Origin of the sequence: Providencia sp. SP181 (assembly GCF_050446505.1) — a bacterium.
Taxonomy (GTDB): domain Bacteria; phylum Pseudomonadota; class Gammaproteobacteria; order Enterobacterales; family Enterobacteriaceae; genus Providencia; species Providencia vermicola.
Map to the genome: position 1 here is coordinate 1 of NZ_JBBPXM010000011.1, position 57,671 is coordinate 57,671.

50 protein-coding genes, 1 pseudogene and 1 riboswitch (1 of these 52 running past the window's edge) are annotated in these 57,671 nt (G+C 42.0%); of the genes and pseudogenes, 24 read left to right on the forward strand and 27 right to left on the reverse strand.

Annotated features, from left to right (window positions below):
- Positions 1 to 256: 256 nt before the first annotated feature.
- A complete protein-coding gene (gene nudF, locus AABS66_RS16615) occupies positions 257 to 895 on the reverse strand; it encodes an ADP-ribose diphosphatase (RefSeq protein ID WP_206083697.1) in 639 nt (212 codons plus the stop codon).
- 309 nt (positions 896 to 1,204) lie between these two features.
- On the opposite strand from nudF, the gene tolC reads away from it, so the two are divergent.
- The 3 genes from tolC (at position 1,205) to AABS66_RS16630 (ending at position 4,871) form a co-directional block, all read left to right on the forward strand.
- The gene (gene tolC / locus AABS66_RS16620; RefSeq protein ID WP_206083696.1) at positions 1,205 to 2,596 is read left to right on the forward strand and encodes an outer membrane channel protein TolC; all 1,392 of its coding nucleotides are present in this window, start codon (positions 1,205 to 1,207) and stop codon (positions 2,594 to 2,596) included.
- A gap of 400 nt (positions 2,597 to 2,996) precedes the next feature.
- Positions 2,997 to 3,701, forward strand: coding sequence for a DUF1190 family protein (locus tag AABS66_RS16625; protein WP_047755625.1), 705 nt, complete (start codon positions 2,997 to 2,999; stop codon positions 3,699 to 3,701).
- A 6-nt stretch (positions 3,702 to 3,707) separates the two neighbouring features.
- Positions 3,708 to 4,871: a glutathionylspermidine synthase family protein gene (locus AABS66_RS16630; protein WP_206083695.1), complete on the forward strand. Its 1,164-nt coding sequence runs from the start codon at positions 3,708 to 3,710 to the stop codon at positions 4,869 to 4,871.
- A 542-nt stretch (positions 4,872 to 5,413) separates the two neighbouring features.
- Here the strand turns inward: AABS66_RS16630 and ygiD are convergent.
- Both ygiD and ribB read right to left on the reverse strand, forming a co-directional pair.
- Entirely contained in the window at positions 5,414 to 6,238 is an 825-nt protein-coding gene (ygiD, locus tag AABS66_RS16635; protein ID WP_206083694.1) for a 4,5-DOPA dioxygenase extradiol, read from the reverse strand.
- A gap of 488 nt (positions 6,239 to 6,726) precedes the next feature.
- Positions 6,727 to 7,380, reverse strand: coding sequence for a 3,4-dihydroxy-2-butanone-4-phosphate synthase (ribB, locus tag AABS66_RS16640; protein WP_206083693.1), 654 nt, complete (start codon positions 7,378 to 7,380; stop codon positions 6,727 to 6,729).
- A gap of 158 nt (positions 7,381 to 7,538) precedes the next feature.
- A riboswitch (FMN riboswitch) is annotated at positions 7,539 to 7,690 on the reverse strand.
- 272 nt (positions 7,691 to 7,962) lie between these two features.
- Between ribB and AABS66_RS16645 the strand changes: the two genes are divergently transcribed.
- Together AABS66_RS16645 and ubiK are read left to right on the forward strand one after the other, a co-directional pair.
- Positions 7,963 to 8,661: a DUF3592 domain-containing protein gene (locus AABS66_RS16645; RefSeq protein WP_430225191.1), complete on the forward strand. Its 699-nt coding sequence runs from the start codon at positions 7,963 to 7,965 to the stop codon at positions 8,659 to 8,661.
- 179 nt (positions 8,662 to 8,840) lie between these two features.
- Positions 8,841 to 9,107 carry a ubiquinone biosynthesis accessory factor UbiK gene (ubiK, locus tag AABS66_RS16650; protein WP_206083691.1) on the forward strand — a complete coding sequence of 89 codons (267 nt, stop codon included), beginning with the start codon at positions 8,841 to 8,843 and terminating at the stop codon, positions 9,105 to 9,107.
- 34 nt (positions 9,108 to 9,141) lie between these two features.
- On the opposite strand, the gene AABS66_RS16655 is transcribed toward ubiK, so the two are convergent.
- From AABS66_RS16655 to AABS66_RS16670, 4 genes are all read right to left on the reverse strand, one after another.
- Positions 9,142 to 9,498 (reverse strand): type II toxin-antitoxin system HicB family antitoxin, encoded by a 357-nt coding sequence (locus tag AABS66_RS16655; protein ID WP_206083690.1) that lies wholly within the window; start codon positions 9,496 to 9,498, stop codon positions 9,142 to 9,144.
- A 360-nt stretch (positions 9,499 to 9,858) separates the two neighbouring features.
- Complete coding sequence (gene hldE, locus AABS66_RS16660) at positions 9,859 to 11,286, reverse strand: bifunctional D-glycero-beta-D-manno-heptose-7-phosphate kinase/D-glycero-beta-D-manno-heptose 1-phosphate adenylyltransferase HldE (RefSeq protein WP_206083689.1); 1,428 nt, start codon at positions 11,284 to 11,286, stop codon at positions 9,859 to 9,861.
- Between the two features lie 90 nt (positions 11,287 to 11,376).
- Positions 11,377 to 14,223, reverse strand: a complete 2,847-nt coding sequence (gene glnE, locus AABS66_RS16665) for a bifunctional [glutamate--ammonia ligase]-adenylyl-L-tyrosine phosphorylase/[glutamate--ammonia-ligase] adenylyltransferase (RefSeq protein ID WP_430225192.1) — start codon at positions 14,221 to 14,223, stop codon at positions 11,377 to 11,379.
- A gap of 12 nt (positions 14,224 to 14,235) precedes the next feature.
- Entirely contained in the window at positions 14,236 to 15,198 is a 963-nt protein-coding gene (locus AABS66_RS16670; RefSeq protein ID WP_206083687.1) for an inorganic triphosphatase, read from the reverse strand.
- 280 nt (positions 15,199 to 15,478) lie between these two features.
- Here AABS66_RS16670 and AABS66_RS16675 point away from each other — a divergent pair, with 280 nt between their 5' ends.
- Together AABS66_RS16675 and AABS66_RS16680 are read left to right on the forward strand one after the other, a co-directional pair.
- Positions 15,479 to 16,093: a TIGR04211 family SH3 domain-containing protein gene (locus AABS66_RS16675; RefSeq protein ID WP_206083686.1), complete on the forward strand. Its 615-nt coding sequence runs from the start codon at positions 15,479 to 15,481 to the stop codon at positions 16,091 to 16,093.
- 12 nt (positions 16,094 to 16,105) lie between these two features.
- Complete coding sequence (locus AABS66_RS16680) at positions 16,106 to 17,350, forward strand: multifunctional CCA addition/repair protein (protein WP_206083685.1); 1,245 nt, start codon at positions 16,106 to 16,108, stop codon at positions 17,348 to 17,350.
- A gap of 40 nt (positions 17,351 to 17,390) precedes the next feature.
- On the opposite strand, the gene folB is transcribed toward AABS66_RS16680, so the two are convergent.
- Positions 17,391 to 17,750, reverse strand: a complete 360-nt coding sequence (gene folB / locus AABS66_RS16685) for a bifunctional dihydroneopterin aldolase/7,8-dihydroneopterin epimerase (protein ID WP_206083684.1) — start codon at positions 17,748 to 17,750, stop codon at positions 17,391 to 17,393.
- 107 nt (positions 17,751 to 17,857) lie between these two features.
- Between folB and plsY the strand changes: the two genes are divergently transcribed.
- The gene (gene plsY, locus AABS66_RS16690; RefSeq protein WP_206083683.1) at positions 17,858 to 18,514 is read left to right on the forward strand and encodes a glycerol-3-phosphate 1-O-acyltransferase PlsY; all 657 of its coding nucleotides are present in this window, start codon (positions 17,858 to 17,860) and stop codon (positions 18,512 to 18,514) included.
- 277 nt (positions 18,515 to 18,791) lie between these two features.
- A complete protein-coding gene (locus tag AABS66_RS16695; protein ID WP_206083682.1) occupies positions 18,792 to 20,324 on the forward strand; it encodes a methyl-accepting chemotaxis protein in 1,533 nt (510 codons plus the stop codon).
- Between the two features lie 59 nt (positions 20,325 to 20,383).
- Here AABS66_RS16695 and tsaD read toward each other — a convergent pair whose 3' ends face one another.
- The gene (gene tsaD, locus AABS66_RS16700; protein WP_206083681.1) at positions 20,384 to 21,403 is read right to left on the reverse strand and encodes a tRNA (adenosine(37)-N6)-threonylcarbamoyltransferase complex transferase subunit TsaD; all 1,020 of its coding nucleotides are present in this window, start codon (positions 21,401 to 21,403) and stop codon (positions 20,384 to 20,386) included.
- A gap of 454 nt (positions 21,404 to 21,857) precedes the next feature.
- Here tsaD and rpsU point away from each other — a divergent pair, with 454 nt between their 5' ends.
- The 3 genes from rpsU to rpoD all read left to right on the forward strand — a co-directional run bounded on the left by rpsU (position 21,858) and on the right by rpoD (position 26,031).
- Positions 21,858 to 22,073 (forward strand): 30S ribosomal protein S21, encoded by a 216-nt coding sequence (rpsU, locus tag AABS66_RS16705; RefSeq protein ID WP_001144069.1) that lies wholly within the window; start codon positions 21,858 to 21,860, stop codon positions 22,071 to 22,073.
- A gap of 169 nt (positions 22,074 to 22,242) precedes the next feature.
- Positions 22,243 to 23,988: a DNA primase gene (dnaG, locus tag AABS66_RS16710; protein WP_206083680.1), complete on the forward strand. Its 1,746-nt coding sequence runs from the start codon at positions 22,243 to 22,245 to the stop codon at positions 23,986 to 23,988.
- A gap of 105 nt (positions 23,989 to 24,093) precedes the next feature.
- On the forward strand, positions 24,094 to 26,031 hold the full coding sequence (gene rpoD, locus AABS66_RS16715) for an RNA polymerase sigma factor RpoD (protein ID WP_225818676.1): 1,938 nt from the start codon (positions 24,094 to 24,096) through the stop codon (positions 26,029 to 26,031).
- A 227-nt stretch (positions 26,032 to 26,258) separates the two neighbouring features.
- Here the strand turns inward: rpoD and AABS66_RS16720 are convergent, their stop codons facing one another.
- The 3 genes from AABS66_RS16720 to AABS66_RS16730 form a co-directional block, all read right to left on the reverse strand.
- Positions 26,259 to 27,722 (reverse strand): MFS transporter, encoded by a 1,464-nt coding sequence (locus tag AABS66_RS16720; protein WP_206083678.1) that lies wholly within the window; start codon positions 27,720 to 27,722, stop codon positions 26,259 to 26,261.
- A 164-nt stretch (positions 27,723 to 27,886) separates the two neighbouring features.
- On the reverse strand, positions 27,887 to 28,285 hold the full coding sequence (locus AABS66_RS16725; protein ID WP_272539294.1) for a hypothetical protein: 399 nt from the start codon (positions 28,283 to 28,285) through the stop codon (positions 27,887 to 27,889).
- Positions 28,286 to 29,617 carry an MFS transporter gene (locus AABS66_RS16730; protein WP_430225193.1) on the reverse strand — a complete coding sequence of 444 codons (1,332 nt, stop codon included), beginning with the start codon at positions 29,615 to 29,617 and terminating at the stop codon, positions 28,286 to 28,288.
- Positions 29,618 to 29,717: 100 nt separating this feature from the next.
- On the opposite strand from AABS66_RS16730, the gene AABS66_RS16735 reads away from it, so the two are divergent.
- Positions 29,718 to 30,617 carry a LysR family transcriptional regulator gene (locus AABS66_RS16735; RefSeq protein ID WP_430225194.1) on the forward strand — a complete coding sequence of 300 codons (900 nt, stop codon included), beginning with the start codon at positions 29,718 to 29,720 and terminating at the stop codon, positions 30,615 to 30,617.
- Positions 30,618 to 30,676: 59 nt separating this feature from the next.
- Here AABS66_RS16735 and AABS66_RS16740 read toward each other — a convergent pair whose 3' ends face one another.
- The 8 genes from AABS66_RS16740 to AABS66_RS16775 form a co-directional block, all read right to left on the reverse strand.
- Positions 30,677 to 31,963 carry an MFS transporter gene (locus AABS66_RS16740; protein ID WP_430225195.1) on the reverse strand — a complete coding sequence of 429 codons (1,287 nt, stop codon included), beginning with the start codon at positions 31,961 to 31,963 and terminating at the stop codon, positions 30,677 to 30,679.
- Between the two features lie 93 nt (positions 31,964 to 32,056).
- Entirely contained in the window at positions 32,057 to 32,518 is a 462-nt protein-coding gene (locus tag AABS66_RS16745) for a RidA family protein (RefSeq protein WP_206083673.1), read from the reverse strand.
- A 9-nt stretch (positions 32,519 to 32,527) separates the two neighbouring features.
- Positions 32,528 to 33,688, reverse strand: coding sequence for a M20 family metallopeptidase (locus AABS66_RS16750; protein WP_430225196.1), 1,161 nt, complete (start codon positions 33,686 to 33,688; stop codon positions 32,528 to 32,530).
- Between the two features lie 15 nt (positions 33,689 to 33,703).
- Positions 33,704 to 34,771 carry an alanine racemase gene (locus AABS66_RS16755; RefSeq protein ID WP_206083671.1) on the reverse strand — a complete coding sequence of 356 codons (1,068 nt, stop codon included), beginning with the start codon at positions 34,769 to 34,771 and terminating at the stop codon, positions 33,704 to 33,706.
- 11 nt (positions 34,772 to 34,782) lie between these two features.
- Positions 34,783 to 35,442 carry a helix-turn-helix transcriptional regulator gene (locus AABS66_RS16760; protein WP_206083670.1) on the reverse strand — a complete coding sequence of 220 codons (660 nt, stop codon included), beginning with the start codon at positions 35,440 to 35,442 and terminating at the stop codon, positions 34,783 to 34,785.
- A 265-nt stretch (positions 35,443 to 35,707) separates the two neighbouring features.
- Positions 35,708 to 36,817 (reverse strand): ABC transporter substrate-binding protein, encoded by a 1,110-nt coding sequence (locus tag AABS66_RS16765; RefSeq protein WP_154633311.1) that lies wholly within the window; start codon positions 36,815 to 36,817, stop codon positions 35,708 to 35,710.
- An 84-nt stretch (positions 36,818 to 36,901) separates the two neighbouring features.
- On the reverse strand, positions 36,902 to 39,103 hold the full coding sequence (locus tag AABS66_RS16770) for a TonB-dependent siderophore receptor (protein ID WP_430225197.1): 2,202 nt from the start codon (positions 39,101 to 39,103) through the stop codon (positions 36,902 to 36,904).
- A 233-nt stretch (positions 39,104 to 39,336) separates the two neighbouring features.
- On the reverse strand, positions 39,337 to 39,510 hold the full coding sequence (locus AABS66_RS16775) for a hypothetical protein (RefSeq protein ID WP_349422070.1): 174 nt from the start codon (positions 39,508 to 39,510) through the stop codon (positions 39,337 to 39,339).
- 379 nt (positions 39,511 to 39,889) lie between these two features.
- On the opposite strand from AABS66_RS16775, the gene AABS66_RS16780 reads away from it, so the two are divergent.
- Positions 39,890 to 41,449, forward strand: coding sequence for a S8 family serine peptidase (locus AABS66_RS16780; RefSeq protein ID WP_404461243.1), 1,560 nt, complete (start codon positions 39,890 to 39,892; stop codon positions 41,447 to 41,449).
- 26 nt (positions 41,450 to 41,475) lie between these two features.
- On the opposite strand, the gene AABS66_RS16785 is transcribed toward AABS66_RS16780, so the two are convergent.
- The 6 genes from AABS66_RS16785 to AABS66_RS16810 form a co-directional block, all read right to left on the reverse strand.
- Entirely contained in the window at positions 41,476 to 42,084 is a 609-nt protein-coding gene (locus AABS66_RS16785) for an ATP-binding cassette domain-containing protein (protein WP_206083806.1), read from the reverse strand.
- 14 nt (positions 42,085 to 42,098) lie between these two features.
- The gene (locus AABS66_RS16790; RefSeq protein ID WP_206083667.1) at positions 42,099 to 42,875 is read right to left on the reverse strand and encodes an ATP-binding cassette domain-containing protein; all 777 of its coding nucleotides are present in this window, start codon (positions 42,873 to 42,875) and stop codon (positions 42,099 to 42,101) included.
- A complete protein-coding gene (locus tag AABS66_RS16795; RefSeq protein WP_206083666.1) occupies positions 42,869 to 43,681 on the reverse strand; it encodes an ABC transporter permease in 813 nt (270 codons plus the stop codon). The genes AABS66_RS16790 and AABS66_RS16795 overlap by 7 nt, the downstream gene beginning before the upstream one ends.
- Positions 43,678 to 44,661, reverse strand: a complete 984-nt coding sequence (locus AABS66_RS16800; RefSeq protein ID WP_430225198.1) for an ABC transporter permease — start codon at positions 44,659 to 44,661, stop codon at positions 43,678 to 43,680. The genes AABS66_RS16795 and AABS66_RS16800 overlap by 4 nt, the downstream gene beginning before the upstream one ends.
- On the reverse strand, positions 44,646 to 46,223 hold the full coding sequence (locus AABS66_RS16805) for an ABC transporter substrate-binding protein (protein WP_430225199.1): 1,578 nt from the start codon (positions 46,221 to 46,223) through the stop codon (positions 44,646 to 44,648). Before AABS66_RS16805 ends, AABS66_RS16800 begins: the two co-directional genes overlap by 16 nt.
- Positions 46,224 to 46,477: 254 nt before the next feature.
- Positions 46,478 to 47,365, reverse strand: coding sequence for an AraC family transcriptional regulator (locus AABS66_RS16810; RefSeq protein ID WP_272539287.1), 888 nt, complete (start codon positions 47,363 to 47,365; stop codon positions 46,478 to 46,480).
- A 693-nt stretch (positions 47,366 to 48,058) separates the two neighbouring features.
- Between AABS66_RS16810 and AABS66_RS16815 the strand changes: the two genes are divergently transcribed.
- The 8 genes and pseudogenes from AABS66_RS16815 to AABS66_RS16850 all read left to right on the forward strand — a co-directional run.
- A complete protein-coding gene (locus AABS66_RS16815) occupies positions 48,059 to 48,895 on the forward strand; it encodes an urease accessory protein UreD (protein WP_272574054.1) in 837 nt (278 codons plus the stop codon).
- A gap of 22 nt (positions 48,896 to 48,917) precedes the next feature.
- Positions 48,918 to 49,220 carry an urease subunit gamma gene (locus AABS66_RS16820; protein ID WP_206083661.1) on the forward strand — a complete coding sequence of 101 codons (303 nt, stop codon included), beginning with the start codon at positions 48,918 to 48,920 and terminating at the stop codon, positions 49,218 to 49,220.
- 8 nt (positions 49,221 to 49,228) lie between these two features.
- Complete coding sequence (locus AABS66_RS16825) at positions 49,229 to 49,552, forward strand: urease subunit beta (RefSeq protein ID WP_430225200.1); 324 nt, start codon at positions 49,229 to 49,231, stop codon at positions 49,550 to 49,552.
- 2 nt (positions 49,553 to 49,554) lie between these two features.
- Positions 49,555 to 51,258, forward strand: coding sequence for an urease subunit alpha (gene ureC / locus AABS66_RS16830; protein ID WP_349415584.1), 1,704 nt, complete (start codon positions 49,555 to 49,557; stop codon positions 51,256 to 51,258).
- A gap of 21 nt (positions 51,259 to 51,279) precedes the next feature.
- Complete coding sequence (ureE, locus tag AABS66_RS16835; protein ID WP_349422067.1) at positions 51,280 to 51,765, forward strand: urease accessory protein UreE; 486 nt, start codon at positions 51,280 to 51,282, stop codon at positions 51,763 to 51,765.
- Between the two features lie 21 nt (positions 51,766 to 51,786).
- On the forward strand, positions 51,787 to 52,452 hold the full coding sequence (locus tag AABS66_RS16840) for an urease accessory protein UreF (protein ID WP_430225201.1): 666 nt from the start codon (positions 51,787 to 51,789) through the stop codon (positions 52,450 to 52,452).
- 11 nt (positions 52,453 to 52,463) lie between these two features.
- Positions 52,464 to 53,081 (forward strand): urease accessory protein UreG, encoded by a 618-nt coding sequence (ureG, locus tag AABS66_RS16845; protein ID WP_125890373.1) that lies wholly within the window; start codon positions 52,464 to 52,466, stop codon positions 53,079 to 53,081.
- 164 nt (positions 53,082 to 53,245) lie between these two features.
- Positions 53,246 to 53,386 (forward strand): annotated as a pseudogene (locus AABS66_RS16850) (IS3 family transposase); the annotation flags it as partial.
- A gap of 43 nt (positions 53,387 to 53,429) precedes the next feature.
- Here AABS66_RS16850 and AABS66_RS16855 read toward each other — a convergent pair.
- Positions 53,430 to 54,794: an MFS transporter gene (locus AABS66_RS16855; protein ID WP_206083656.1), complete on the reverse strand. Its 1,365-nt coding sequence runs from the start codon at positions 54,792 to 54,794 to the stop codon at positions 53,430 to 53,432.
- Between the two features lie 515 nt (positions 54,795 to 55,309).
- Between AABS66_RS16855 and AABS66_RS16860 the strand changes: the two genes are divergently transcribed.
- A complete protein-coding gene (locus AABS66_RS16860) occupies positions 55,310 to 56,965 on the forward strand; it encodes a signal transduction protein (protein WP_206083655.1) in 1,656 nt (551 codons plus the stop codon).
- A gap of 22 nt (positions 56,966 to 56,987) precedes the next feature.
- Positions 56,988 to 57,671 carry the 5' portion of an SDR family oxidoreductase gene (locus AABS66_RS16865; RefSeq protein WP_430225202.1) on the forward strand. It continues 144 nt past the right edge of the window, so only the first 684 of its 828 coding nucleotides appear in the window; it begins with the start codon at positions 56,988 to 56,990; the stop codon falls past the right edge of the window.

The window sequence follows — 57,671 nt, forward strand, 5'->3', positions numbered from 1 at the left end:
CTAACTTATTACACGTATTGATTACACGTATTGAACAACTACGCGCCCTAGCAATGCACTGAATTACTCTAAATAATTCGAGTTGCAAGAAGGCGGCAAGCTAAGCAAGCCCAAGGAGCATACATAAGTATGTGACTTGGGTTGCGCAGTGTAGCCAACACACTTGCAGCTTGAAGTATGACGAGTAATTGAAGTATGACGAGTAATTAGTTAAATATCTGCTAATCAGCACACACTTCACTAGATTAATTGTTCTTTAAGATAGTTTCATCCATTTTTCATTAAGTTTTTGATAATTGAGCTGTAGCCACTGAATGGCAATGACTGTTGCTGCATTATCAATTGTGCCATTTTCTACCCACTGGTATGCCTTTTCTCTGCTAATAACGTGAACTTTGATATCTTCGTTTTCTGAGGCTAAACCGTGGATACCTTCAGCTTGAGTGCTATCGACTTCGCCAACAAATACGTGCATGCGCTCTGTTGTCCCGCCAGGGCTTGAAAGGTAGCTGAGCGCTTTTTCCGCATGGCGGATCTCAAGGCCCGCTTCTTCTATTGCTTCACGGCGAATGACCTCTTCTGGGGATTCATTTTCTTCAATCATCCCTGCTACGGCTTCGAGCAACCACGGCGTTTCGCTGGTTTCTATTGCTGGAAAGCGAATTTGTTCAATTAGCACAACATTATCGGTTTGCGGATCATAGGGTAAAACAACACCCGCGTGACCACGTTCAAAAACTTCACGGCAAATTTCGTTACTCCATCCACCAGCAAACAATTTGTGGCGAAATCGGTATTCCATCATTTGAAAAAAACCGTTAAATAATTTACGCTTGGATATAATTTCAACATCATTTTTGCCATATTTAATTGGCTGTTCTATTTTATTTGTCATTGCATTCTCCAAACACACTGATTTCCATCTTAAGGAAATAATTGTGGATTAAAACTGTTTTTAAGGTTTTTTAACCTCAGATGAGGTAATGTTTAATAAAATTGAGACAAAATGGCACAAAAGGCTACCGTGAATTCAAACGAACCTCTGCTACAATAAGCGCCATTATTCAAATCTAAGAGCAACATAGGGTCTGTTTTTTTATGATTGTCTCTAAAACGCATATTTTTATATCAAAGGCCTCAATTAGGCATGGTACGTTTTAGGCAACAGGCTCAACTTAATTTGCTGTTTAATCAAGGAATCAAAATGAAGAAACTGCTTCCCCTTTTAATTGCGATGAGTTTTGTGGGTCTCAGTACCAATAGCTACGCAGACGATTTACTGCAGGTTTACCAAAAATCGAAAGAAAGTAACCCTGAGTTAAGAAAATCATTAGCTGAACGTAATCAAGCTTTTGAAAAAATTAATGAAGCTCGCAGCCCATTATTACCTCAATTAGGTTTAGGCGCAGGGGCAAGTTACGGTAGTGGTTACCGCGATGCGAATAACACCGAAAGTACCGGTTTAAATGCATCACTGAAATTAACGCAAACTGTTTTTGACATGTCGAAATGGCGTCAACTGACGATTCAAGAAAAAACGGCTGGGATTTCTGATGTCACTTACCAGACTAGCCAGCAACAATTAATTTTAGATACCGCAACTGCTTACTTTAACGTTTTAAAAGCAATTGACGCGCTATCTTATATTGAAGCCAATAAAGAAGCGGTTTACCGCCAATTAGACCAAGTTACTCAACGTTTTAACGTTGGCCTTGTGGCGATTACTGACGTGCAAAACGCCCGTGCAAACTACGATAGCGTTATCGCACAAGAAGTTGCAGGTCGTAACGACTTAGAAAATGCGATTGAAAAACTGCGTCAAGTCAGCGGTGTATACTATAACCAACTGGCATCTTTAAATATTGAGCGCTTTAAAACCACTGAGTTGGGCGACATCAACGCTATCTTAAAAGAAGCAGAAGAGCGCAACCTTAGCTTATTAAGTGCACGTTTGGCTCAAGACGTTTCTCGTGAAAATATCCGTTTAGCAGAAACAGGCCATATGCCAACGGTGAGTCTTGATGCATCAACCGCAGTAACCAATACCTATAACCATGGTAGTGGTTACAACAATAGCTTAACAGGTAAAGGTGCAAGCAACAGTTATAATGGGCAAAACAGCATTGGCTTAAACTTAAGCATTCCTTTATACACGGGTGGTGCAACGAGTTCACAAGTTGAACAAGCACAATACGGTTTCCAAGGTGCGAGTGAGCAACTGGAAAGTGTTTACCGTAACGTGGTTCAGTTAGTTCGTTCATCATTTAATAACGTCTCTTCATCTATCAGTAGCATCAATGCATACAAACAAGTGGTTGTGTCTGCACAAAGCTCATTAGATGCGATGGAAGCAGGTTACCAAGTGGGTACACGTACAATTGTTGACGTATTAACATCAACAACTGCGCTGTACCAAGCGAAGCAAAATCTGTCTAACGCACGTTATGACTATATGATTAACCAACTGAATATTGAATTTGCCCGCGGCACATTAAACGAAGATGACATTGCACGCTTAAATGCTAACTTAGGTAAAGAAATTTCCACTGAGCCAAGCAGCATTATCCGTAATACCAATGCCCCTAAAATTAAATAATTTGATCGTTTAGTTTTAGATAAATAGAATGACCCGCTGTTTTGGCGGGTTATTTTTTATCAAAGCATAAAGAAAACCCTCTAAATCACTCGTTTTGCTTCAATTGAATCAGTTAAAACAGTTTTCCCTTCCCTCACTTATAAAATTCAGTTAATTCTCACTTTAGTTATTATTAAATAGCTCAAAAAACAAGCTTAAATTAATTCATTGATATTCAATGGAAATACTCCATTTCTTTTTCAGTTTTAATCAACCTTTCCTCAAAAAAGAGAAGAAAGTTACAAAAATGATAATTTCAATCTATTTCCTCTATATTTCTGCTTTAATTTTCAGCGTTTATCCCCTATCCTAGAGGTAACTTATAAAACATCTTACTTAAATTTTATTCAGGGTAATTACCATGACCATGAAGCGTACTAAAGATATTAATCAAAACGCCTTCCGCAAGTCTTGGCGTTCATACCGTTTAGCGCCTGTTGCTGTTGCTGTCAGTGCCGTATTTATGCTTTCTGCCTGCGAAGAAAGCGATGAAACGGTATCTCTGTATACCAATGCACAAGATTGTAGCCAAGCGAACCCATCTCAAGCAGAACAGTGCACATTGGCTTATAACAATGCATTACAAGAAGCGGCAAAAACTGCACCTAAATATGCAACACAAGCTGACTGTATTGCTGAATTTGGTGAGTCTATGTGTACTCAAGCCCCTGCCCAAGCAGGTCTTGCAGGTACAAGTTCAACCAATGGCGAGCAAACTGCACAAGCACAAAGCAGCGGCGGCAGCATGTGGATGCCATTAATGATGGGTTATATGATGGGTCGTATGATGGGCGGTAGCGCAGCATCTCAGCCGTTGTTTAGCTCGAAAAACCCAGCAAGTCCTGCAAACGGCAAATTTGTCGATGCATCAGGTAAAAGCTATGGCCCTGCGGTTGCAGGTGGTCGTTCAATGAGCGTACCAAAAACCGCAATGGCACCAAAGCCACCGACCACATCAACCGTCACTCGTGGTGGTTTTGGTGACACTGTTAATAAACAAGCGATGGCACAACGTTCGTCTTCATCTGCAAAATCAACTTCTTCTTCCCGCTCAATGGGTGGTTGATCAGTAATGAAACGAGTTCCCATTGTTGAGCGCCCAAATTGGCGCGAAAAAGCCTCCGAGTTTGGTTTTGAATTTCACACCATGTACGGCGAGCCGTACTGGTCTGAAGATGCGTATTATCAATTCACTATGGCACAGATCGAAGAGATTGAAGATGCAACCGCTGAACTGCATCAAATGTGCCTAAAAGTGGTTGAGCGTGTTATTGAAAGTGATGAATTACTAGCACGTTTTCAAATTCCTAAGCACTGCTGGGAATTTGTTCGTAGTTCTTGGAAAAGTGAGCAGCCTTCACTGTATTCAAGGCTTGATCTTGCCTACGACGGAGTTAATCCTCCTAAGTTACTGGAAAATAACGCAGACACGCCAACGTCTTTATATGAATCTGCATTCTTCCAATGGATCTGGTTAGAAGATCAAATTGAAGCCGGTAAGCTGCCTGAAAATGCGGATCAATTTAACAGCATTCAAGAACAGTTGATCGAGCGTTTTACTCAGCTTAAAGATCAACATGGTTTCCGTTTGCTGCATATGTCTTGCTGTCGTGATACAGAAGAAGACCGTGGCACAGTACAATATTTACAAGACTGTGCCAACGAAGCGGGGGTTGCTACCGAGTTCTTATATATCGATGAAATCGGTTTAGGTGAAAGAGGCGAATTCACTGATACGCAAGATCAGGTTATCAGTAATCTGTTTAAGCTGTATCCATGGGAATTTATGCTGCGTGAAATTTTTTCTACCAAACTGCAAGATGCTGGTGTTCGCTGGTTAGAGCCTGCATGGAAGAGCATTATTTCAAACAAAGCATTGCTGCCGATGTTATGGGAAATGTTCCCAGATCATCCTAACCTACTCCCAGCCTATTTTGCGGATGGTAAAACGCAGCCAGAGCTCGATAAGTACGTGATTAAACCACTATTTTCCCGTGAAGGTGCTAATATCCGTATTATTGAAAATGGCAAAGAAATTGCCGCTGCGGATGGCCCATATGGTGAAGAAGGGATGATTATTCAACAATTCCACCCACTACCGAAATTTGAAGGTAGCTATACCTTAGTCGGGAGTTGGTTGGTAAATGATCAACCTGCTGGAATTTGTATTCGTGAAGATAAAGAGCTGATCACCCAAGATCTGTCCCGCTTTTATCCACATACGATCATAGACTGATCAATAGCTAGATCACAAAAGCCCAAGCAATTGATTTTGTTTGGGCTTTTTTATGTCTTAAAAAAATATGACAACCTAAAATATCCGTACGGTTGGCTCGAAATATGACGACAATATTCCTATAAACACAACGAAGGCATTCCTCTAAATAGTTCGAGTTAGCGCAAGGCGACAAAACAAAGCTATCCCTAGGAGCACATAAGTATGTGACTAGGGTAGCTGCGTGAAGCCAACGTAGTGATCACTCGAAATATGACGACAATATTTCCTATAAACACAACTAAGGCATTCCTCTAAATAGTTCGAGTTAGCGCAAGGCGGCAAAACAAAGCTATCCCTTGGAGCATACATAAGTATGTGACTAGGGTAGCTGCGTGAAGCCAACGTAGTGATCTCTCGAAATATGACGACAGTATTTCTATAAACACAACGAAGGCATTCCTCTAAATAGTTCGAGTTAGCGCAAGGCGGCAAAACAAAGCTATCCCTAGGAGCATACATAAGTATGTGACTAGGGTAGCTGCGTGAAGCCAACGTAGTGATTACTCGAAATATGACGAGGAAGAGCCGACGATGACCGACAACATACTCAACGATGCCGATACAATTCCTTCAATCGGAGTGCTTACCTCTTCTTCACCATCCCAAGTGCCTAAAATTGGTAAAATAGGCAAGTAGTGTTCCACCGATGGGTTTGATAATTTGCCATCTTCCCTTTCTAACCCTTTAGTTAGTGGATGTGGGATCGCTTTACTTTGCAAGTTATCGTAGACAAACTGTTCAAAAGACAAAGCCCATGGATAAGGCTCTGCTTGGTCATTTTGCCAGTTCATAGCACGAAGATTGTGCACCACATTGCCACTGCCCATAATCAATACACCTTGCTCTCTGAGTATCGCTAACTTCTTGCCTAATTCATGGTGCCAAGTTGCAGGTTTTGTGCCATCAATGCTTAGCTGGATCACGGGAATATCTGCCTCTGGGTACATGCGTACTAAAATTTCCCATGTCCCGTGGTCAAGCCCCCACTCTTCCTTATCGAGGAAAATAGGTTCTGGTGCGAGTAAATCTGCAACTTGCTGGGCAAGTTCTGGTGAACCTGGCGCTGGGTATTCAATTTGGTATAACGCCTCTGGAAACCCGCCAAAATCATGGATAGTTTTAGGCTTTAACATCGAGGTCACTGCCGTGCCGCGCGTATACCAGTGCGCTGAAATCACCAATATCGCGTTTGGACGAGGTAAGGTTTTGCCGAGCTGCTCCCATGCTTTGGTATAAGGATTATCCTCTATCGCATTCATTGGGCTACCGTGGCCTATGAAAATCGCGGGGATCTTGTTATTCACGACTGAAGTATTTACCGACATGATGATTTCAACTCCAACTCAATTAATTTCTGCTTACAGCATACGCTTTTGTGCAAAAAACACAGTGGCCTAATTATGAGTATGATCATCAAAAAAATTGAAAAGGCCACGAGGTGTGCAACTCAGTGGCCTTCATAAGATTCTATATGCTGAACGTACTATCAATAAATTAGCTAAAATTAGCCCATTTATATTTAAGTTTAAAAAACGAACTCTTCCTCAAAATACGACGAAGACATTCCTCTAAATAGTTCGAGTTGTGGCTAGGCGGCAAACGAAGTCATTCTTAGGAGCATACATTAGTCTGTGACTAAGATGACTAAGAGAAGCCAACACCACCACAGCTTGAAATATGACGAAGACATTCCTCTAAATAGTTCGAGTTGTGGCTAGGCGGCAAACGAAGTCATTCTTAGGAGCATACATTAGTATGTGACTAAGATGGCTAAGAGAAGCCAACAACGCCACAGCTCGAAATATGACGAGGATCAGCTCGCTTTCTTTTCATGCTGCAAACGATATTGTACTAAATCCTCGATAGTCACTACCGTCAAGCCATGTTGCTTACCAAAAGCCGCCACTTCTGGCGTACGCGCCATTGAGCCATCATCGTTGGTCAATTCACATAGCACACCCGCTGGCTTGAACCCTGCTAATGAGGCTAAATCGATAGACGCTTCTGTATGGCCACGGCGTGCTAATACACCACCTTCACGACCCCGTAATGGGAAAACGTGGCCTGGGTGGTTCAGGTCTGCTGGCACTGCGTTATCCGCAATCGCTGCACGAATGGTAGTAATACGGTCTGCAGCTGAAACGCCAGTGGTAACACCGTTTGCCGCTTCAATCGTCACAGTAAAGCCCGTTTGATTTTGGCTGGTGTTATTTTCTACCATCATTGGCAGTTCCAGTTTTTTGCGACACTCTTCAGTGATACACAGGCACACAATACCGCTGCTGTAGCGAATGGTGAATGCCATTTGCTCTGCAGTCATGGTTTCTGCTGCAAAAACTAAATCGCCTTCGTTCTCACGATCTTCATCGTCCAGAACAAGAACACCTTGGCCTTGGCGTAAAGCTTCGATAGCTTTTTCAACACGTTCGATTGGATTACCGAATTCGGAAAGTAGCGTATGATCCATGGTAAAAACCTCTTAAATAGTTATTAACTAGTTACCAGAATCAAGGCAGTCTTAGGATTACGAGAAATGATGAATAAATAAATCGCCCATAAGTGGCAATCTACCCATTCAGGTATGCAGAACATGATTGTGCATTACGGCACAAATATGCAGATACAGTTAATTCTCTCCCATCCGGACTATAACCGTCGGCTCCAGATTCACACTGGATCTGCTGACCTTTATCACTAAAATGATAAAGCGCTCGCGGGCTTCATGCGCGTTGCATGTTACCGCCGGTGGGGACTTTCACCCCGCCCTGAGATAAACGCAATTAATATAACGCCAATAATTCAACTACGCAACGGTGTCTTTCAAAACTGGCGAGCCTCTCACACTTTTGGCCAAAAAATATGAATAAAAACCTATAGTTATCAGGGGTAATTAAAATACAGGCATCACCTGTTACCACCAAGGCATAAAAAATCGCAATAAGACGTAAATTGTCCTAAATATCAGTCTAAACATCACACTTAACTAAAATAATTTATTGACTTGTATAATAATAACCAGCAATAAAAATGTCATTAAAGGAATACTAGGGTGAAAAAGTACCGTTTTATCTTTCCCATCTTTTTAGTCATCGGTCTCTTATTTTTGGTCGGAACTACTTTTGCGCTTTATTCTGGTATGGATATGGCAAAAAATGGTATTAAAACAACAGGAATAGTCACCGATCTCGACATTAGTGTTTCGGAAGATAAATCAAAAACCTATTTCCCCATTATCGAGTTTACGACCCTAGAAAATCAACAAATTGAGTTTCGTTCATCAATGGGGAGTAGCGGTTATCGAAACAGCATCGGTCAATCCATTGATGTACTTTATAATCCAACAAATCCGCAAGATGCCATCATTGATTCACTCTTTGGTGTATATGGACTGAGTATCATTTTAGGTATTTTTGGCGGTGTATTTACGTTAATTGGTGGCATTCCTGTTATGTTCGGTATCACCAATAAGAAAAAAAGTACCCGTTTATTGCGCGAAGGTACGCCAATTCAAGTAAAAATCACAGGTGTTGAAGAAAATACTATGATCCAAGTGAATAGACGTTCTCCTTATCAAATTATTGCAGATGTCCATGATAAAAATACAAATACAATTAAGCGTTATAAAAGTGAGAATATTTATTTTGACCCATCCCCTTATATTGATAGGGAAAATGTGACTATCTATCTCGATAGAAGTAATGCCAATAAATACTATATGGACATCCGTTTTTTACCTGAATTGAAATAACGTTAAACTGACCATCTTGGGTAATTCCGCCTTCAAGGTGGTCATTTCTCCTTCAGTCTCATCCCCCTTGCCTCCTTGTGCTCCAAGTATCATAAGGAAATAGGAAAAGAGTTTATTACCGCGACAAGAGGTATTACACTACCCCCAACTCATTTCTCAAAAAATTTAAGGACCCGCGAATGCTCGATCCGAAAAAACTTGAACAAGTTGCTCGCCAAATTCAAGGTGCTTTACCCCAAGGCGTACGTGATTTAGGTGAAGATTTTGATAAAAAACTGCGCTCACTGTTACAGTCACAACTTGGCAAATTAGACTTAGTCAGTCGCGAAGAGTTTGATATTCAAACTCAAGTGTTGTTACGCACTCGCGAAAAATTAGCCAAAATGGAACAACGCATTAGCGCCCTTGAAGCCAGCCTAAGTACTGAAGAAAAAACAGCTGAGTAAACCGAACAGTGACGCCCTAATTGGCGTCACATTTTTATTTATTAGACACTAACTCGCGTTCTAATAACTGTACGATATACTGGTTTTTAGAGATATTATGCGCGGCTGTCGCAGCATTTAAATAAGCTTCCAAACGGCTAGGGTAACGTAACGTAAATGACTTCACCGTGCCTTCATCTTTAAATGGCGGTATTCCTTCCTCACGACAGCTTTCAATATAATCACTTAATGAGATTTGCCCTTCTTTTTTCAGCCCTTCAATACTATCGGAAACAAAATCGCAATAACCACCCACATCCAAAAACTGGCCGCGAAAGGCTTTAATGTCCGCTTCATAGGTGACAGAAGCAGGATGCCCATTAATTGTCATGACATTACTGCTTTTAATCATATTCTACCCCTATTATATTTTCTAACCATTCACGTAACCCATTAACAGCGCCGTGATCCATTGCCATTTTTAATTTTACCGCCTAGATGATTGATTAAACTGATCACCTCATCCCATCTAATGGCTGATTTAGGTGGGATAGTCAGTATATCAACCATGGTTTTCCGGTGCTTAGCACTCAATTCCCTGATTTTGATCATCGTCTATTCCATGACGCCCTTAACTAATATCAAATTAAAATAAAAAAACAATGACGTCAACATATGACGTCATTGTTTTTTAAACGTTGAATAATAAAAAACCCGGCTTTAGCAATATCACCAAAGCTGGGTTATCAATAATTAACGAACTAATCAGTGATTAGCTGGTTTTCATAATATTTTTAATAATGTTCGTCGTTGAAATGCCATCTTCGAAATTAAGCACTTTAACTTCACCACCCGCAGCCCAAACCTCAGCACTGCCTGCAATGTCTTCTGGGCGATAATCACCACCTTTAACCAGAATGTCAGGGAGAACTTCAGCAATTAAACGTTGCGGTGTGTCCTCTTCGAAAGCGACAACCCAATCCACCGCACCTAGTGCACCTAAAACCGTCATGCGCTGCTCTAATGGGTTTACAGGGCGTGTTTCACCTTTAAGTCGACGAGTTGATGCATCGCTATTTACCGCAACAATCAGTCTATCACCCAATTTACGTGCATTGGCTAAATAGGAAACATGGCCTGCGTGCAGAATATCAAAACATCCGTTCGTCATCACTACACGCTCCCCACGTTGCCTTGCATTGGCAACCGCTTGTTTGAGTTCGCTTTCAGTCATGACACCAAACCCCGTATCCGCACGGCCACGGATCGCGTTTTCCAATTCGATTGGAGAAACAGTGGATGTTCCTAATTTGCCGACAACAACGCCAGCGGCGGCATTCGCTAATGCGCACGCTTCATGTAGCGGACGACCAGAAGCAATTGATGCCGCTAATACACCAATCACCGTATCACCTGCACCTGTCACATCAAACACTTCTTGTGCCTGTGTCGGTAAATGTAATGGCGCTTCATCACGGCGAATAAGGCTCATGCCTTGCTCTGAGCGCGTAATCAATAATGCTTTTAATTCCAAGGTATTAAGTAACGCCATCCCTTTTTCTTCAACATCTTGATTTGTCTTGCAAGGCCCAACGATGGCCTCAAATTCAGACATGTTTGGCGTCAATAATGTTGCACCACGGTAGCGTTCAAAATTGTTCCCTTTCGGGTCAATCAATACAGGTACCCCCGCTTTATTCGCTAGCGCGATCATTTTTTCAACGTGAGTTAATGCCCCTTTCGCATAGTCAGATAGCACTAATGCACCGATGTGCGGCAACGCTTGCTCGATACGCTCTAAAACGGGTGCCACATCGACATTGTCGAAACCTTCTTCAAAATCAAGACGGATCAGTTGCTGGTTACGAGACAAAACGCGTAATTTTGTAATCGTTGGATGCGTTGGAATAGCAACAAAATCGCAGCGGACTTGTACAGCATTTAAGTTTTCTGTCAATGCTTTCGCCGCATCATCAATCCCTGTTAAGCCGACAAGGCGGGAATTTGCACCTAGCGATGCAATATTCATCGCAACGTTAGCTGCTCCGCCTGGACGCTCTTCAACCATCGTTACTTTAACCACTGGTACAGGGGCTTCAGGAGAAATACGGTTTGCGGGACCATGCCAATAACGGTCTAACATCACGTCGCCAACCACCAGCACACCGGCTTTTTTGTAATCCGGAAGAGTTACTTTCATCCTGCACTCCAGTTTTAAAAAGGAAATTTGATCATAATTAGCGAAATATTAGCATATTGCACTAATTAGCTAAATAAAATACGTTTTAACTCATTCACCAAGCCATTTTTTCCAGCTAGCTAACACTTGCTCACGTTGCGGTGCAAATTGGCGCATATCCACGCGACTTGGTAATGATTGCAAAGCTAAGTGATGAAGTTCATTGCGCATAGCGACGTATGCTTGGGTTAATGCGTTGGCTTCTTCTTCCGACATAAAATCGTACTGTGCCATCAGTTCAAAAATCCGCACGTTGTCTGACCAGCGTGTTAACGCCTTGTTTTGCGAAGCAAAACGTAATACTAAATATTGCGCAATAAACTCAATATCCGTGATCCCACCAGGGTCAGCCTTTAAATCAAACTCATTAGCTTGGTGGCTACCTAAATGTTGGTGCATTTTCACTCGCATATCCCGCACTTGCTGTTGCAGTGTGTGTGCATCTCTCGGCAAGCACAAGGTTTCATGGCGAATTCGGGTAAATTGCTGTTGTAATTCAGCGTCGCCAAACACCATCCGAGCACGAATAAGTGCTTGGTGTTCCCACGTCCATGCATCATTTTTTTGGTAATCATCAAAAGATTGAATGGTACTGACCAACATCCCTGACTCCCCCGATGGCCTTAAGCGAGCATCCACTTCATACAAAATCCCTGATGCCGTGCGCGTACTGAATAAGTGAATAATTCGCTGCGCAACACGCAAATAAAACTGCCTTGCATCAATAGCGCGTTCACCATTAGTGACCACATTTAATGGGCAATCAAACAGAAAAACCAAATCTAAATCAGAGCTATAGCCTAGCTCCCAACCACCTAACTTGCCGTAGCCTAATACAGCAAACCCATATTGCTTGCTATCACCCTGCGCTAAATGGGCAGGTTCACCGTAGCGTTTCACCATTTTTTGCCAGGCCTGATGAACAACGGCATCAATAATGGCTTCTGCAAGATAGGTTAGGTGATCGCTCACTTTCATGACAGGCAGTACACCTGAAATATCTTCTGCCGCAATACGTAAAAGCTGCGCCTGTTTAAATTGACGCAACGCTTCCAATTGTTGCTCTTCATCTTCTTCAGGTACACGCATCAAATATTGGCGTAATTCGTCGCGGTAAGCCGTTAATGGAAGGGGTTGATAAAGGGATTTCGGGTCAAGAAGTTCATCAAGAAGTAATGGGTGACGAGATAGCTGCTCGGCAATCATTGGAGAGGCAGCACACAAACGGATAACGTGGGTCAGTACCTCATCAAATTCAAGCATCAACTCAAGGTAAGTCGTTCTACTCACGATGCTTAGCAATAGCGGTGTAATACGCTCAATAACTTGCCCTGCATCATCTCGCTCACCAATTTTCGCCAATAATTTCGGCATGAGTTCATCAAGCACATCGCGCCCTCTTGGCCCGATGGTTCGCTTGTTCAGGTCATGGCGGAACATTAAAATACCATGAATAATCCGCTGTGCAATGTCTTCATCCTGAGAGGGTAAATAGGCAGCAAGTTCTTCTTTGGACAGGTCGCTTTGCCATAACGTGATGTAAATTTCATCAAAGTTATCTGCATCTTCGTCATCATCATCTTGCCCAATTTGCTCAGCAAATATTTGGTGGACAGCCGCCATTTTTTGGCTTAAAGACGCGTAAAAGTCCGCCCAGCAGGCAAAATTCATCCCCCACGCTAAACGCGTTTGGTTGAGCGCATCATCAGGTAGAGTCTGAGTTTGTTGATCGTCGATACTCTGCAGTAAATTTTCTATTCTACGCAGGAAAATGTAGCTATCTTGTAGGATATCGAGCTGATTATCGGGTAATAAAGCGAGTTCGCGGATCCCCTGAAACGTGCTAAACAGCGATTGTGATTGTAAAACGGGTTCTCGCCCACCACGGATCAGCTGAAAAACTTGGGAGATAAATTCTATCTCACGGATCCCTCCAGCCCCCAGTTTGATGTTATTCACCAAACCACGGCGGCGAACTTCTCGCTCAATCATATTTTTCATATTGCGCAGAGACTGAATCACACTAAAATCAATATAGCGGCGATAGACAAACGGGCGCAGTAATTTGCGTAGGCCTTCAGCGTAATGCAGGCTATCGGGCCCCATAATCCTCGCTTTAACCATCGCATAACGTTCCCAATCGCGCCCTTGCTCTTGATAATAATCTTCCAATGCGGAAAAACTAAATACTAGCGGACCACTGTCGCCAAAAGGCCGTAAACGCATGTCCACCCGATAAACAAAGCCATGGACAGTGACTTGATCGAGCATGCGAATCAGTTTTTGCCCTAAACGAGTAAAGAATTGAGCGTTATCCAATTCTTTACGGCCGCCTTGTGTGACACCGTTTTCAGGGTAAGCAAAAATCAGGTCAATATCGGAAGAAAAATTCAGCTCTCTTCCTCCCAGTTTTCCCATCCCTAGCACCAATAGCGGCTGTGGTTTTCCTTCGTGATTACAAGGGGTTCCCCACTGCTGACTATATTCCTGATACAGCCAGTCCCTTGCAGCAACAATCAAGGTTTCTGCTAACACACTCAGTTGGTAAATGGTGTCTTGTTGCGAACACACTGCCAATACTTGCATCCACGTACAGCGCACTAACATTTGGTGACGAAACGTGCGCAGCACCTGCATTAAATGATCTTCGCTTGAAACAGATGAAACACTGTCCGCAAGCCAAGTTGCATAATATTGCCACTCATCGGCCTTTGGTGGATTCGTGCGGATATCCAATAAAAACCGTGAATGGGCAAGAACCTGTTTAAGTGCAAAATCACTAAAAGAGAGTACTTGTGCTTCATCTTCACTCAAAGGCAATAAACCAGGCGCTTGGCTAGCTAACTGATTTAAAATACGTTCTTTTTGGGCTTGCAGTAAATCAGGCAGTGGATGCATATTGTTCAAATCCTAGTGATCTTCTTGGTAGGTTAACGCACTTAACCATTGAATAAAGGCCAGCTTACATTTTAACCACTGACTGCTATAGCAAAAATCATCCGCACTCATGTTTTCATTAGCAATATCTAACTGTAATTGGTCTAACGGCGTATCATGGATAAAATGTGGGGCAGAGTTTTGATAATGGACCAAAAAGGCTTGAACAAAACGCAGGAACTCGACAAAACCTTGGCGCGCATCATTTGCCCCTGCTAACCAATAGGTTTCATGTTGTTGGCACAGCAACTGCATATGCGTCAGCGATTTTTCAATCGGTTGCTCTTCGTAATCAAATAGCGAATCAGGGCGGGTTAATGGTGCTTTAGTTGGTGAAAGTAAGGAATAACCCCGAGCAGCTTTACTTAGGGAAGACAGGTACAGTCCATCAATATCAGCAAACTTTTTCGCTAAATTAAGAACATCCGCAATAAAGCCTTTTTTCAGTTCTAATTCAAACTCTTGAATAGGTAAATCTTTTGCACCTGCGGAAATTTCACCTTGGTCAAGCACCACTTCAATTTCGCTGTCTTCGAAAGTCACTAACCATTTTTCGCGGGTAAAATTGGTGCTAAACAATACACTCAATTCAGATTGCAATGCCGTAATATCAGTGCCTTCTGGCCAAATGTCTTCAGGAAAAGCGGCAAGGTTCAGTTCGGGGGAATCAATATTAACATTGTATTCAGGCCGCTGATGTAAACCACTAATTGCCTGCCCCGCCGTTTTCATCGTCATTTCATAGTGACCATCACAGCCACGAATACGCAGCCCCATATCCCATTGCCGCAATTGCCTATGCGGCGTGTCAAAATAAATATTCGTTAGCTTTGTTGGCTCACTATATTGATGGGGCAATGTCGATATACTCTGACGAACAGCCTCTATGGCCTCACTTTTGGCGGCTAATTTGAGTTCAACCTCGACGTGGCTCATACATATCCTTATTTGATAATTTCACTGTGCTCATATTACCCCAATCAAGCGATGCTGAGAAAAGAATCTGTATTGAAATCAAAAATTCTCTCTGTCAGATTTCTTTTAGAGAGTTATCTTGAAAAAAGGGTAAAAATAAGGGTAATTTAGGCAGTTAGGATAGTTCTCATTATCCTTTAGAGAACCAAGACATCGGTGTTTAGGGTTTGCACCCTGCCACTTTACTTATTAGTATTCAATGAATACCACATTCATTCACCACCAAAAGACTGTAAATACCATGCGAAAAATTCCATTATTATTAATTTCAATCATGGGGCTAGGCCTTTCCTTAAACACACAAGCAGCAGAAAAGCGTTATGTTTCAGATGACTTATCAACATATGTTCATAGCGGCCCTGGCACAAAATATCGTATCGTAGGAACGCTCAATGCAGGGGACGAAGTTGAACTGATTTCCACTGACAATAAATTTGCTCAGGTACGTGATGATAAAGGCAGGACAGTTTGGCTACCTGTTGACCAGCTTAGCAATAAACAAAGCATGAAAACCCGTATTCCAGAGCTGGAAGCCGAAAATCAAAAGCTCCGCCAGCAGCTCGATAATATTGATGGTACGTGGAACACACGCACTGCCGATATGCAGCAAAAAGTGGCAGACAACGACAATATTGTTCGCCAACTGAAAGCAGAAAATGAAAAATTAAAGAATGAATTAATCAAATCAGGTAAAAAACTCGAGATTGCCGAGGTGAACCTTGACGATCGCCGCCGTGAATTGATTTTACAATGGTTTATGTATGGTGGTGGTGTAGCGGGTGCTGGCTTAATTTTAGGTTTAATTTTACCACACCTCATTCCACGCCGTAAAAAACGTAATGATGGCTGGGCATAATAAGGTTATTCGATGAAAGTGTATCTGGTCGGTGGTGCCGTCCGTGACCAACTCCTAGGGCTGCCTATTTCTGATAGGGATTTTGTGGTCGTTGGCACAACGCCTGAGGCGATGCTTACAGAAGGTTTTCAACAAGTTGGAAAAGACTTCCCTGTCTTTTTGCACCCAGAAACGCATGAAGAATACGCATTAGCCCGCACAGAACGCAAAATCGGGGTGGGCTATACCGGGTTTAACTGCTATAGCGCCCCTGATGTCACTATCGAAGATGACTTATTACGTCGTGATCTCACCATTAATGCCATCGCACAAAGTGATTCAGGGGAGATTATCGACCCGTTCAATGGCGTAAATGACCTCGAAAAACGGGTTCTACGCCACGTTTCAGACGCGTTTGCAGAAGACCCATTACGTGTTTTACGAGTCGCACGCTTTGCCGCACGTTTTTATGAACAAGGCTTCACTATCGCCCCTGAGACACTGGCGTTAATGCAGTCAATGGCGATGACGGGAGAGTTATCACACCTAACAGCAGAGCGCGTTTGGGTTGAAACCGAAAAGGCTCTTAAATCAACCGCACCGCAAGTTTATTTCGAGGTTTTACGCCAATGTGGTGCACTCGTAGTGCTGTTCCCCGAAATTGATAATTTATTTGGCATTCCCGCCCCTGAAAAGTGGCACCCTGAAATCGATACAGGGGTTCACACTTTAATGGTGATGAAAGTGATTGCTATGCTGTCTAATGATGTGAATATTCGTTTTGCAGCATTATGCCATGATCTGGGCAAAGCCCTTACTCCACCTGATGTGTGGCCCAGCCATCCTAATCATGGGGAGGCAGGTATCCCACTTATTGAGCAGCTTTGTACTCGCCTTCGAGTCCCAATAGATGCGCGAGATTTAGCCTGTTTAGCGGCACGATATCATGATAAAATTCACGTAATCAATCGGTTATCGGCTAGTGATTTAGTCGCTGTTTTTGATGGTTTAGATAGCTGGCGAAAACCAGAACGCATTATACAGCTCAGTTTAATCAGCGAAGCCGATGCCAGAGGTCGACTTGGTCTTGAACAACACGCCTATCCGCAAGGCGAGTTTCTGCGCCAAGCATTTGCTATCGCGCAATCTGTCGCGGTAAAACCCATTGTTGAGCAAGGGTTTAAAGGGTCTGAAATTCGCCAAGAATTGACACGTCAGCGTATTGAGCGCATTGCTTGCTGGCAACAACAGCAGCAAATTATTGATATGAACCTATAGATATGGATGATGCTGGCGATAAAACACCGCCAGCCATCTTTTAAGCAGTTTTAGTGCCTCTTTCGATTACAACACCGACTTGGTGAGCGCGTGCAACTGCGCCTGGTTTAGCGACTTTAATGCGTACCCATGGACTATTGAATTTTGTCATTAAAAGTTGGGCGACTTCTTCAGCAACGCGTTCAACTAAACCAAATTTATTTGTTTCTAAATGGTTGATGAGGGTTTGGCTAACCTGTGCATAATCTAAGCAATGTTCAACATTATCGCTCAAAGACGCGCGCTTGTTATCCCATCCCATTTCGATATCGAGCACTAATTTCTGCTCAATAGTTTGTTCCCAGTCATATACACCAATCGTGGTGATGACTGATAATTGTTCAATAAATACGATATCCATCACGTCATTTTCTCGTTTATGTACTGAATTAATACCACTTCAGCAAAAATATGCGTATTATCCAAGACTGAAGTGAATATATGGCCTCAATCGTTTTGGAGTTAGCTATGAGTGCAACCGCGCTTGGCATGATAATCTTCGCTTATCTTTGTGGATCAGTTTCCAGTGCAATACTGATCTGCCGTATAGCGAGACTACCCGATCCCCGTCAACACGGCTCTGGTAACCCTGGTGCAACTAACGTCTTACGCGTTGGAGGTAAAGCAGCCGCCGCCGCAGTACTACTTTGCGACGTTTTAAAAGGGATGATCCCCGTTTGGCTGGCTTATTACCTCAATGTACAACCATTCTATCTTGGCTTTGTCGCAATTGCAGCCTGCCTTGGGCATATTTATCCTGTTTTCTTTCATTTCAAAGGGGGAAAAGGGGTAGCAACTGCATTCGGTTCTATCGCGGCTATTGGCTGGGATCTTTCAGGATTAGTTGCAGGAACATGGTTACTCACTGTCCTACTCAGTGGTTATTCATCTCTTGGGGCAATTGTTAGTGCTCTCTTAGCCCCCTTTTACGTTTGGTGGTTTAAGCCTGAATTTACCTTTCCTGTCGCCATGTTATCGTGCTTAGTATTAGTTCGTCACCATGGTAATATTCAACGTTTATGGCGCGGGCAAGAAAGTCGTATTTGGCAGAAATTGAAAAACAAAAAGCAAAAAACGAACAAAGAGATTGCTCAAGAAACCAAAGAGCAAGAACTCGACGACTAAATATTCATTCCTACTTCCTTTAAAAGAGCTGAAATCAGCTCTTTTTTTATACCTAATACTTGCTCAAAGTTTCCTAAAAAGCACCATAAAAATAACAGCAGCGTAAAATCCCTTCCTAAAACTGCACTAGTAGCAATTTGTGCTGTTGTTACATTTTCACTTTAACCAGCGCACACTTTTAAAAAAAAGTTAATTTATTGCAAATTTATTACTAATGAATATTTAAAAGCTGTCGACTATATAAAAGGAAAACTAAACAATAATAATGGTATTTATCATGAGCAGAACTCCTTATATCACTCAAAATGAACATATCTTAGATGAAGATATTACTCTAATGACAACTAGCGACCTGCAAGGAAACATTGTTCACGCTAATGATTTCTTTGTTCAAGTTAGTGGTTATGAATTAGATGAATTATTAACACAACCCCATAATATTATCCGACATCCTGATATGCCTAAACAGGCTTTTGCGGATATGTGGGCAACACTCAAACAAGGTGAACCGTGGACGGGGATTGTCAAAAACAGACGAAAAAACGGTGACCATTATTGGGTTAGAGCCAATATCATTCCCATGGAGCGCAAAGGCGTTATTACCGGTTATATGTCGATTCGAACTCGTGCTACTCGCCAAGAAATCGCTGCTGTGGAACCCCTTTATGCAGCAATGAATGAAAATAGAAGCCAAAAAAAAATCTTTAAGGGCATTGTGCTTTCCAAAAAATGGCCTTTTCACCTATCTACCCTCTCAACGCGGTGGCGAATTCGACTCACCATAAGCATATTATTTGCGTTTTGGATGGCGATAGCGAGCTTAGCTGGATTGCAAGACCTCCCATTACTCATTGCAAGCTTGTGTACCTTTGCCACCCTATTAATTGGAAATATTATCCTTGAACGAATTCTTGCCACTCCCCTTGAAAACATTATGACTCAAGCACTCGGTATCGCTCGCGGTAACCGTCACAGCGTCAATCATATGCAACGCACAGATGAAATTGGCCAGCTATTACGCTCTGTTGGACAACTTGGCTTGGTCTGTCGTTGGTTAATCAAAGATGTGTCAGAACAGGTGGATAACGTCCGCAAAGGTAGCCAATCCTTAGTTGCTGACTGCAATGAGCTAGATACACACACACTGCGCACGGTGGGTTATATGCAACAAACCGTCGCAACAATGAACCAAATGGCTGTTTCTGTGAAAATGAATGCAGACAACACCATTCAGGTTGACCAGCTGTCAAATGCAACCAGTGAAACGGCAGTGAGTGGAGGCGCGATGATGGAGGCCGTCGTTGGCACCATGGATGAGATTGTTCATAGCACCAGTAAAATTAATTCCATCACTGATGTTATTAAAGACATCGCCTTTCAAACCAACATATTAGCATTAAATGCTGCCGTAGAAGCCGCACGTGCAGGAGAGCAAGGCAAAGGGTTTGCGGTAGTAGCTAATGAAGTTCGCAGTTTAGCCAGCCGCAGTGCTAGCGCCGTCAATGATATCCGTGAATTAATTAATGACTGCGAGAAAAAAGTGAATTCTGGAAAAAATCAGGTGCACACTGCAGGGAACACAATGAGAAATATTGTAGACCAAGTGCAAAATGTGACCCAGCTAATCACGCATATTAGCCAAGCAACATCTGAACAAGCGGCGGGTATTTCTGATATCACCCAAGCGGTGAGCGAATTAGAAACGATTACACAGCAAAGCACACTACTGGTTGAACAAAGCACAGAGACATCTAATATGGTAAAAGACCGTTCGATACGCCTTGAAGAGGCAGTGATTGTTCTACATTAATTTTTGACTCTATAAAAAGGGCTGTTTCATCACAGCCCTTCATTTTGATATGCTGTACTCTATTTTTCTAACGGCGGTAATTCAGCCAGCGGCCAACGTGGGCGCACTGTCACGCCTAAACCTGTCGTTGTACCACCCTTAAGACGAATAAGCCCAGCAAGCGCAATCATCGCGCCATTATCGGTACAAAATTCAGGGCGCGCGTAAAATACTTCCCCACTACGTTGCTTCAGCACTTCTTCCATTTTGGCACGAAGAGCACGGTTAGCACTAACCCCACCAGCCATAACGAGACGCTTAAAGCCCGTTTGCTCAAGCGCACGCTTACATTTGATGGCAAGCGTGTCAACCACGGCATCTTCAAACGCACGCGCGATATCCGCGCGAGTTTGGTCGTCATCTGCATTTTCACGAATGGTATTCGCTGCGAAGGTTTTTAGGCCTGAAAAGCTGAAGTCTAAACCAGGTCTGTCCGTCATAGGTCTTGGAAAAACAAAGCGCCCTGCAGTGCCTTGCTGCGCCATACGGGATAAAACAGGGCCACCAGGGTAGTCTAACCCTAACAGTTTTGCCGTTTTATCGAAGGCTTCCCCTGCCGCATCATCAATGGATTCGCCTAATAGTTCGTATTCGCCAATGCCTGTCACACTAATTAATTGTGTATGACCACCAGAAACCAGTAATGCGACAAATGGAAATTCGGGGCTCTTTTCTTCCAACATCGGTGCCAATAAGTGCCCTTCCATATGATGAACAGCAATAGCGGGTACATTCCAAGCAAATGCCAGAGAGCGCCCAACGGTTGCTCCAACCATCAAAGCCCCCACCAGACCAGGGCCTGCGGTGTAAGCAACTGCATCGATGTCTTCACGAGTTAAATTAGCTTCTTTCAGCGCCGCTTGAATCAATGGCACAGTTTTACGAATATGATCACGAGATGCCAGTTCAGGCACCACTCCGCCATAATCTGCATGGACTTTAATTTGGCTATATAATTGGTTGGCAAGTAAGCCAAGTTCGTCGTCATAAATTGCGATACCCGTTTCATCGCAAGAAGTTTCGATACCTAAAACACGCATTCCACTACCCTTGTTTATTTCATAGGCGCAAGTCTATCACTATTTTCAACCTATACTCCAAATAATTCGAGTTGCAGGTAGGCGACAAGGGAAGATATCCCGATGAGCGTACAAAAGTACGTGACTCGGGTAGCTGAGCGCAGTCAACACCCCTGCAATTTGCAGAATTGCGAGTATATCGCGTAATTTATGTTGCCAAAAGGCTGACTTTCCTTGTTGTATAGTCTATAATCAACCCCCTGTAATAAAAATTTCGTGTGGCTAATTCTCATTATTGTCTGGTTTTGTTTGCTTTTTCATCGAACGAGCTACAAATCAGGTGATCTTGTGTGATTCAATTTTATACGGCACTTTACAAACCCGTACTCATTGAAGTAAAATTCCGCACCATTTTAAATGAAGGCTGGTGAATCCATACCAGCAACAAACCGATTTCTATCGAGGTGAGAGGCACATGCCGGTAATTAAAGTACGTGAAAACGAGCCATTCGACGTTGCACTGCGTCGTTTCAAACGTTCCTGTGAAAAAGCAGGTGTTTTAGCTGAAGTTCGTCGTCGTGAATTCTATGAAAAACCAACGACTGAACGTAAACGCGCTAAAGCATCAGCTGTTAAGCGTCACGCTAAGAAACTGGCTCGCGAAAACGCACGCCGTACTCGTCTGTACTAATTGATTGCGGTGTTAACCGCATTCATGACAGACGATAGCTAATACAAGAATTAAGTCACTCTTATCGTTATTTTTTTCTTGTAGTAGTCATAGCTAAGCAGTTAAAGGCCGTGCTTTCCTAAAGGAAGCGCGGCTTATTATCGTTCATCAACAGGCGAAAAAGAGGCTTATGGCTGGACGAATTCCGCGTTCATTTATCAATGACTTGTTAGCAAGAACTGACATCATTGATTTAGTCGATGCAAAAGTCCCGTTAAAAAAACAGGGTAAAAACCATCACGCTTGCTGTCCGTTTCATAATGAAAAAACGCCTTCTTTTACCGTTAACGGTGAAAGGCAGTTTTATTATTGTTTTGGTTGTGGTGCTCACGGTAACGCTATCGATTTTTTGATGAATTACGACAAACTCGATTTTGTCGAAGCAATTGAAGAACTTTCTGCATTACACGGCCTTGACGTTCCGTATGAAAAAGGAACAGGTACAAGCCAAATAGAATTACATCAACGGCAAAATTTGTATCAGTTGATGGAAAAAATTAACCAATTTTACTGCGCTGCCTTAAATCATCCCTCGGCAAATAAAGCCAAAGATTATTTAAGCCAACGTGGTTTGAGCGCAGAAATTATTGAGCATTTTTCCATTGGTTTCGCCCCCCCAGGCTGGGATAATTTGCTCAAGAAATTCGCAGTAAACCCCGACAGTCGCAAACAGCTTGATGATGCAGGCATGTTAGTGACCAATGATAATGGCCGTGTCTATGACCGCTTTAGAGAGCGCGTGATGTTTCCCATTCGGGATAGACGAGGTCGAGTTATCGCCTTTGGTGGGCGAGTATTAGGGGATGCATTACCCAAATATTTGAACTCGCCAGAAACAGATATTTTCCATAAAGGTCGTCAGTTGTTCGGCCTTTATGAAGCAACACAAAATAGCAGTGAATTAGCGAAGTTATTAGTTGTCGAAGGTTATATGGATGTAGTGGCATTGGCTCAGTATGACATCCGCTATGCGGTAGCATCACTGGGAACCTCAACCACCTCAGAACACATTCAGTTACTTTATCGTTCAACAGATACTGTTATCTGTTGTTATGATGGTGACCGAGCTGGCCGCGAAGCGGCATGGCGCGCATTAGAAACCGCCCTGCCTTATCTGACGGATGGCCGCCAACTACGCTTTATGTTTTTACCTGATGGTGAAGACCCTGATTCATTGGTACGCAAAGAAGGTAAAGAAGCCTTTGAGCAGCGCATGCAAACAGCACAAACGTTATCAGGCTTTTTATTTGATTCACTCGTACCACAAGTTGATTTAACCACCCAAGAAGGGAAAGCAAAATTTAGTAAGCTTGCTATCCCTTTGATTAAACAGATACCGGGTGAGACTTTGCGCCTTTATATGGCGCAAGAGCTAGGAAATTTTATTGGTATACCAGATATTTCTCAGGTTCTTGCTATTATTGATAGAGAGAACACCGAGCAAGTTAATTATCAGGCGCCAAAATTAAAACCGACAACAATGCGAATTCTTATCGCACTGTTAGTGCAAAATCCGAACTTTTCGGAGCTTGTTCCCTCATTAGAGGGAATTGCCCATATCCAAATGCCGGGGCTTTCTCTATTTCAGGAATTGGTCGATGTATGCCGTTCCACCCCCGGAATGACGACTGGGCAGCTGCTAGAGCGTTATCGAGATAATAATTTTTCGAAACAGCTTGAAAAACTAGCAACATGGAACGATATAGAAATAGAGGAGATAGCGGAAAATACCTTTATAGATGCATTAAATCATCTATTTAATAGCGCACTCAGCGAACGTTTCGACTATTTAATGGCGAAAGCTCGCACACAAAGTCTGACCCCGCAAGAGCGCGAAGAGGTGCACTTAATTACGCTGTCGCGAGTAAAAACATAATATAAACCCAAAATAGAATTAGTATATAAAACGGCTTAAGTGCCGCTAAACACAAGGCAGATGCCTGTAAAATGCTGCGAAAATAAAGGGCGTAGCAAATAATAAATATTTCCCTTTGTATGTTCTTGTTGGCCGAATGTTTCGCCGACCGACACCAATCTAAATACTCAGAAGTGTGGATACCGTCTTATGGAGCAAAACCCGCAGTCGCAGCTTAAGCTACTCGTCACCAAGGGTAAAGAGCAAGGTTACTTAACCTATGCTGAGGTCAACGACCATCTGCCGGAAGATATCGTCGATTCAGATCAGATTGAAGATATCATTCAGATGATTAATGACATGGGCATCCAGGTCATGGAAGAAGCACCTGATGCCGATGATTTGATTTTGGCTGAGAATACTTCCGATACGGATGAAGATGCAGCAGAGGCCGCTGCACAAGTTTTATCCAGTGTTGAGAGTGAAATTGGCCGTACTACTGACCCTGTTCGCATGTATATGCGTGAAATGGGGACTGTCGAACTTCTCACCCGTGAAGGTGAAATCGACATCGCAAAACGTATCGAAGATGGGATTAATCAGGTTCAGTGCTCTGTTGCTGAATACCCTGAGGCTATCACTTATCTTCTCGAGCAATACGACCGTGTTGAAGCAGGTGAAAGCCGTCTATCTGACTTGATTACTGGCTTTGTTGACCCTAATGCGGAAGAAGATCTTGCCCCTACTGCCACCCACGTCGGCTCTGAATTACCACAAGAAGAGTTGGATAAAGACGACGATGAAGATGAAGAAGATGAAGACGGCGATGACAGTGATAGCGATGACGATAACAGCATCGATCCTGAATTAGCGCGCCAGAAATTCTCTGATCTTCGTGAACAGTATGAAAGCACACGTCAACATATCAAACAATATGGACGCAGCGATGCAAAAACCGCCGCTGCGATTGAACAACTTTCCGAAGTGTTCAAAGAGTTCCGTTTAGTACCGAAGCAATTTGACTATCTGGTCAATAACATGCGTGAAATGATGGATCGCGTTCGTTTACAAGAACGTACTATCATGAAACTGTGTGTTGAACAGTGCAAAATGCCGAAGAAAAACTTCATCACCTTATTCAGCGGTAATGAAACCAGCGAGACTTGGTTAACAGCAGCAAAAGCGATGAACAAGCCGTGGTCTGAAAAACTGCTTGAAGTTGAAGAAGAAATTCTGCGTTGCCTACAAAGATTACGTCAAATTGAAGAAGAAACTGGCCTGACAATCGAACAAGTTAAAGATATCAACCGTCGTATGTCTATCGGTGAAGCGAAAGCTCGCCGTGCGAAAAAAGAAATGGTTGAAGCGAACTTGCGTCTGGTTATTTCTATCGCGAAGAAATACACCAACCGTGGCTTGCAATTCCTTGACCTGATCCAAGAAGGTAATATCGGTCTGATGAAAGCCGTTGATAAGTTTGAATACCGCCGTGGTTATAAGTTCTCAACTTATGCAACTTGGTGGATCCGTCAGGCTATCACGCGTTCAATCGCTGACCAAGCACGTACAATTCGTATTCCGGTTCACATGATTGAAACCATCAATAAACTGAACCGTATCTCTCGTCAAATGCTGCAAGAAATGGGCCGTGAGCCATCGCCAGAAGAACTGGCTGAACGCATGCTAATGCCAGAAGATAAAATACGTAAAGTTCTGAAGATTGCAAAAGAGCCAATCTCAATGGAAACCCCTATCGGTGATGATGAAGATTCACATTTAGGCGATTTCATTGAAGATACGACTTTAGAGCTGCCTTTAGACTCAGCAACATCAGAAAGCTTACGCTCTGCAACTCACGAAGTGTTAGCTGGCTTAACAGCACGTGAAGCGAAAGTTCTGCGCATGCGTTTTGGTATCGACATGAATACTGACCATACTCTTGAAGAAGTAGGTAAACAGTTTGATGTTACCCGTGAACGTATTCGTCAGATTGAAGCGAAAGCACTGCGTAAACTGCGTCACCCAAGCCGTTCAGAAGTTCTGCGCAGCTTCCTTGATGAATAAGAACACGTTATTCGAATAGACAAAAACACCTGCCAAGGCAGGTGTTTTTGGTTGTTGACAAAGCAGGATAAAAGCGTGGTTTTTCCTGCTTTGTGTTATCAGGCGAAAATCAATAAATTGATTTTCCTAGTTTATTTTCAAAACCTATCCAACCTGCAGTCAAACCTAATCGGTTTGTCAGCAGCCTGAAACACCTGCCAAGGCAGGTGTTTTTTTTCAGTGCAATTTTATTTCATCACTTTATTTTTCATCATTAAGCATAATGTTGCCATAATCGCGATTGCACCACCAAACATTGCCACATTGAATCCTGAAACAAAAGCAGAACGCGTCAGTTGTTCAACCAGCAACGATGGCATCGAACCAGAAGAACTATGAATCAAACGTTCGATTTCTTGAGAAGACATCGCGCTATTTAACCTATCATCATGGAGTAATTGGTTCACCGCACGGTGAGTCATTAATGTGCCTAATAGCGCTATCCCTAATGTCATCCCTGTCTGTCTTAATGCATTCATTATCGCTGATGCAATGCCTGAATACGCTTTTTCAACACTCGCCATCACTAAAGCACCAATTGCAGGCGTCGACATCCCCATTCCTGCACCTAAAACGAATAATATCAATGCAATGGGCAGATAATCCGTTTCAGAATTTACCTGCGTAAATAACAATGATGCACTCGCGATTAAAATAAATCCAACAACCATTAAATTACGTACACTTAAAAAACGGGATAATTTACCAAATGAAAATGAAAATATCGCCATCGCAATAAATTCTGGCGCCATACGGAGTCCCGCTTCAAAAGCACCCCACCCCTGGCCTTTTTGTAAGAATAGCGCGATAAAAAACACATTGCTGTAGGTGGCAAAACCCAGAGCAAAAGAGGCCATATTATATTGAAAGAAAAAAGGGTTTGTTTTAAAAAGGAAAAAAGGGAGTAATGGTTTCTCCACCCGTTTCTCTACCCAAATAAAGGCTAAAGCCGCTACTGTAAAAATAGCTAATCCACTTTGCGTGAAATAATTTCCCCATCCTTTATCCCCCGCTTCAATTAAAGCAAAAGTAACACTACCTAACGCTACAATACTCAATAGTTGCCCTAAAGGATCAAAAGCGGCTTTCTCGGGATCGGCACTTTCATTGATCCCAATCCACCCTAACAATAGGGTCAGTAAACCAATTGGAATGTTGATTAAAAAAATCGTCATCCAATTAAAGGTATCAACCAAAAACCCCCCTAATATTGGGCCAATAATTAATGAAAGCGCGCTAACTGCTGACCAAATTCCAATAATTTTAATCCGTTCAATATCGTTGCTAAAGGCTTGAGTGATAATTGAAAGCGCACCAGGGATCAATGCTGCAGCTGCTATCCCTTGGATAACTCGGCCAATAATTAGCATCTGAGAAGATACTGAAAATGCACAAATTGCAGAGCCTAAAGTAAAGATCACAATTCCAATTAACCACACTTTTTTGCGTCCATAGCGGTCACTGATAGGGCCAACAGAAAGGATCAATGCAGATAGACATAGCGCATATGCATCAATAATCCACTGTAACATCGACAGACTCGCCCCAAGATCTTCACCAATTGCAGGGAGTGCCACATTCACGATGCTGATATCCAATGTTGCCATAAATGTGCCTAAACACACGGCAACGATCAAAAATAATCGTCTCATTTCATCTACCTCATCTTCGTTATGACTACATCATAGAATATGACCGACCGACGGTCAATTGAAATGAGAATGAATATCATTACTTATAAAATCAGCGAGTAAATTATTTTCTACTAAACATAAAAACGGCCTAATCAGCCGTTGTTTATTAATAAAGGGAAAAACTAGCTATTTAAAACAGGGGTTTCATGCAGATATTCCCAATAACATTGGTTATCGACAACTCGAATACAGACTGTCGATGTCCTTAATGTTGTGAGCCCTTCATTTTCTTGTCGTTCCTGATATTGAATCCAACACCTTTCGCCAGCTTCAAATAACGGAATAACCTCAAATGGTACTGTCAGAAATGAGGGTTTTGCACCGACATTTTCGCTAAATAGCCCTGCCACCTCAGTTAAGCCAATTCGGTGCCCACCGATGGTGACCATTTTAAAGTTTTCAGTAAAACTAGCTAATAATGGAGCAATACTTTTATCACTATTGCGCCCCGTGAAAACATCTTCAATTAACACATGTATATCGACAACGCTTTGCAGTGCCTTTTGCATTGAATCACGCATTTATTTTTCCTTACTGACTGAAATTAATGAAAATAGCCCAAGAATAGAAGCAATTAAAAAAGTATATTGGTAGTTAGATAGCTGATCCGAAGATGGCATTAGACTAAATATTGAAATTAAAACGACAGCACCTACGCTGAAAGCGACTTGGCGATTAATATTCCACAGCACACTTCCTTGCAATAAATCTTTATCTTTGAAATCCATCAGTGAACTGATTTGGGCTATATTTGCACTTAATCCGCCCCCCATACCCATGAATAAATACGCCATCACCAACAAACTTAATTGTGCTGAACTGGATACCCAATAAAGCAAAAATATTCCCAAGCTATGCAATACAATACCGAGAACAAATAAACATTTTTTCCCTATACGAAAATAAAGGCGCCCGCCAGAAACCATCGAAACAACAGCTCCTGCCGCATACAAAATCATAAATAATCCTGTTTGCCCTGCATTAAAGCCCAAATTAATTTGTAAGTTAAAAATATTGAGCAAATTTACCCCAGTAAAAATACCAGGCACTGCGTAATAAACAATAAAGGCATTACGCAAGTTACTATTTTTTAATAACTGAAAATTTAAAATAGGTTCGCGGCATTTTTTGGCATAGCTAAGGTAAAAAATAAATACCACAACTGAGGTAAAAAAACTGGTAAGAGCCAATGCAACACTGTGATAATCGTTATACAGCGAAAAAGACAATAACAAACAAAGTAAACTGATACTGACCATTATCAGGCCGAAAATATCTGGTTTTTCTCGTGATGCTTGCCCATCATTTTTTATCCAACCCCAAGCAAGCACTGCCGTTAATAAAGAAAATGGGATATTAGAATAAAAAATCCAATGCCAAGATAACGAATCAATAATTACGCCACCAATCGCTGGCGAAAAAGCAGGAGCAATAAGTGCCACTGTCATAATTAATGTCGATACACGTTGGCGATCGTTATTGGGAAATAACGCAAAAACGAGCGCTTGCCCTACAGGAATTAATAACCCACCAGCCATTCCTTGGACAAAACGCCAAAAAATCAAACTATAAATAGACTGGCTTGAACCACTTAGCCACACTGCAAGTGTGAAAAGTAACATTGAATAACACAGTAGTTTTTGATTACCAAACCGCCCCGCTAGCCACAAGCTAATCGGCATCACTAGCACTAGCCCTAAAATATACGCATTCGCAACCCATGCCACCTGTGATTGGCTAGCCGAAAATGATGATGCGATATCAGGCAATGCAATTGCTGACATAAAAATATTAATACAATCAATAAAGAAACCGAGTAAAAACACGGTCGCAATTTTATAACGATAAGACATACCCCCCCCTATAGCGGCAAAGAGTAAGGATTACTCCTTTCTTTGTCGATACAAGAGAAGTAAAATCATTGTTTAATAAAACAAAACAATAAATACCATTATGCAAAAGAATTTAAAAAAAATTATCAGTTTTCTTCAGGTCGTAGATTCAGGCTCTTTCACCAAGGCTGCGGATATTTTAGGGCTAAGTCGCTCAATGGTCAGTGTTGACATAAAGCAATTAGAAACTGAGTTAAATGTGAGTTTACTAACGCGAAATACCCGTAATATTGCCCTAACCGAGGTTGGGAAACATTTTTACGAAGACTTTAAACATATTCAAAGTCAAATTAATGAGGCCTTTGAAAAGAGCCAGAATTTAGGTACTAATATTTCAGGCTTATTACGCTTTTCATCAACAAGTGAATTTGGTCAACGCTTTATTCTTCCCTTGCTTCCTGAATTTTGCCGCCTTTATCCTAGGTTAAAATTACAATATTCCGTCAATTCATCTCTAGATGATTTAATTACAGAAAAACTTGATGTCTCTATTCGACTTGGTAATTTAAAAAGCTCATCACTCAAAATGAAAAAATTAGGTGACTACAATATTTATTTGGTTGCTAGCCCTGAATTTGTTCAAAAATACCAAATTAATCAGGTTTCTGACCTTGCACTCGTACCTTGGGTGAATCATTCGCTGTTAAATTGGCAAGATACCCAATATGTTATGCAAAATAACTGTGGAGAAAACTTCAGTATTCCCTCAATAACAAGTCAATATGAGTCCAACTCTGCTGCAGTTATCCACCAAATGGTATTAGCCTCTTTAGGCATCGCTATTTGCCCTGCTTGGCTGGTGAATGAGGATTTAAACGCTAAACATTTAGTCCGCGTTCTTCCTGAATACCATTTACCCAAGCAAAACATTCAACTACTTTACCCGAGCACTTCTGTTTTACCCGCTAAGACACGGACTTTTATTGATTATTTGGTATCCAACATTCGAATTGAATCGTAAAAAAACCACCGATATTGGTGGTTTTTCAATTTATAACTACCCCTTAAAACTTAAGCATTCTATAGCTGCATCTCAGCTGGATCTTTAATAGGTTCATTCACAAAGAAGAAATAAACCAACGATGCTAAAAATGCCACTGTTGCACATACAACTAATGCCAGCGTAAATGAGTGTGTTTGGTCAACAATAATACCTGTGACAATCGGTGCAAATGAACCACCAATAAAGCCACCGAAATTCTGAATCCCACTAACAGAAGTAATTAGACGTGAAGGAACCGAAACTAAAATGAGTCCCCACGCAGATGTCCCAGCAAAATGAATAGAAAATAGCGCCATACTAATGCATGCAACTGCTGAGAAAGTGCTGTCTGTATATGCTGCGGGTAATGTAAATATTGCTGCAGATAATAGCCCTAAACAAATCATCCATTTACGGCTTTTCATTTTATCTGCGCCACGTTTAACAACATAATCTGCAACAACACCATTCACTAACATACCTAATGCACCAAATAAAAACGGTATAGCAGCAACCCAACCTGTTTTTTCTAGGCTTAAACCACGTGAACTCTCTAAATATGCAGGCAACCAAGTTAAATATAACCAAACCATGTAACCCACACCATTAAAACCGATAATCATTCCCCATAATGAGCGTTGTTTAAATAAAGATGCCCATTCTTTAAAAGAAACTTTATTGGATGATGAAGGCGGAGCACCATCATTTAAATAACTTAATTCTTCTTCAGTTAAATCTAATTGCTCACGGTTACGATAGAAAATGAACCATAGGATTGAAAGAATGATACCGCTGATACCAATAATAATAAACATGGTACGCCACCCAAACGCTAGCATTAACGCAATTAATAATGGTGGGGCTAATGCTTGTGCGAGTGTAGAGGACATATTAACAATCCCCATTGGTAAACCACGCTCACGAATATTATACCAGTCATTAACAACTTTAACGCCTGTTGGTAGATGAGGTGCTTCACCAATACCTAAGAAAACACGCGCAATGATTAAGTGAGTAAATGATGATAATAAGCCTGTAACAGTCTGAGCTAACGACCATAAAAATAAGCCAAAACCATAGATTTTTTTAACACCAAAACGTTCCATAACCATGCCTATTGGCAACTGGCATAATGCATAACCAAACGAGAAGACTGACAATAGCAGCCCCATTTGTGTTGCACTAAATCCTAATTCTTTACTTATTGTAGAGTTTGCAATAGAAAGAGATGCTCTATCTAAAAAGTTAATGATACCTGCTATCAGCAAGAATGTGAGCGCAATAAATTGCCAGCGCTTTAGTCTTTTACTCGCATGTAGTGACATAATTAAGTACCTTTAAGACGTAACAGGACCCTGCGGAATAATATTTACTCCGCAGATTTATTTTATTAATAATCTTTATTTTTTATCTATTATTTACGACTTTAATTTTAATATCAGTTCTATTTCCACTGGCGTATCAAAAGGTAATGTATTTGTACCTATTGCTGAACGCGCATGTTTTCCATTATCTCCAAGTATTTCAATTAAAAAATCTGAAGCCCCATTCATGACTTGAGGTTGGTTTTTAAAATCATTAGTACTCTGTACAAAACCTAATAATTTTATGCACTCGTCAATTTTATCTAAATCACCTAAATAGGCTTTTAATGATGAAAATATGTTAATAATGCACTGTTTAGCTGCTTCCTGACCTTGTTCGACAGTTAATTCTTTTCCTAATGTTCCTGTATGAATTAATACACCGTCTTTTTGGCAATCATGCCCTGAGGTATATAATAAGTCCCCATATTGCTTAATTGAGACATATGAAAACTTAGGAGCCCCTGGTGTGGCTAATGTAATTCCTTTTTCTTCTAGTTTCTTTTCAATATTCATTAATTATTCCTATTTATTTAGCAATATATTTGCCATGTCATAATAAATTTCTGCTGCAAGGTACAATTCGCTTATTTCAACAAACTCATCCTTAACATGTGCTTGAGCTAAGCCCCCAGGCCCCATAATTAGTGTTGGAATTTTGCTCGTCACAGAGAAAAAAGGTGCTTCACATGTTGCTTCAAATATCTGTGGCTGTACTGTTTTTTCTGCAAAACGACTGACTGTTTCTAAGGCTACCTGAGTGAGTTCATGGTCAACAGGAATATCTGATGCAGGAATAAACAAGTAATTATCTAAATGATATTCAACTTCTTCACCTTGGTTATATTCCGCAATTGCTTGGTGAATTTTTTGTTCAACCTTATGTTTATCTTCTCCTGGAACTAAACGCCTATCAATTTCAATATCACAATGTTGAGGTACAATATTTGGTGCTGTTCCCCCATTGATCGTGGTAATAATCATGGAAGCCTTACCTAACAATTGATGCTCTATTTCTTCAACAGAAGCACGATGTTGTTCTAATGCTGGTAGTATCTTTGCCATTTTAGAAATTGCACTATCTGGATACCGTGTTTTTGCTGCATGCCCCGCAGTTCCTTTTGTGCTCAGGTTATAACGACTGACTCCTTTATGCGCAATACAAACATCAAGTGAGGTTGGCTCGCCAATGATGGCGTAATCAGCACTAACTCCATCTTTAATATAGTGCAACATACCCAGATTAATTCTTTCTTCGTCAACATTAAAAACTAACGTTAAATCCCCTGAAAATACATCTTGGTTGCGCTTTAATAAAGTCGCAGCATACATCATAGCGGCAACCCCTGATTTCATATCAGCGGCACCACGACCGAATACTTTGCCATCTTTAATTACGGGTTCAAAAGGTTCAGTACTCCAACCACAGCCACAAGGAACCACATCAATATGTCCGTTAAATAAAAGATGTTTCCCTTTTCCTGTTCCCTTCAAATAGGCAATAACATTTGGCCTACCAGGAGCAACTTCTTGCATCTCAACATCAATATTTTCTTGCTTAAAATAATGATATATAAATTCAGCAACCTGCTGTTCTTCTCCTGGTGGATTTTCAGACTTATGCTTAATTAAGGCGCAAAGAAGCTCAAGCAACTCATTTTGTTGCTGACTATTTAATTTATACATTTTATTCTCCGATAATTAATATCGTGCGTCTGGTGTAATAATATGGTCTATTTCATTATTATTTAATGCGTATATTTTATTTGTTAAGTTTGGAATAACACAGCTATGGTTTGGAATAATATTTAATATATCTCCGATATTTAATTTTACTATCTCTGGATCATAACGAAGATAACCATGCTCTTCATTGAGTTTAACTAATTTAATATTTGGGTCTTCTACAATATACCCAAACCCAGCTTCTGCAGATTGATCTGAAGTTAATGTTTTCGTTCCTGCATCAACTGTTGCATAACCAGGAACAGGAATACTAACTATTGTTGTTCGGATGGTTAATGCACAATCTTTCGGTGTATAAATCCCCCCATAAATCGCATTCATATCACCGAAAATAAAATTACCCGCTCTCGATTCTGTAATCCCTTTTAATTCATCCGCATAAAAAGATGAGAGCGTTGAACCACCAGATGTACGTTGAATATCAATACCAATCGCTTCTAGCCTTTTTTGACATAATAACAGAAGCTCAGCCTCCGCTTTTGCGGCTTTGCGAATTTCAGGTTCTGTGCGATATTGGTAAATAGTACCCGCATAAGTAAACACACCTATTATTTTTAAATTGGATAGTTTTTGTATTTCTAATGCAAATGGCTCTAAATCTTCAAGTTGGATACCTTCACGATGTGCACCATAATCTACCGCAATATAAACTTCGACAATTTCATTTCCTTGAGTCGCCGCGGATGATAATTGCTTCGCACCTTTTACACTATCAACAATAGTCCTTAAATTAACGTACTTTGCTAACTCAACAAACTGTTGGCATTTTTCTTCTCCAACCATGGGGTAAGCTAAAAGAATATTTTCTATCCCACCTTTTGCCATGATGGTTGCTTCATGCAATGTGGCACAAGTTATCCCTTTAGCGCCACATTGTATTTCAAACTTAGCCAACTCTACTGATTTGTGTGTTTTGATATGTGGCCAATGTTCGATTCCCTGCTGTGTTAACTTGCCTGTCATGCCCCTGACATTTTTTTCAAGTTGCTGTAAATCCAACGCAACATAAGGCGTAATTGGCATAAAAACCTCTCTTATTCTTCATTATTGTCTTCCCCTTTTAATTCGCCCAAATAGGTATAAAGGGTATATTTGGAAATATTTAAAAACTCACAAATTTTCTCGCCTGCTTTTTTAATTAAAAAAGCACCTCTATCATCAAAGAATTTAATGGCATCCATTTTTTCTTTTTTCGTCATGTTGATAACAGGCACTTTTATAACTTGCATGCATTCCTGAATTAGATGATCCAAAATTTCATTTACGTCTGTCACAAACACTTCTTTGATTGGATCTTGCTCAACACTGTTTCTCTGGGTGATCCCCTGAATGGCTTTTTCCGCAGCAATAAACTCTGATATATCTTGGTTAATACAAAGAGCCCCAGACACTTTGCCATTTTCGTCACGTAAATAGATGGATGTTGAACGTAACATTTTCCCGTCTTTTGTTTGGGTGAAATAATTGTACTTATCACCATCCACATCTGTTCCACGTAACACTTCAAGCCCTAAATTACTACTTGGGTCGCCCACTTTTCGCTTAGTGACATGCCCATTGATAATCGCAACGATACTGCTTTCAAGACCTTTACTATGGTCATGCAATACCACCTCACAATTCTCACCAAATTGGCCTGCAATACCTTTCATCACAGCCAATAACATTTCAAAGTTGTCTTGGATTATTTTCATTTTCTACCAAACTTATTTTAAGCCTAACTAAATATTAGTTAGATCATTATGGAGACTCAATCGAGATTTGAGTAATTTGTGATCTATATCTTGATTTTAGCTAACAAAAATTCTGCTATTTTTTCTAACAGAAATAATAGCATTTTAAGAAAAATTACGGGAGGCTTGATACTACAAGGATTTTAAAGGAAAAATAACCTAGAGATAATAAAGTTCTGAATCTAACTTTTTGTTAGCTAACTGCGCCAACAAAAAGTTAGGATATTTATTTTAACGGCAATGTCACCCAAAACACGCCATCTGTGCGCAACTGGGTAAATTGTTGTTGGAAATCAGTTAAGTTTTGTTCAGGGTTTAATGTACTGAACCTTTCGGGGTGCATAAATTTTGCCATAGCTTCAATGGCAAATATGTTCATTGGGTTATTATAAAAATTGTGGTAAATCGCCATTACACGTTTTTCTTTTACCGACGTTAATGAAGATATCCCTTGTCTATCTAATAATACCGCCAGTTGCTTCTGTGCATCTGATTTGTTTGCACGGTATCCTAACCTGACAGCAATTGAACGGCGGTTAAAATTATGCCAATCAGCTCCAGTTAAAAAATAAAACTCAGGGTTTAATGTAATAATATTCTCAATCGAACTATCAGCCCCTTTTGCAGGGAAACTGTCTGCTACAAGGTTATTTCCCCCCGCTAAAGACGCTAAAACACCATAACCTGAACGCCCATATAATTGGCAACAGTTATCTGCAAATAAGCCCGCATTGGCTTCAATGAGTACAGAAGGAAATGGCTCTGTCAGTTGGGATTCTATCGCTGACAATTTTTCTTGGTATAGCGCCGCAAACTGTGCAGAACGTTCTTGTGTACCTAATAGCTCTCCCAATAACAAAATACTTTTTGGGGTGTTTTTGACAATATCCATTCGAAAATCGATAAATATCACCTGAATTCCTGCCGCCTCAAGCTGCGGTAGAATTTGGCTATCACGCATCGCACCGTAATTGGCTTTATGCATAATAATCACTTCAGGAGCAAGCTCAATCAGCTTTTCAACTTGCAGCCCCGCTTCACGGGTTTTCTTCAAGGTTGGAATTTTTTCTAATTCAGGCAATACACTAAAATAGGCTTCTTTTAAATCAGGGGCATACTGCGTTAATGAATCACTCCATCCCGTAATACGAGAAATCCCCGATTTGCCCGCAGCGATATCTACTGGCAAAATATCACGACTATCCACTAAAAATAATTTTTCAACGGGAAGATTAACCGTCACTTTACGGTCTTGTAAGTCAGTGATCACTGTTGGCGTTTTTGCCTGCCCCCAGAAGCTCAGTAAACACAATAACCCTGTGAGAAATAATTTCATGGGGTACCTTTTACTTTAAATTTAATTAATTCTGAATAAATAAAGCCACCATTAAGTGGCTTTGTCATCGACTAAAGCAGCAAATTAGAACGTCACGCTGTAGTTAAGTGCAAAGGTTCTGCCACGCCCTTTATAGTCATAAAGGTTTGGCGCGCCGTATTTCGGACTGTATAGCCCCTGCGCACGCTGTCCCCAAATCGTGGAGTAGTTTTTATCCAGTAAGTTTTCAACCGCAAAACTCACTTTACCGACGGGTAGCATATAACTACCTAATAAATCAACGGTATTATAACCATCCAGCTTTTTACCTGCGGCATCAGTTAGGTTAAATGTTTGCTGGCTCTGTAAGCGCAATGACCAATCATTCGGCTCCCACCCTACATAAGCGTTAACTTTAGATGGGCTGGCAAAGTCCACGCTCCATTTTTCCCAGCTACCATTGACTTTGGTTTCCGATTTTTGCAGGTTGAAGTTACTCCCCACATACCAGTCGGAGTCGTCAAAGAAGTAATCAATGGCACCTTCTACCCCATAAATGCGGCGCTTATCGGTCTTCATGTAAATGGTCATGTCATCTTTATTAATACCATAGCTTCTATCAGACAGGGAATAATAAGTGGCAACTTGGGTACGCAAGTTTTCACCGGTGTAGCGCCAACCTAACTCAAAGGAATTCACTTTAACCCCTTTAACTTTGGTATCATTGATGTTAACGCTTTTATTTAGGTGATAGTGTCCATTGGCATCTGGGGTCTTCGCATAATCACCGGTTCCGTAATATTTCGCAATATCAGGGATTTCAAAACCTTGGGAGAAATTAAACCACGTTTGTTGCTCTTCAGTTAGGTTAACCAGCAACCCTGCGTTAAACAGTAAATTGTTATAATCGGTTTTCCCACCAGGTACGGCATCTGCGGATTTACCATTGCCATTCGCAATAGCTTCTTGCTGTGCATAACCAACAAAATCATCCACTTTGTTTTCAGTATATTGGTAACGCACACCACCGCTTAAGGTAAACATCGGCGTGATGTCATAGCTGCTTTGTAAGAATGTCGCCATGTTTGTGGTGGTATAGCTTGGGTAGCGGCCAATTTGGAACGCTTTGGTGAGATCCATTCCCCCTGATTCTTTTGCACGCTCCAAATCAAAAAACATTTGGTTTGCACGAAATTGCTCGTGCTCCGCATCGACACCATAAGTTAGCGTCAATTCATCAAGGGGTTGACTATTAAATGTCAGCTTAGTGCCATAGAAATTGGTTTGTTGATCAGAGGAACTGATACTCGAAACCTCTTTTCCTGTTAACGTTGGGAACGGGTAAAATTTTTGTGATTCATCACGGTAGTAGACCTGAGCAACAAAATCTTGCCCAAACATATCTACATTTGAATACTGTAAATTAAGCAAGTTACGCTCAGTGCCTGGTAAGCGGTCTGAACTTAATTTACCACTGTTATAGGCTTTACCATCCCCCTTCACTGCAGAAAAATCTTTGCCTAAATATAGGCCATGCTTACCATCAGACTCGCTTTTATAGTGCTGATAGGTCGCTTGAATCTGTTGTGTTTCATTTATTTTTACGGAGCCTGATGCCATCACATCGAGACGATCGGAAAACTGTAACCCTGTTTGGGTATTATCAATATTAATCGCGTCGCCTTTACCATCATACCAGCCACCATAGCGTTGATAGGCGACAGAAATACGACCATACGCATTTTCATTACCACCGCTCACTGCTGCCGCGACATTTTCATCATGATCTTTCCCGTTATTAAAACCTGTTTTCCCACCTAATTGCAGGGAAACTTGTTTTTCTTCTTGGCCTTTTTTTGTCACGATATTAATTAAACCACCGCTACTGCCGCCACCGTACATCGCAGTCGCACCAGAAATGACTTCAATATGATTGATATTAAAAGGATCAATCGAATCTAACTGGCGACTGTCACTACGTGAGGAGTTAAGGCGTACCCCGTCCACCATCACTATCATTGAGCGACCACGCATATTCATCCCGTAGTTTGTACGGCCTTGGCCGCTCACGCTCATTCCTGGAATTAACTGCGATAAAATATCCTTTAACTCTTTCCCACCCTCTGCTTGCTGCTCAATTTCGGCGTTATCAATGACCCAAGTGGTTTGTGCCATTTCTGAAACTGATTTGTAGCCACGAGTTGCAGAGACAGTAATTTTCTCTTCTTTGTTATCAGCGGCCAATACCGAGGGGGATATAAAAGGTAGCAAGCAAGGGGAGAGAATAAAAAGATGTTTTATTTTCATTGAGTTAAAACCTTTAAATATAATTATTGATACCATCGTTATCAGCGCCAGAACCAATAACGACACATGATTAAATCACCGCTAACTATATTGCGGAAAAACTATTCGCAATAGTAACTGATAATCACGTTCAATATAAGAATTATTATTATTACAGTAATGAATTAAAAGGTTATTTGTGTTAGGTAACGTTTTCAGCGCATCCTTGCGCATATGAGTGCGCATTCCTTATTTCATTTCACACTGACCACGGCAATGTAATTTGGCTTTCCACGGTTTTGTCGAAAATGGCGGAACATACGTAAAAATTGCGGGCGATTTTCTTTTTTTAATGCATTACGAATAATTTTCATTGCCCCCAATAGACCTTCATCATAAATCAATCCTTTTGGGGATAATAAGGTCATCGGCCCTGTGCTGGACATCACAGCGGTGGATAATGTCAGGTAAATGAAATAGCGATTTCCCGTTGTGGGACTACATCGCACAATGCAGTGAGGTAATTTAATTGATAAGACATATATTCACCTTAGTATTAACAATGTTTATCATTTTTATTTGAAGATAAAAAATAAGTGGAAGAAAACCGTTTCCCTATGATATTTGTCAAAACTGAAAATAAATTCAGCCTTATTAAAAATATAAATATTAATTTATATTAAATTCAAGCCAATTATTAACATTGTCATAAATACCTTTTTTATTTTAAATAATCACTCGTATTTAAATGCATTTTTATTTTCAAAATAATTCATTCCATATACTAATTTAATTAAAAGAGAAACTATGAATATTAAAATTTTCAAATTCATTGATATTTATACCAATGGGATTTTTGTTGAATTCAATAATAAAGAAAATAAATTATTATCAATTCATTTGCTTTTAAATGATGAAATTATAGAAAAAACCGAAACCACAGGTGAAAGTCATTTATTTTCTATCGATAAATCAGGTCACTATCGTGTAGAGATTAGCCTGGAGGCTGAAAACACAGCAAACATCCAATCAAAGGAAATTTATTTTCATATCAGCGAAGGTGAAAGAAAAAACAAAATTAAAACCACCACTAAAGAAAAAACAATCAATCAAAAAATAGCTGGTATTTCTAATTATTATTTAGATATAAAAGCAAAAAAGAAAAATTATGATAAAATAAAACAAGATTTAACTTTTTACTCAAAGCTTCCGACTTTAGAATTAAAAAGGTCATTAATTTATGACACATTAAATGAATATGATTATTTTACGTTCCATGGAGACGGTAAATTTGAAATCTTAGTTGAGCTAGCGGAACAAATAGAGAGTTTAGATTATGTCGAGTATTGTTCCGTCACTCCAGATACCACAGGGTATCTGGCCCCAGAACTGCCCGTAAACCCTGAGCAACTTGACGATATTGAAAGCGAAAGTGACGATTTTATTACCCCTGATTTTACTCCAAGACAAACTTACCTTGATGCGCCCAAAGGGATGAACATCCGCGATGCATGGGCAAAAAATATTAATGGTTCATCCGCAGTCGTACGTCACTTAGACTTTGGTGTCTACCGAAACCATGAGGATTTAATCGACTCAAATATCGTTGTGGTGAATAGCCGCCCAGAAAGTGAAGACTGTAATCATGGCACTGCATCAACAGGCTGTATCGTAGCAACGCTCAATAAATTTGGTGTTACAGGTATTGCCCATCACTGCCAATTTTACTTCTATGACACAGGTGACCTAGATTTAATCGTCAATCATGTGCAGCCTGGTGATATTGTCAGCCTAGATATACAGTTTAGTGTTGGAGGAAAACTGCTCCCTGCCACTGCAATACGTAGCTGGTGGGAACGTATGAAAATTATCGTGGATAAAGGTGCAACAGTTATCCTTGCGGCGGGCAATGGCGGATTGGATTTAAGTGAACCTGGCGTGATGCAGGATTTCGGTGATAGTGGCAGTATTTTAGTGGGTGCTTGTAACCACCAAAACGGAACACGGGCTTATTTCTCGAACTATAACCCAGAAGTTGCCTTTGTGAATTCTTGGGGAGACTGGAGTGTCACCACAACAGGTTATGGCTCATTACAAAAATTACCAGGGAACAACCGCAATTATTCAAATAATTATTCGGGTACATCCAGCGCTACACCATTATGCTCAGGTGCATTAGCGTTAATTCAAGATTACGCGAAAAAACAAGGGGCAATATTATCTCCGTGGCAAATGCGTACCGTTATTGCTGCATCAAATTATACTGAAGGTGTATCACACGGCATTGGTTGTCGACCCAATGTAGATTACTTGTTTGGTATCGTTGATAGCATCATCCGCAAGTCAGACTTACCCGAAAGCGCGTAGTTTACATATATTCAAGCCGCCGTCTATCACGTGGCGGCATTTCCCCCTTCAAGGGTTAAGACAGATGTACAAACTTTTTCAAGTAACGCTTTGTTATGACTAAAAATAATCATTCCTAAGGGGCGTGCTTCTGAAAGCTGAATTAAAAACTGCCAAATCTCTTTTTGTAAGTGCGCATCTAACTGCGCAGTAATTTCATCCGCAATTAAAATTTGTGTTCGTGGGTCAAGAGCCCGTAACAATGCAATCCGCGCCAGCTCCCCTCCAGATAACTCAGTAGGCCGTCTCTCCAACCATTGTGGTTTGATAGAAAAGCGTTCAAGCCAGTCTGAGTCAGGTTGCCAAGCATCTCGTAAACTCGCCCCTACCGTGCGATATGGATTAAAACTTTTTTCAGGGTGCTGGGGAACAAGTTGAATGGGGCAATAACCTTGCTTAGAAAGTGGCTTTCCCGTGAATAGAATCGAACCATTAGAAGGTGCTTGCCACTGTGCTAAAACGCGACCAAGCGTTGTTTTACCAAAACCGCTGGGTGCAGAGATACCGAGGCGTTCATTCGGCGCAAGGGAAAAACTAAAGTCCCGCCAAAGGGCTTTCCCACCTTGATCAATATTCAGGTTTTTAACCGCTAAAATGGGTTCGATATCCTTCATTTCATTGCCATAAATTGATGTTCTGGTAGTGCATTCCACAAGGATTGCAGCCATTTTCCACCACCGCCTTGTTTTAAGGTTTGGCTACTTAACACATCCTCTAGCGCCCCATTACGCAGTAATGCAACACGGTCAGCAAAACGCACCGCCATGGATAAATCATGAGTAACCCATAAAATACCTCGCCCATCACGGCACAAGGATTTCATATTTTCAAGCAGTTGCAGCGCATGTTCATCATCCAACCAAGACGAAATCTCATCCGCGAGGATATATTGTGCACGGGATAATGTTGCACTGCTTGCCAGTACTCGCTTTGCCATTCCTCCAGATAACTGGCTTGGGTAGCTATTCACCAAATTTTCTTGCAAGTTATATTGCTGAAGATGGCGCGCCACATCGTGCATTTTAATGTGTTGGCCGCTGAGTACTGCAGCCCTTTCAAGCTGAGGACCAATTTGGATCAAGGGATTTAGAGCACTAACCCCTTGAGGTATATAACATAACGAGTTGCCCCGATGCTGTGCCTTGTTTTCTTCCGTCAATGCATTGCCATTCAGACTGATATTTCCTTGGCTGCGCATATTATCTGGCAATAAGCCTAGAACACTTTGTAATAAAAGGCTTTTTCCTTCTCCGCTTCCACCAATCAAAGCGACCATTTCCCCTGGCTGAATATCGAGTGAAATGTCTTGCAGTAATGGTGACCACTGTTTACGCCCTAACCAACGAAATTTTGCGACATCAATAGTCAGCTTATCTAAGCTCAACATGTTGCCCCCTTTAGCCATAGCTGCGCCGCGGCTTTTGCAAATTGATCAAATAACAACACTAACCCCATCAAAGCGACACCGGGAAACACCACCAGCCACCACGCCCCTGTACTGAGATAACGTAGTGCATCTGACAATAAAATACCCAATGAAGGTTCATGTGGCGATAGCCCAAAGCCAAGGAAACTCAGTGCCGCACTGTGAAGTACCGCGTGTGGGAACATCAACAACGTACCGACCATCCACTGCGGTAAAATCATGGGTAAATAATGGTAACGCCAACGGTAAACGGCACTATTGCCAATACGCTGGGATAGCATGATGTAATCCGCCTGCTTCACTCGCAGTAACTCGGAACGCAAAATCAGGGTAAGCTTAGGCCAGTGAGTGAGCGCGACCGCCCAGATTACCCCCATTTTTCCGCCGCCCAAAGTAAAGCAAATTAGTACGAGTAACAAAAGATGTGGCAATGCTAATAGTGCATCAATGACGCCGCGTACCGCGTAATCCATCACTTTGCTCACGGAAGACAACCCGGCCATCACTAAAGCGATAAACCCACTGGATACAGCCGCAATCAAACCAATTTGTAAGCTAGTCGCGACGCCTTGGAATGTTCTTTCGAAGAGGTCTCGGCCTAAATTATCCGTACCAAATAAATGAGCCCAAGAAGGGGCAAGCCGCCTATCCAATAGGTTCATTTCAATGTCGGCAGATGACAACCACACGGCATAGCTCGCTAAAATAACCAATAACGTTAGTGAGATAATTAATTTAAATAGCGCTCGATTTGGGTTGTAGGTCATGCGTCTCTCATCACTCCCTTATTCACTTTTTTCAATAAGACATCGGCAACCGTATTACTGAAAAAAATCAGAGTGGCACACAACATCACAATCCCCATCAATAAGGGGATATCGCCTCGTAAACCCGCATCGATGGTTGCTTGCCCCAGCCCTGGGTACGCAAACACTTTCTCAGCAAGAAGCGCCCCACTGAGCAATTCGCCCACAGACGCGAACTGCAAACAAATGGCTGGGGTGATAGCATGTTTAAGTACATGAAAACCTATCATTGACCAACCTTTATCCCCTTGCGCTTGGGCGTAATGAATAAACTCGCTGTTCATTACTTCCATTACTTTTGCTCGGGTGTGTAAGGCAATATTCCCTACGCCCAACATCCCTAACGCAATCACAGGTAAAACAAGGTGATGAAGTTTTTGGGAAAATGTCGCCGTTTCTTCATCTAAACCAATCGGCCATGCACAGCAAATCGGCGCCCACTGCAATGACACCGCAAACAGCGAAAGCAGTAATAATCCGACCCAAAATACAGGGATAGATGCTAATAGGTAACTAAGGGTTGAAATCAGCTTATCTGGCCAGCGGTTGAGATAACGCCCTGCGACTAAGCCCAACACAAATCCAACGATACCCGAAAAAAGCCAAGCGCAAACAAGCAGTGCTAACGAGGGAACAAGGCGATCCGCTATCACTTGCACAACGGGGGTGTTGTACAACATGGAATAGCCCATATCCCCTTGTAACATTTGTGAAAACCAGCGCCAAAATTGCACCCATAGCGGCTGGTCAAGCCCCCAGCGAGCCGCAATTAAGGCGTATTGCTCGGGGGGGACATGCAATAAATCATTACCGATATAGGCTTTTATTGGGTCGATAGGCGAATAGCTTAACAGGATAAAGATCCCTGCCGCTGTCACAGTCAACAAACAGATAAAACGCAATAAAAGCCCAAGAGTCGTCCGCATTACTGGCAAGTCCATGCCCATTCATCAACGTTATTTAACACTGACCAAGAGCCGTGAATTTCAGGCGCACTGGTGCCTAAATCCACACAATTATTCAGCAAATAAATATGTTGTAAGTTCATCAACCAAGCCCATGCGGCATCCCCTTTAATGCCCACGCCCGTTGTGCCATTCCAATCCACTTTTTGCCATAACGGGATAGCCGCATTTTGGTCTGGTTGGCGCAGTGCTTCTTCAATTAACTCATCAACCGCTGCATTTTTATAATAACCTGGATTATAGAAACCAACGCCTGCGGCTTTACTACTGTAGTTATGGACAATTTCCATTGGGTCTAAGCTGCCCCAACCAAACAAGGTTGGGTTGGCGTGCATATTGCGCTCAACGGTTTCCCAACTTCCCGATTTTAAATCCATTTCGATGCCGATAGGTTTTAAGCTTGAGCGGATAGCCTGGGCTAAATCACGGCGTGTGGTATCACCGCTGGCATACCAGAGTGTCAGTTTTGCCACTTTGCCGTCTTTTTCACGCAGGCCATCTTTATTCAGCTTCCAGCCCGCCTCTTCTAAAATAGATTTGGCTTTTTCGGTGTCGCCATCTTTAAAGGCGGAATCAGGGCTATTCCACGGTAGCCCTGCCACACCTGTATAAGCGGGAACAGCAAAACCTTCGAGGACAGATGCGGCTAATAATTTACGGTCAAAAGCGTAGTTAATCGCCTTACGCACCGCAACATCAGAGGTAATATCATTCCCCACAGGGTTACCCTGTGCATCTTTTCCACCTGCTGGTGGAATTGGGAAGGAAATACCACGGTTTTCCACACTATAGCGCTCCACTAACTTCATGTTTTTGACGTTATTAGCATTGGCAGCCACCGCTGCGGGAATACGGACAATTTCCAGCTGGTTACTTTGTGCCGCAGCAAAGGCCGCATCTTCATCAAGGAAGACGAAAACCATTTTATTGAAATCATTTTTTGGCCCAGCGTAGTACGGGTTTTGCTCAACAATTAATTGCTGCCCTGGCTGGAACGCCACTAAACGGTATGGTCCTGCGCCAATTGGGTTATGCGCATAGGTTTTTGCATCGTATTTATCAGCACAAACAATCCCAAGGGAGCCTAATACATTGATAAAAGTACTTTGTGGAGAAGATAAGGTGATTTTGACGGTTAATGGGTCAATTTCCTCAGCTTTTGCAAAATTACCCATATCCACTTTGCCGCCGCTCGCAGCGGCATTATTGTAGGTAAATACTACATCTTTTGCAGTTAATGGCGAACCATCTGAAAATTTCAATCCTTTTTTTAGCGTTAATGTCCACTCTTTCCCATCGGCATTGTGTTGGTAGTTTTCCAGCATATAGCTGTGCCATGAAAGGTCGACTTTTTGTTTGAGTAATGGGCTGTGTAACAGAAGGTAGCTACCGTGGCTCCACCCGAGCATTGGGTCAAAACCTTCAGTCGGTTCTGCACCAATCGCTAAACGTAATGTTTGTGAATGAGCTGGTTCTGCGGCCTGTGATGGCAGCGTCAGCCCCATTAAACACATAGCCGCAACGATATTTTTAATCATACATCCCTCGATAGTTTAGTTTTATTTTTATCACTAAATAAAAATGAAACATCATCAGGCAGTTAATGATATTGGTAACCATTAATTGCCGCTATTGGTGAGATATTCACTGTGCGTAGAGTAACAATGTTTAGTTATATTAAATTTTAAACCACGCTTTCTACGTTCTATATCAATAGAACTTCGAATTTAATGAATAATTCGTAAAAACTCAGCCCCTTTTTGATTTACCTTAATAAATCAAAAAGTAAAATTTACGCTTCCACGTCTTTATCAAATTCAATAGGCGTGGAGTTTAACGATAAATCAGTTATAAAAGACCGGTCATTAGACTGCCTTGATTGCAACCGAAATTGCGATGGCGTCATGGCGTATTTTTTCTTAAATACATCACAAAAATAGGCATTGCTACCAAACCCACATCGATGGCTAATTTGAAATACCGAATAATTTGAGAAGGTTAAATAATTTAATGCCATTCCCATTCGCACATCCAATAATAATTGGCGGAATGATACCCCTTCTCGATTAAGGTGCCTACGCAACGTCGATGGTGTGGTAAATAAGACCTTAGCAACATCCTCTAAGTGCCATTTTTTCTGCGGTTCTTGGGTAATTAAATGGGTAATGGCTTGGTTTTTCGGCTCATCATAATTAAAGCGGAAAATGTTGAGAATATCGACGCCCGCTTGGTATATCGCCAGTAAAATAAAGTACAGGCTTTGCTTCATTAACAACGCTTCTTGAGATTGGCTTTGTTGTTTTAATGGTAAACATTGCTTGAGCAAACTGAAATTATCACTGACCGTTTCAGGGGTTAATACCTGAAACGTGGGAACGTGGCTCGTTAGCGGCGCGCCTGACTTCATTAAGGTCTTTAATAATAAAAAGACCGATTCTAACTCTGAGTCTGCAATCGACAGTGTGTGCAGCTCAATCGATTGATTAGATGCGCACTCCATATTGCAGGAGACTTGGCTGTATTTTGGAATAATGAGCGTCAAATTAGACTGAACATCAATAGATTGACCATTAATCACCACATTCCCTTTCGCTCCTTGCAGCATGGCTATCATCGCGCTTTCAATATAAAACGCTTTTAACACCATTTGGCTTGATGAAAGAAAATATTTATATTCCATAATCTCAATAAACTTTGGTCAAAGTCAGAAATCATCTGCTAGAAAAAGCAGCTTGATGGGCAGACAGAAATACAGCCATTCAGATAAATAGCAAATAATTACGCTAGTTAATGGCTTCCGCTACCTTGCTAGAATGCGGCTCAGAATATAGTCCTGTTAAGTAAAAATCGCAATATAGAGATCCGCTCATTTTTTACTGTTATTTTATGCATTGTGCATTTTTCTAAATAAATTGCTATTTAATTGAAAGGCAATTTTCGATAGAAGGTGTAAAATCGCGCGTCAGATGAATACGAGCCTATAACGCATCATTATAGATAATTATTTTTCGTGTTCATTCACATCCTACCCTACTTGCATTGGCTTATACCACTTAGGGGCTGTTTATCTTTGCTGCTGATTTTTACAGCTAAAAAAGGTCAAAAAAACAATTCAAAAAATAGATAAAAGTGTGTCAATCAAGCTGACTTATTATTTGAGTTAAGTATTGTGCATAAATACTGCCCTACGGGTTCGATTAAAGCACGTTTCACTCATTTGATGCGACGTTGAGAGACTCTTGCCTAAAATGGCTTTAATTCGAATAAAAATTGACCATCAAAGATAAACAGCCCCTAAAGCCCAAACCATTCGGTGAGGGGTATAACTAAACATGTTCGCGTATTGTTCATTACCTGATTTGCAGGAGAAAGTATGTCTGAGTTTTCAGGATCAGGTTGGTTAGCTGAGATTTTTTTACGCTATGAACTCAAACGGGGTACAACACGCCTGACCGATAAACAACATATCGGCCCTTTAATGGTGCAAAGGCCATTTTACCCCGAACCAGGGGTTGCCCACACCTATTTACTTCATCCCCCTGGTGGTGTGGTGGGTGGAGATAAACTCCTGATTAATATTGACGTGCAACCGTATGCCCATTCACTGCTGACCACCCCAGGTGCGACCAAATTTTATCGCAGCGCAGGCGGTATTGCCCGACAAGTACAGAATTTAACGGTTGCCGCTGAGGGCTTTTTAGAGTGGCTACCGCAGGAAAATATTTTTTTCCCTGATGCACAGGTTAGGCTAGAAACCCATATACACGTCGCTGCATCATCAAAATTTATCGGCTGGGAAATCCAATGTTTAGGCCGCCCTGTTTTGGGGGAATGGTTTGAAAATGGCGATGTGCGTGGGCGCTTTAATTTTTACATTGATGACACCCTCACGCTGACTGAATCCCTGTTTATCGATGGCACACAAAAACAGTCTGCTGTCATGCGTGAATATCCCATGATGGGGTCGATGTACATTTACCCTGCCAGTGATGAATTAAAAGAAAAAATCCAACAACATTTAGGTGATTTTTTATCCCCAACGGATAGCCCCATTGAGTATGGGCTAACGGATGTGGATGGCATTTTAGTTTTACGATTATTAGGCACGCAAACTGAGCCGATGATGGCCTGTTTTGCCCATATTTGGCAAACCACGCGGCAGTATTGGCTAGGTTATTGCCCTGAACCTCCCCGTATTTGGGCAACATAAATTTTTCGTTTTAGGAGCAAAAATGGAACTCACCCCAAGAGAAAAAGATAAGTTATTGCTTTTTACCGCAGGCCTTGTCGCTGAAAGGCGCTTAGCCCGTGGGTTAAAACTGAATTACCCAGAAGCCGTTGCCCTAATAAGCTGCGCCATTATGGAAGGCGCACGTGACGGAAAAACGGTCGCCCAACTAATGAGCGAAGGCAGAACGGTGCTCAGTGCGGAGCAAGTCATGGAAGGCGTGCCTGAAATGATCAAAGACATTCAAGTGGAATGCACATTCCCTGACGGCACAAAACTTGTGTCCATTCACGACCCAATTGTATAGGTGGCAATATGATCCCCGGTGAAATTAAAGTGAATCAGGCTTTAGGCGACATCGAACTGAATGCGGGTCGTGAAACCAAAACCATTCAAGTGGCAAATCATGGTGATAGACCGATTCAAGTCGGCTCTCATTACCACTTTTATGAAGTGAATGATTTTTTGAAATTTGAACGAGACAGCACGCTCGGTTTTCGTTTAAACATCCCTGCGGGTATGGCGGTGCGTTTTGAACCAGGCCAAAGCCGCACGGTGGAATTGGTGGCATTTAGCGGTAAACGAGAAATTTACGGCTTCCATGGCAAAGTCATGAGTAAATTAGAGAGTGAGAAATAACCATGAAAACCATCTCACGGCAAGCGTATGCGGATATGTTTGGGCCAACCCAAGGCGACCGTGTACGCTTAGCAGATACAGAACTGTTTTTAGAAATTGAAAAAGACTTCACCACCTATGGGGAAGAAGTCAAATTTGGTGGCGGTAAAGTCATTCGTGATGGTATGGGACAAAGCCAAGTCACTAGCGATAAATGTGTCGATGTGCTGATCACCAACGCCATTATTTTAGACCATTGGGGCATCGTTAAAGCCGATATCGGCATCAAAAATGGCCGTATTGCAGGTATTGGTAAAGCGGGTAACCCTGATGTACAGCCGAATGTGGATATCGTGGTTGGCCCTGGTACAGAAGTGGTCGCGGGTGAAGGCAAAATTGTCACCGCAGGCGGCGTCGATACCCACATTCACTTTATTTGCCCGCAGCAAGCCGAAGAAGGCTTAGTTTCTGGTGTCACCACCTTTATTGGTGGTGGAACAGGCCCTGTCGCAGGCACTAACGCCACAACGGTCACACCCGGCATTTGGAATATGTACCGCATGTTAGAGGCCGTAGATGAGCTGCCAATTAACGTGGGGCTATTTGGTAAAGGCTGCGTAAGTCAACCCGAAGCCATTCGTGAGCAAGTGACCGCAGGTGCAATTGGCCTGAAAATTCACGAAGACTGGGGCGCAACCCCGATGGCAATCCACAACTGCTTGAATGTCGCCGATGAAATGGACGTGCAAGTGGCAATTCACTCCGACACCTTAAACGAAGGCGGCTTCTACGAAGAAACAGTAAAAGCCATCGGTGGGCGCGTGATCCACGTGTTCCATACAGAAGGCGCAGGGGGCGGCCATGCCCCTGACGTGATCAAATCCGTTGGGGAGCCAAATATTTTGCCCGCCTCGACCAACCCAACCATGCCGTACACCATCAATACAGTGGACGAACATCTGGATATGTTGATGGTGTGCCATCACCTTGACCCGTCAATTCCTGAAGATGTGGCCTTTGCTGAGTCACGTATTCGCCGTGAAACCATTGCCGCAGAAGATATTTTGCATGATATGGGCGCGATTTCCGTGATGTCTTCGGACTCCCAAGCCATGGGGCGCGTAGGTGAAGTGATTATGCGCACGTGGCAATGTGCCCACAAAATGAAATTGCAACGCGGCACGATGGAAGGCGATACCCCAGACAGCGATAACAACCGTATTAAGCGCTACGTGGCGAAATACACGATCAACCCTGCGTTAGCCCATGGTATTGCTCATGAAGTCGGGTCGATAGAGAAAGGCAAATTAGCCGATATCATCCTGTGGGACCCCGCATTTTTTGGCGTCAAACCTGCGCTTATCATGAAAGGTGGCCTTGTGGCGTATGCGCCAATGGGGGATATCAACGCCGCCATTCCAACGCCGCAACCTGTGCATTACCGCCCAATGTATGGCGCTCTCGGTAAAGCGAAGTACCAAACCTCGATGATTTTTATGTCAAAAGCGGGGATTGAGGCGGGCGTCCCCGAAAAGCTTGGCTTACAAAGCTTAATAGGCCGTGTTGAGGGTTGCCGCAATATCAGCAAGGCCTCCATGGTGCACAACAGCTATGTGCCGCATATTGAGCTAGACCCTCAAACCTATATTGTTAAAGCCGATGGCGTACCGCTGGTGTGTGAGCCAGCCACTGAGTTGCCAATGGCACAACGTTACTTTTTATTCTGACCCCTGATTAAGAGCCAGAAAATGAAAAAATTTATTAAAGTCGTTCCACCAGAACAACAGACAAACACTGAATTGTCCCTATGCTTAACCATGGATGAACGCACCAAAAGCCGCTTAAAAGTCACCTTAAGTGATGGGCAAGATGCGGGGTTATTTTTACCCCGTGGCACCATTTTAAAAGAAGGGGATATTTTAGCGACAGAAGACGGTGAACAGGTCGCCATTATCGCGGCAAAAGAGCAAGTTTCCACCGTTTACAGCGATGACCCTCTGTTACTGGCACGGGTTTGCTACCACTTAGGTAACCGCCATGTTCCTCTGCAAATTGAAGCAGGCTGGTGCCGTTATTTTCACGACCATGTTTTAGACGATATGGCGCGTGGATTAGGTGCAACGGTCAGTGTGGGTCTGGAAAAATACCAACCAGAACCAGGGGCTTATGGCGGTTCATCGGGTGGTCATCATCACCATCATCATGACCACGATGATCACCATCACCACCACTAATCAGATTCAGGGAGTGTATCGATGCTAGCGGATTTGCGTTTATACCAATTAGTCAGCCCGTCCTTACCTGTGGGGTCATTTACCTATTCCCAAGGGCTAGAATGGGCGATTGAAAAAGGCTGGGTGACAACGCCAGACACCCTCGCCAGTTGGCTAACAGCACAAATGACTCACGCAATCGCGACATTGGAACTCCCTGTTCTGCGGCAAATTCACGCCAATCTTTCACGCTCTGATTGGCAGCAAGTGACTTATTGGTGTGACTTTATTATTGCCAGCCGTGAAACCAAAGAGCTTCGCCAAGAAGAGCGCCAGCGAGGCATTGCCTTTGCCCGCTTGCTCCCCCAACTGGCGATTGAGCTTGATGCCACGGTATTAGCGTGCGTGAAAAAAACACAATTAATGGCCTTTGCCCTTGCCGCCACGCATTGGAACATTGACGTTGAAAAGCTGTGCACCGCCTACACGTGGGGCTGGCTGGAAAACACCGTGATGTCTGGCGTGAAATTAATTCCACTGGGTCAAAGCGCGGGGCAACATATTTTGTTTACCCTTGCCGAACGTATCCCTGAAATTGTGGCGCAATCTGCCACATGGACGGTTGATGATATCGGCAGTTTTACCCCTGCACAAATCATTGCCAGCAGTCGGCATGAAACCCAATACACTCGACTTTTTCGTTCATGAGAAAACACACAATGCAAGAATATAACCAACCCCTGCGAATTGGTGTCGGTGGCCCTGTTGGTTCAGGGAAAACCGCCCTATTAGAAGTTTTATGTAAAGCGATGCGCGATACTTACCAAATTGCCGTCGTGACCAATGATATCTATACCCAAGAAGATGCCAAGATCCTTACCCGTGCCGAAGCATTAGACGCTGACCGCATTATTGGGGTGGAAACAGGCGGCTGCCCGCACACCGCGATCCGTGAAGATGCCTCCATGAACCTTGCGGCCGTTGAAGAGCTGGCAATGCGCCACAAAAATCTGGATATTGTATTTGTGGAAAGTGGCGGCGATAATCTGAGCGCCACATTCAGCCCAGAGCTGGCGGACTTAACCATTTATGTTATCGACGTCGCAGAAGGCGAAAAAATCCCACGTAAAGGCGGCCCAGGGATCACCCATTCCGACTTATTAGTGATCAATAAGATTGACCTTGCCCCGTATGTCGGTGCCTCTTTAGAAGTGATGGAAGCCGATACCGCCAGAATGCGCCCAGTGAAACCGTATGTTTTCACGAATTTAAAGAAACAAGTCGGCTTAGAAACCATTATCGAGTTTATTATCGATAAAGGCATGTTAAGGCGTTAATCGCTTTCGCCACAGAGAATAGGCTTATCTAGCCTGGTTCTCTGTGGTTTTTATCCATATTCACTTCATGCTATACCTGATTCAGTAAAACAGAATGGGTACCGGTGAGAGGTTTACCAAACACACCGTAAAGCCCTGTCGTTCAGGCTGGGGAGGATGTCAATGAAGCTCAGAAGCTAATAACCGGATATATGATCGCATATTACAACCGAGTCAGGCCTCATCAATAGAGTAATGGATTCACGCCCAATAAATCTGAACGACTATTTTGGAAAAACTCGAAAACAGTGGCCAAATTTTATTGACCACTGCACGTTTATTTTATGGGAAATCAACTTATTGCTGATATTAATTTTTAACTTTTTCTGTTAAATCATCACTATAGGTTTCTTTCGTAGCACAGACGCAAGCTATTGTCACTAAAGCCATGCACGCTAAAAATGCAGAGATAGGCCATGAATTCCCCCCCGACCATACCAGTAAAAGCGTTGCAATCATTGGAGTAAGTCCACCCACAACATTTGCGAGTTGGAAACCTAAAGACACACCGGTATACCTGACTTTTGTATCAAACAACTCAGAGAAAAATGCGGGTTGTACACTAAACATCATTCCTAATCCGACTGAATAACAGAATGAGGTGGCGAACATAAACATTTTAACGGAGCCGCTATCAATCATCCAAAATAAAGGAAAAGCAAAGATAAAAGTAATTGTGGCACCAGCTAAATAAACAGGCCTACGCCCGATTTTATCCGATAACCAACCAAAGAATGGGAAGGTAAAAATGCCACAAAAACTCGCTAGCAATAAACCGTTTAATGCTGTTTCACGAGTGAAATCTAACTCACGAGTCACATACGACATGAAAAATGCCACAGTTAGCCACCCTAACACAATTTCCCCCATGCGCATGCCCATGGCTAGAAATACAGATTTACGGTAATGCTTTAATACTGTTAATACTGGGTATTTTTGTTCTTTCGTTTGGGTTGTTTCTTGTTGGCGTTGGTTTTCTTTAAACACTGGGGTTTCTTCAATATTTGCTCGGATATATAACCCAATAAATAATAACAAAATACTCACTAAGAAAGGCATTCTCCAACCCCAGGACATTAAATCATCCTCTGGCAACATGACAACTAAAGCAAAAACTCCCGTTGCAATAAACAACCCTAATACATTCCCTAATTGAACAAAGGTACCAAAAAAACCTCGACGATGACGTGGCGCATATTCCGTAATTAGTGTTGTCGCACCTCCCCACTCACCTCCGATGGCAAAACCTTGGCAAAGACGTAGAAAGATTAAGAGTAACGGAGCCGCATTTCCTATCGATTCATAAGAAGGGATTAATCCAATGCAAAAAGTGGATATTCCCATAATCATCAACGAAATCACCAACGATTTTTTACGGCCTATTTTGTCTCCATAGTGACCAAAAACGATGGCGCCAATAGGACGACTCACAAACGTGATAGACAACGTTAAAAACGAAACGATCAATGCCATTAACGGCGATAAATTTGGGAAAAATAGTGTTGGAAAAACTAATGCCGCTGCTGTGCCATAAATAAAAAAGTCATAAAACTCAATGGTTGTTCCTGCTAGTCCTGAGCCAAGAACGGTAACAAGCTTACGTTGCTGCTTTTTTTCTTGTTCACTTTCTTCATGTACCTGAGCTGTACTTGTCGTGGGTGTTAGTAGTGTCATTTTCAAATCCTCTACACGGTGATTATCGGTGTGCTTGCATTCGTTATATTATGTAAATACCTTGTTATTTGCTAACTCGAGTTAGCTGATAATAGCAAAGGATATGATTGCTCAAAGTTATTATTTATAATTTTGTGATGACGATCTTTTAATCTCTTATAATACTTTGATTTATAAATTAAAAATATTTTATTCATTAATATAGCATTATATTTTCACTGATTTCATACAAAAAATTGAAGGTGAGCAAACTCAGCACAACAACTCAAACGAACACAATAGAAGAAAATTAAACAAATCATTAACACTTGAAGGGTATCAAAATAAAACCAAGCTCTTCGCAAAACAATAGATATAAAAATAAATACTTTAATTACAATGATTTAAAAAACCAACCATGATGTTCATCACATATTTAGTTTAAACAAATTGTGTTACACAACCAATAATAATATTTTGCTAACTCGAATTAGCAAACTTGACACACTCAGCATTTATCATCAGGAGAGCTTCCTATGTTGACTTTTACTCCCCCTAACCGTCCAAAATTAATAACAACTCAACCCAATGAAGTATTATTGGTGACAAATGCTGACTTACGCGAACCTGCGAATGTGACCTGTTGGCCCACGCAGTCTCTGTATGAACAGCGCTTAGCCGATGCGCTAAACACTCTTGGCTACCAAGTCAAACGGGCGCACCCCGTGGATAAAGAAAGAGGACATGGGTTCATCAGTAACCAGCGAGAAGGAAGTGATATTTTTGCGCAAATAGCACCTGATGCCCCCGTTATTGTGTTATTAACGGCATGGCAATATTCACACCATATTGCCCCTTCATTAGTCCATCATCGCGGCCCAATTTTATTGTTAGCCAACTTTGATGGCACATGGCCAGGGCTAGTTGGTATGCTGTGTATGGCGGGTTGTTTAACAAGTTTAGGCTGCCATTATTCACGGTTGTGGTCTGAAACATTCACTGATGAATTCTTTATGAAAGGATTACAGACGTGGCTTGATGATGGTTTTCTCAATCATAAATTGGATTATTTATACCCGCTAAAAGCAACTGATGCCGTTATGGGAACCCCTGAGGGCAAAATTGGCCGTGAAATGGGCCAAGCCATGTTGCGTGATAAAGCTATTATTGGTTTATTTGATAGTTTTTGCATGGGGATGATTAATGGTGTTTTCCCACAAAAATCAATGATTGATATTGGAATGCCGATTGAATCCTTATCTCAATCCGCCTTGCTAGTAGAAATGCAAAAAGTACCACAATCCCTACGAGAAGCCTGCTTGGCATGGTATCAATCCCAAGGAATGACATTTAAATTTGGCACAAACCACAGCAACGAATTAACCCGTGATCAAGTATTAGAACAGTGTGCCATGATGATTGCGATGGCTCGGTTCACAAAAAGATTTGGTTTAAGCGCTGTTGGGGTGCAATACCAACAAGGCTTGAAGGATAGTTGTGCTGCTTCTGACTTTGCAGAAGGCGCTATCGGTAACTCTGCACGCTTCCCTATTCCCGATGAAAACGGTGAAATCATTGCTCCAAACTTGCCTATCACCTGTATTAATGAAGTGGATATGGGTAGCGCTATTCCGCAAGTCATTATGGCTAAGCTATTGCAATCATTAAATATTGCTAGTGAAACAACATTACATGACATTCGTTGGGGAAGCGAGTATGAAGGCACTTTCTATTGGGATTTTGAAATTTCAGGCGCAGTTCCATTTGCACACCTAAAAGGCGGTATTGCTGGGGCAACAGGTTATCGTCAGCCGCCAATGTTCTTCCCTTTTGGCGGTTCCACAATCGCAGGGCAAGGGAAAAAAGGCCGCTTTATCTGGGCTCGTGCCCACTATGAAGGGCTCCAAGTGGTTATGCATATTGGGACTGGTACCGCCGTTGAACTTCCAGATGCCGAATTTGAACGCCGCCGCTTAGCAACAAACTATGAATGGCCATTATTAAATGCTGTACTTGATGGTGTTTCCCGTGATTCATTAATGGCGGGGCATCAAAGTAACCACCTGTCGATTGCCTATGTTGATGAGGACGTTTTAGGTAACGTAGTCCAAGCCTTTGCAGCACAAGCGATGACGCAAAATATTCATGTGTTGATTGCTGGGGACGCCCGTCGATATTTTATCCATCAATAAATAAAAAAATAAGGAACATGTTATGACTGACCCTCTTTTCTCACTACAAGATAAAATAATTATTGTCACCGGTGGATTAGGGCAACTTGGCGTACAGTACGTCAAAGCCCTGCATGAGCGTGGGGCTAAGGTTGCTGTATTAGCAACCCACGTTACACAAGTGCGTCTGACTCAGGTATTAGGCTCATTGAAAGACTCTCCTCGCATCGCATACTATGAAGTTAATATTACAGATAAATCAAGTATTAATGGCGTATTAGATCGCATTGAATCTTCATGGGGAACACCTGATGGTTTAGTGAATAATGCAGGTATCGATACCCAACCAAGCGCGCCACCTGAAGTATCAGGCCCATTTGAAGATTTTCCGGAAGAGGTTTTCCGTGAAGTAGTTGATGTAAATCTCGTCGGAACCTTTTTGATGACTCAGCAAGTCGGAAAACGTATGAGAAAGGCACAAAAAACTGGGTCCATCGTCAATATTGGTTCGATTTATGGTGTTGTGTCACCTGTTCAAGATATCTATAGCTATAAAAAGGAGGATACGGGTATTCCTTTTATTAAGCCTGTTGCCTATGCAGCCGCAAAATCAGGTATCTATAATTTTACCCGTTATTGTGCAACTTATTGGGGGAAAGAAGGTATTCGAGTGAATACATTAACGCTTTCTGGCGTTGCTCGGCAGGATCAAGATCCACGATTCCAA

Coding starts and splice junctions, on each gene's coding strand:
- AABS66_RS16770 (WP_430225197.1), bottom strand. CDS start 39,103: ATGAAAATAAAACATCTTTTTATTCTCTCCCCTTGCTTGCTACCTTTT.
- glnE (WP_430225192.1), bottom strand. CDS start 14,223: ATGCATCCACTGCCTGATTTACTGCAAGCCCAAAAAGAACGTATTTTA.
- AABS66_RS16825 (WP_430225200.1), top strand. CDS start 49,229: ATGATCCCCGGTGAAATTAAAGTGAATCAGGCTTTAGGCGACATCGAA.
- AABS66_RS16820 (WP_206083661.1), top strand. CDS start 48,918: ATGGAACTCACCCCAAGAGAAAAAGATAAGTTATTGCTTTTTACCGCA.
- AABS66_RS16625 (WP_047755625.1), top strand. CDS start 2,997: ATGACCATGAAGCGTACTAAAGATATTAATCAAAACGCCTTCCGCAAG.
- AABS66_RS16790 (WP_206083667.1), bottom strand. CDS start 42,875: ATGTTGAGCTTAGATAAGCTGACTATTGATGTCGCAAAATTTCGTTGG.
- AABS66_RS16735 (WP_430225194.1), top strand. CDS start 29,718: ATGCAAAAGAATTTAAAAAAAATTATCAGTTTTCTTCAGGTCGTAGAT.
- AABS66_RS16670 (WP_206083687.1), bottom strand. CDS start 15,198: ATGAGCCACGTCGAGGTTGAACTCAAATTAGCCGCCAAAAGTGAGGCC.
- dnaG (WP_206083680.1), top strand. CDS start 22,243: ATGGCTGGACGAATTCCGCGTTCATTTATCAATGACTTGTTAGCAAGA.
- AABS66_RS16740 (WP_430225195.1), bottom strand. CDS start 31,963: ATGTCACTACATGCGAGTAAAAGACTAAAGCGCTGGCAATTTATTGCG.
- AABS66_RS16795 (WP_206083666.1), bottom strand. CDS start 43,681: ATGACCTACAACCCAAATCGAGCGCTATTTAAATTAATTATCTCACTA.
- ygiD (WP_206083694.1), bottom strand. CDS start 6,238: ATGTCGGTAAATACTTCAGTCGTGAATAACAAGATCCCCGCGATTTTC.
- AABS66_RS16695 (WP_206083682.1), top strand. CDS start 18,792: ATGAGCAGAACTCCTTATATCACTCAAAATGAACATATCTTAGATGAA.
- AABS66_RS16815 (WP_272574054.1), top strand. CDS start 48,059: ATGTCTGAGTTTTCAGGATCAGGTTGGTTAGCTGAGATTTTTTTACGC.
- AABS66_RS16760 (WP_206083670.1), bottom strand. CDS start 35,442: ATGAAAATAATCCAAGACAACTTTGAAATGTTATTGGCTGTGATGAAA.
- nudF (WP_206083697.1), bottom strand. CDS start 895: ATGACAAATAAAATAGAACAGCCAATTAAATATGGCAAAAATGATGTT.
- AABS66_RS16810 (WP_272539287.1), bottom strand. CDS start 47,365: ATGGAATATAAATATTTTCTTTCATCAAGCCAAATGGTGTTAAAAGCG.
- AABS66_RS16745 (WP_206083673.1), bottom strand. CDS start 32,518: ATGAATATTGAAAAGAAACTAGAAGAAAAAGGAATTACATTAGCCACA.
- ubiK (WP_206083691.1), top strand. CDS start 8,841: ATGCTCGATCCGAAAAAACTTGAACAAGTTGCTCGCCAAATTCAAGGT.
- AABS66_RS16675 (WP_206083686.1), top strand. CDS start 15,479: ATGCGAAAAATTCCATTATTATTAATTTCAATCATGGGGCTAGGCCTT.
- AABS66_RS16725 (WP_272539294.1), bottom strand. CDS start 28,285: ATGCGTGATTCAATGCAAAAGGCACTGCAAAGCGTTGTCGATATACAT.
- ureE (WP_349422067.1), top strand. CDS start 51,280: ATGAAAAAATTTATTAAAGTCGTTCCACCAGAACAACAGACAAACACT.
- AABS66_RS16755 (WP_206083671.1), bottom strand. CDS start 34,771: ATGCCAATTACGCCTTATGTTGCGTTGGATTTACAGCAACTTGAAAAA.
- AABS66_RS16720 (WP_206083678.1), bottom strand. CDS start 27,722: ATGAGACGATTATTTTTGATCGTTGCCGTGTGTTTAGGCACATTTATG.
- tsaD (WP_206083681.1), bottom strand. CDS start 21,403: ATGCGTGTTTTAGGTATCGAAACTTCTTGCGATGAAACGGGTATCGCA.
- AABS66_RS16730 (WP_430225193.1), bottom strand. CDS start 29,617: ATGTCTTATCGTTATAAAATTGCGACCGTGTTTTTACTCGGTTTCTTT.
- AABS66_RS16630 (WP_206083695.1), top strand. CDS start 3,708: ATGAAACGAGTTCCCATTGTTGAGCGCCCAAATTGGCGCGAAAAAGCC.
- hldE (WP_206083689.1), bottom strand. CDS start 11,286: ATGAAAGTAACTCTTCCGGATTACAAAAAAGCCGGTGTGCTGGTGGTT.
- ribB (WP_206083693.1), bottom strand. CDS start 7,380: ATGGATCATACGCTACTTTCCGAATTCGGTAATCCAATCGAACGTGTT.
- folB (WP_206083684.1), bottom strand. CDS start 17,750: ATGGATATCGTATTTATTGAACAATTATCAGTCATCACCACGATTGGT.
- AABS66_RS16775 (WP_349422070.1), bottom strand. CDS start 39,510: ATGACCTTATTATCCCCAAAAGGATTGATTTATGATGAAGGTCTATTG.
- plsY (WP_206083683.1), top strand. CDS start 17,858: ATGAGTGCAACCGCGCTTGGCATGATAATCTTCGCTTATCTTTGTGGA.
- AABS66_RS16805 (WP_430225199.1), bottom strand. CDS start 46,223: ATGATTAAAAATATCGTTGCGGCTATGTGTTTAATGGGGCTGACGCTG.
- ureC (WP_349415584.1), top strand. CDS start 49,555: ATGAAAACCATCTCACGGCAAGCGTATGCGGATATGTTTGGGCCAACC.
- rpsU (WP_001144069.1), top strand. CDS start 21,858: ATGCCGGTAATTAAAGTACGTGAAAACGAGCCATTCGACGTTGCACTG.
- AABS66_RS16750 (WP_430225196.1), bottom strand. CDS start 33,688: ATGTATAAATTAAATAGTCAGCAACAAAATGAGTTGCTTGAGCTTCTT.
- AABS66_RS16780 (WP_404461243.1), top strand. CDS start 39,890: ATGAATATTAAAATTTTCAAATTCATTGATATTTATACCAATGGGATT.
- AABS66_RS16800 (WP_430225198.1), bottom strand. CDS start 44,661: ATGGACTTGCCAGTAATGCGGACGACTCTTGGGCTTTTATTGCGTTTT.
- AABS66_RS16855 (WP_206083656.1), bottom strand. CDS start 54,794: ATGACACTACTAACACCCACGACAAGTACAGCTCAGGTACATGAAGAA.
- AABS66_RS16765 (WP_154633311.1), bottom strand. CDS start 36,817: ATGAAATTATTTCTCACAGGGTTATTGTGTTTACTGAGCTTCTGGGGG.
- ureG (WP_125890373.1), top strand. CDS start 52,464: ATGCAAGAATATAACCAACCCCTGCGAATTGGTGTCGGTGGCCCTGTT.
- AABS66_RS16680 (WP_206083685.1), top strand. CDS start 16,106: ATGAAAGTGTATCTGGTCGGTGGTGCCGTCCGTGACCAACTCCTAGGG.
- AABS66_RS16840 (WP_430225201.1), top strand. CDS start 51,787: ATGCTAGCGGATTTGCGTTTATACCAATTAGTCAGCCCGTCCTTACCT.
- AABS66_RS16655 (WP_206083690.1), bottom strand. CDS start 9,498: ATGATTAAAAGCAGTAATGTCATGACAATTAATGGGCATCCTGCTTCT.
- tolC (WP_206083696.1), top strand. CDS start 1,205: ATGAAGAAACTGCTTCCCCTTTTAATTGCGATGAGTTTTGTGGGTCTC.
- AABS66_RS16860 (WP_206083655.1), top strand. CDS start 55,310: ATGTTGACTTTTACTCCCCCTAACCGTCCAAAATTAATAACAACTCAA.